This window comes from Salipiger sp. PrR003 (assembly GCF_010500785.1).
Lineage (GTDB): Bacteria > Pseudomonadota > Alphaproteobacteria > Rhodobacterales > Rhodobacteraceae > Salipiger > Salipiger pacificus_A.
The window spans coordinates 1-53896 of sequence record NZ_JAAGOV010000087.1; the positions used below are offsets into that span (position 1 = coordinate 1).

Annotated in this window: 58 protein-coding genes and 2 pseudogenes (1 of these 60 cut by a window edge); 37 read left to right on the plus strand and 23 right to left on the minus strand. The window is 66.5% G+C overall.

The features are described from left to right. The 5 genes and pseudogenes from G0D83_RS26520 to G0D83_RS26540 all read left to right on the plus strand — a co-directional run. Window positions 1–210, plus strand: a pseudogene (locus tag G0D83_RS26520) (HlyD family type I secretion periplasmic adaptor subunit); the annotation flags it as partial. Window positions 211–315: 105 nt separating this feature from the next. Beyond that, on the plus strand, window positions 316–777 hold the full coding sequence (locus G0D83_RS26525) for a RidA family protein (protein ID WP_164197555.1): 462 nt from the start codon (window positions 316–318) through the stop codon (window positions 775–777). Beyond that, the gene (locus tag G0D83_RS26530; protein WP_164197722.1) at window positions 774–1532 is read left to right on the plus strand and encodes a glycerophosphodiester phosphodiesterase family protein; all 759 of its coding nucleotides are present in this window, start codon (window positions 774–776) and stop codon (window positions 1530–1532) included. Before G0D83_RS26525 ends, G0D83_RS26530 begins: the two co-directional genes overlap by 4 nt. 67 nt (window positions 1533–1599) lie before the next feature. Then, window positions 1600–2823, plus strand: a complete 1224-nt coding sequence (locus G0D83_RS26535) for a GNAT family N-acetyltransferase (RefSeq protein ID WP_164197556.1) — start codon at window positions 1600–1602, stop codon at window positions 2821–2823. After that, entirely contained in the window at window positions 2820–3110 is a 291-nt protein-coding gene (locus G0D83_RS26540; protein WP_164197557.1) for a 4a-hydroxytetrahydrobiopterin dehydratase, read from the plus strand. The genes G0D83_RS26535 and G0D83_RS26540 overlap by 4 nt, the downstream gene beginning before the upstream one ends. A gap of 150 nt (window positions 3111–3260) precedes the next feature. Here G0D83_RS26540 and G0D83_RS26545 read toward each other — a convergent pair whose 3' ends face one another. Further along, window positions 3261–3749, minus strand: a complete 489-nt coding sequence (locus tag G0D83_RS26545) for a peroxiredoxin (RefSeq protein ID WP_164197558.1) — start codon at window positions 3747–3749, stop codon at window positions 3261–3263. Window positions 3750–3833: 84 nt separating this feature from the next. Here G0D83_RS26545 and G0D83_RS26550 point away from each other — a divergent pair, with 84 nt between their 5' ends. The 6 genes from G0D83_RS26550 to plsY all read left to right on the plus strand — a co-directional run bounded on the left by G0D83_RS26550 (window position 3834) and on the right by plsY (window position 9193). Then, window positions 3834–5045 (plus strand): NAD(P)/FAD-dependent oxidoreductase, encoded by a 1212-nt coding sequence (locus G0D83_RS26550; protein WP_164197559.1) that lies wholly within the window; start codon window positions 3834–3836, stop codon window positions 5043–5045. Further along, a complete protein-coding gene (rsmD, locus tag G0D83_RS26555) occupies window positions 5042–5599 on the plus strand; it encodes a 16S rRNA (guanine(966)-N(2))-methyltransferase RsmD (RefSeq protein ID WP_108964468.1) in 558 nt (185 codons plus the stop codon). Before G0D83_RS26550 ends, rsmD begins: the two co-directional genes overlap by 4 nt. 130 nt (window positions 5600–5729) lie before the next feature. Then, complete coding sequence (locus G0D83_RS26560) at window positions 5730–6680, plus strand: aspartate carbamoyltransferase catalytic subunit (protein ID WP_108964467.1); 951 nt, start codon at window positions 5730–5732, stop codon at window positions 6678–6680. Between the two features lie 12 nt (window positions 6681–6692). Next, window positions 6693–7241, plus strand: a complete 549-nt coding sequence (locus G0D83_RS26565; protein WP_164197560.1) for an aspartate carbamoyltransferase catalytic subunit — start codon at window positions 6693–6695, stop codon at window positions 7239–7241. Window positions 7242–7290: 49 nt separating this feature from the next. Next, window positions 7291–8580, plus strand: coding sequence for a dihydroorotase (gene pyrC, locus G0D83_RS26570; protein WP_164197561.1), 1290 nt, complete (start codon window positions 7291–7293; stop codon window positions 8578–8580). Between the two features lies 1 nt (window position 8581). Next, window positions 8582–9193, plus strand: a complete 612-nt coding sequence (gene plsY / locus G0D83_RS26575) for a glycerol-3-phosphate 1-O-acyltransferase PlsY (RefSeq protein WP_164197562.1) — start codon at window positions 8582–8584, stop codon at window positions 9191–9193. A 47-nt stretch (window positions 9194–9240) separates the two neighbouring features. Here plsY and G0D83_RS26580 read toward each other — a convergent pair whose 3' ends face one another. Beyond that, complete coding sequence (locus G0D83_RS26580) at window positions 9241–9840, minus strand: 2-hydroxychromene-2-carboxylate isomerase (protein ID WP_108964464.1); 600 nt, start codon at window positions 9838–9840, stop codon at window positions 9241–9243. Window positions 9841–9942: 102 nt separating this feature from the next. Between G0D83_RS26580 and G0D83_RS26585 the strand changes: the two genes are divergently transcribed. The 3 genes from G0D83_RS26585 (at window position 9943) to G0D83_RS26595 (ending at window position 11757) form a co-directional block, all read left to right on the plus strand. After that, on the plus strand, window positions 9943–10953 hold the full coding sequence (locus G0D83_RS26585; RefSeq protein ID WP_164197563.1) for a ribose-phosphate pyrophosphokinase: 1011 nt from the start codon (window positions 9943–9945) through the stop codon (window positions 10951–10953). Continuing rightward, window positions 10953–11411: a GNAT family N-acetyltransferase gene (locus G0D83_RS26590; RefSeq protein ID WP_164197564.1), complete on the plus strand. Its 459-nt coding sequence runs from the start codon at window positions 10953–10955 to the stop codon at window positions 11409–11411. Before G0D83_RS26585 ends, G0D83_RS26590 begins: the two co-directional genes overlap by 1 nt. A 130-nt stretch (window positions 11412–11541) precedes the next feature. Further along, window positions 11542–11757, plus strand: coding sequence for a DUF1127 domain-containing protein (locus G0D83_RS26595; protein WP_159099531.1), 216 nt, complete (start codon window positions 11542–11544; stop codon window positions 11755–11757). A gap of 24 nt (window positions 11758–11781) precedes the next feature. Here G0D83_RS26595 and G0D83_RS26600 read toward each other — a convergent pair whose 3' ends face one another. The 7 genes from G0D83_RS26600 to G0D83_RS26630 form a co-directional block, all read right to left on the minus strand. Then, complete coding sequence (locus tag G0D83_RS26600) at window positions 11782–12132, minus strand: H-type lectin domain-containing protein (protein WP_164197565.1); 351 nt, start codon at window positions 12130–12132, stop codon at window positions 11782–11784. A 146-nt stretch (window positions 12133–12278) separates the two neighbouring features. Next, complete coding sequence (locus G0D83_RS26605; RefSeq protein WP_108964459.1) at window positions 12279–12722, minus strand: F0F1 ATP synthase subunit epsilon; 444 nt, start codon at window positions 12720–12722, stop codon at window positions 12279–12281. A gap of 43 nt (window positions 12723–12765) precedes the next feature. Next, window positions 12766–14190, minus strand: coding sequence for a F0F1 ATP synthase subunit beta (gene atpD / locus G0D83_RS26610; protein ID WP_108964458.1), 1425 nt, complete (start codon window positions 14188–14190; stop codon window positions 12766–12768). A 16-nt stretch (window positions 14191–14206) separates the two neighbouring features. Next, window positions 14207–15085, minus strand: coding sequence for a F0F1 ATP synthase subunit gamma (locus G0D83_RS26615; RefSeq protein WP_164197566.1), 879 nt, complete (start codon window positions 15083–15085; stop codon window positions 14207–14209). 21 nt (window positions 15086–15106) lie between these two features. Next, a complete protein-coding gene (atpA, locus tag G0D83_RS26620; protein WP_108964456.1) occupies window positions 15107–16645 on the minus strand; it encodes a F0F1 ATP synthase subunit alpha in 1539 nt (512 codons plus the stop codon). After that, window positions 16646–17212 carry a F0F1 ATP synthase subunit delta gene (locus G0D83_RS26625; RefSeq protein WP_164197567.1) on the minus strand — a complete coding sequence of 189 codons (567 nt, stop codon included), beginning with the start codon at window positions 17210–17212 and terminating at the stop codon, window positions 16646–16648. 374 nt (window positions 17213–17586) lie between these two features. Continuing rightward, entirely contained in the window at window positions 17587–18336 is a 750-nt protein-coding gene (locus tag G0D83_RS26630; protein WP_108964454.1) for a methyltransferase domain-containing protein, read from the minus strand. Window positions 18337–18410: 74 nt separating this feature from the next. Here G0D83_RS26630 and gloB point away from each other — a divergent pair, with 74 nt between their 5' ends. Together gloB and clpA are read left to right on the plus strand one after the other, a co-directional pair. Next, entirely contained in the window at window positions 18411–19172 is a 762-nt protein-coding gene (gene gloB, locus G0D83_RS26635) for a hydroxyacylglutathione hydrolase (RefSeq protein ID WP_164197568.1), read from the plus strand. Window positions 19173–19325: 153 nt separating this feature from the next. Continuing rightward, window positions 19326–21653 (plus strand): ATP-dependent Clp protease ATP-binding subunit ClpA, encoded by a 2328-nt coding sequence (clpA, locus tag G0D83_RS26640; RefSeq protein ID WP_108964452.1) that lies wholly within the window; start codon window positions 19326–19328, stop codon window positions 21651–21653. Between the two features lie 122 nt (window positions 21654–21775). On the opposite strand, the gene G0D83_RS26645 is transcribed toward clpA, so the two are convergent. The 3 genes from G0D83_RS26645 to G0D83_RS26655 are packed head-to-tail and all read right to left on the minus strand — an operon-like array spanning window position 21776 to window position 25492. After that, window positions 21776–23677: a peptidoglycan -binding protein gene (locus tag G0D83_RS26645; RefSeq protein ID WP_164197569.1), complete on the minus strand. Its 1902-nt coding sequence runs from the start codon at window positions 23675–23677 to the stop codon at window positions 21776–21778. A gap of 3 nt (window positions 23678–23680) precedes the next feature. Continuing rightward, on the minus strand, window positions 23681–24895 hold the full coding sequence (locus G0D83_RS26650) for a biopolymer transporter ExbB (RefSeq protein ID WP_164197570.1): 1215 nt from the start codon (window positions 24893–24895) through the stop codon (window positions 23681–23683). A 54-nt stretch (window positions 24896–24949) separates the two neighbouring features. After that, on the minus strand, window positions 24950–25492 hold the full coding sequence (locus G0D83_RS26655) for a gamma-glutamylcyclotransferase (RefSeq protein ID WP_164197723.1): 543 nt from the start codon (window positions 25490–25492) through the stop codon (window positions 24950–24952). 65 nt (window positions 25493–25557) lie between these two features. Here G0D83_RS26655 and G0D83_RS26660 point away from each other — a divergent pair, with 65 nt between their 5' ends. After that, window positions 25558–26505: a DUF2125 domain-containing protein gene (locus G0D83_RS26660; RefSeq protein ID WP_164197571.1), complete on the plus strand. Its 948-nt coding sequence runs from the start codon at window positions 25558–25560 to the stop codon at window positions 26503–26505. Window positions 26506–26567: 62 nt separating this feature from the next. Next, a pseudogene (locus G0D83_RS26665) lies at window positions 26568–27857 on the plus strand (acetylornithine deacetylase/succinyl-diaminopimelate desuccinylase family protein). Between the two features lie 160 nt (window positions 27858–28017). Here the strand turns inward: G0D83_RS26665 and G0D83_RS26670 are convergent. Further along, window positions 28018–29502: an ABC transporter substrate-binding protein gene (locus G0D83_RS26670; RefSeq protein WP_164197572.1), complete on the minus strand. Its 1485-nt coding sequence runs from the start codon at window positions 29500–29502 to the stop codon at window positions 28018–28020. Between the two features lie 169 nt (window positions 29503–29671). Between G0D83_RS26670 and panB the strand changes: the two genes are divergently transcribed. After that, complete coding sequence (gene panB / locus G0D83_RS26675; protein WP_164197573.1) at window positions 29672–30505, plus strand: 3-methyl-2-oxobutanoate hydroxymethyltransferase; 834 nt, start codon at window positions 29672–29674, stop codon at window positions 30503–30505. Then, on the plus strand, window positions 30502–31347 hold the full coding sequence (gene panC, locus G0D83_RS26680; protein ID WP_164197574.1) for a pantoate--beta-alanine ligase: 846 nt from the start codon (window positions 30502–30504) through the stop codon (window positions 31345–31347). Before panB ends, panC begins: the two co-directional genes overlap by 4 nt. Window positions 31348–31480: 133 nt before the next feature. On the opposite strand, the gene smc is transcribed toward panC, so the two are convergent. Further along, complete coding sequence (smc, locus tag G0D83_RS26685; RefSeq protein ID WP_164197575.1) at window positions 31481–34936, minus strand: chromosome segregation protein SMC; 3456 nt, start codon at window positions 34934–34936, stop codon at window positions 31481–31483. Between the two features lie 191 nt (window positions 34937–35127). Between smc and G0D83_RS26690 the strand changes: the two genes are divergently transcribed. Together G0D83_RS26690 and G0D83_RS26695 are read left to right on the plus strand one after the other, a co-directional pair. Next, complete coding sequence (locus tag G0D83_RS26690) at window positions 35128–35580, plus strand: GNAT family N-acetyltransferase (RefSeq protein WP_164197576.1); 453 nt, start codon at window positions 35128–35130, stop codon at window positions 35578–35580. 261 nt (window positions 35581–35841) lie between these two features. Then, on the plus strand, window positions 35842–36387 hold the full coding sequence (locus G0D83_RS26695) for an HdeD family acid-resistance protein (RefSeq protein WP_164197577.1): 546 nt from the start codon (window positions 35842–35844) through the stop codon (window positions 36385–36387). A gap of 12 nt (window positions 36388–36399) precedes the next feature. Here the strand turns inward: G0D83_RS26695 and G0D83_RS26700 are convergent, their stop codons facing one another. From G0D83_RS26700 to G0D83_RS26725, 6 genes are all read right to left on the minus strand, one after another. Continuing rightward, complete coding sequence (locus tag G0D83_RS26700; protein WP_164197578.1) at window positions 36400–37209, minus strand: division plane positioning ATPase MipZ; 810 nt, start codon at window positions 37207–37209, stop codon at window positions 36400–36402. A 196-nt stretch (window positions 37210–37405) separates the two neighbouring features. Next, window positions 37406–37969: a F0F1 ATP synthase subunit B gene (locus G0D83_RS26705; protein WP_164197579.1), complete on the minus strand. Its 564-nt coding sequence runs from the start codon at window positions 37967–37969 to the stop codon at window positions 37406–37408. A 4-nt stretch (window positions 37970–37973) separates the two neighbouring features. After that, window positions 37974–38525 (minus strand): F0F1 ATP synthase subunit B', encoded by a 552-nt coding sequence (locus tag G0D83_RS26710; protein ID WP_108964440.1) that lies wholly within the window; start codon window positions 38523–38525, stop codon window positions 37974–37976. Between the two features lie 86 nt (window positions 38526–38611). Continuing rightward, on the minus strand, window positions 38612–38848 hold the full coding sequence (locus tag G0D83_RS26715) for a F0F1 ATP synthase subunit C (protein WP_092427884.1): 237 nt from the start codon (window positions 38846–38848) through the stop codon (window positions 38612–38614). Between the two features lie 58 nt (window positions 38849–38906). Continuing rightward, on the minus strand, window positions 38907–39686 hold the full coding sequence (locus tag G0D83_RS26720) for a F0F1 ATP synthase subunit A (protein WP_108964439.1): 780 nt from the start codon (window positions 39684–39686) through the stop codon (window positions 38907–38909). Beyond that, on the minus strand, window positions 39676–40053 hold the full coding sequence (locus G0D83_RS26725; RefSeq protein ID WP_108967490.1) for an AtpZ/AtpI family protein: 378 nt from the start codon (window positions 40051–40053) through the stop codon (window positions 39676–39678). Before G0D83_RS26725 ends, G0D83_RS26720 begins: the two co-directional genes overlap by 11 nt. Window positions 40054–40304: 251 nt before the next feature. Here G0D83_RS26725 and G0D83_RS26730 point away from each other — a divergent pair, with 251 nt between their 5' ends. Continuing rightward, the gene (locus G0D83_RS26730; protein WP_164197580.1) at window positions 40305–40670 is read left to right on the plus strand and encodes a helix-turn-helix transcriptional regulator; all 366 of its coding nucleotides are present in this window, start codon (window positions 40305–40307) and stop codon (window positions 40668–40670) included. Between the two features lie 29 nt (window positions 40671–40699). On the opposite strand, the gene G0D83_RS26735 is transcribed toward G0D83_RS26730, so the two are convergent. The 3 genes from G0D83_RS26735 to G0D83_RS26745 all read right to left on the minus strand — a co-directional run bounded on the left by G0D83_RS26735 (window position 40700) and on the right by G0D83_RS26745 (window position 42866). Beyond that, the gene (locus G0D83_RS26735) at window positions 40700–41584 is read right to left on the minus strand and encodes a DMT family transporter (protein ID WP_370457326.1); all 885 of its coding nucleotides are present in this window, start codon (window positions 41582–41584) and stop codon (window positions 40700–40702) included. Beyond that, window positions 41581–42462 carry a LysR family transcriptional regulator gene (locus G0D83_RS26740; RefSeq protein WP_164197581.1) on the minus strand — a complete coding sequence of 294 codons (882 nt, stop codon included), beginning with the start codon at window positions 42460–42462 and terminating at the stop codon, window positions 41581–41583. Before G0D83_RS26740 ends, G0D83_RS26735 begins: the two co-directional genes overlap by 4 nt. Before the next feature lie 173 nt (window positions 42463–42635). Then, entirely contained in the window at window positions 42636–42866 is a 231-nt protein-coding gene (locus G0D83_RS26745) for a hypothetical protein (protein ID WP_164197582.1), read from the minus strand. 463 nt (window positions 42867–43329) lie between these two features. Between G0D83_RS26745 and ffh the strand changes: the two genes are divergently transcribed. The 14 genes from ffh to G0D83_RS26815 form a co-directional block, all read left to right on the plus strand. Continuing rightward, a complete protein-coding gene (gene ffh / locus G0D83_RS26750; protein ID WP_164197583.1) occupies window positions 43330–44862 on the plus strand; it encodes a signal recognition particle protein in 1533 nt (510 codons plus the stop codon). Continuing rightward, window positions 44859–45032, plus strand: a complete 174-nt coding sequence (locus G0D83_RS26755; RefSeq protein WP_164197584.1) for a hypothetical protein — start codon at window positions 44859–44861, stop codon at window positions 45030–45032. Before ffh ends, G0D83_RS26755 begins: the two co-directional genes overlap by 4 nt. Further along, window positions 45029–45559, plus strand: coding sequence for a GNAT family N-acetyltransferase (locus tag G0D83_RS26760; RefSeq protein WP_164197585.1), 531 nt, complete (start codon window positions 45029–45031; stop codon window positions 45557–45559). Before G0D83_RS26755 ends, G0D83_RS26760 begins: the two co-directional genes overlap by 4 nt. Continuing rightward, window positions 45556–46068 (plus strand): GNAT family N-acetyltransferase, encoded by a 513-nt coding sequence (locus tag G0D83_RS26765; protein WP_164197586.1) that lies wholly within the window; start codon window positions 45556–45558, stop codon window positions 46066–46068. The genes G0D83_RS26760 and G0D83_RS26765 overlap by 4 nt, the downstream gene beginning before the upstream one ends. Beyond that, window positions 46065–46715, plus strand: coding sequence for a GNAT family N-acetyltransferase (locus G0D83_RS26770; RefSeq protein ID WP_235940304.1), 651 nt, complete (start codon window positions 46065–46067; stop codon window positions 46713–46715). Before G0D83_RS26765 ends, G0D83_RS26770 begins: the two co-directional genes overlap by 4 nt. 110 nt (window positions 46716–46825) lie before the next feature. Then, complete coding sequence (locus tag G0D83_RS26775) at window positions 46826–47122, plus strand: chorismate mutase (RefSeq protein WP_092427867.1); 297 nt, start codon at window positions 46826–46828, stop codon at window positions 47120–47122. A 46-nt stretch (window positions 47123–47168) separates the two neighbouring features. After that, a complete protein-coding gene (rpsP, locus tag G0D83_RS26780; protein ID WP_164197587.1) occupies window positions 47169–47552 on the plus strand; it encodes a 30S ribosomal protein S16 in 384 nt (127 codons plus the stop codon). 137 nt (window positions 47553–47689) lie between these two features. Further along, window positions 47690–48544 carry a MipA/OmpV family protein gene (locus tag G0D83_RS26785; RefSeq protein ID WP_164197588.1) on the plus strand — a complete coding sequence of 285 codons (855 nt, stop codon included), beginning with the start codon at window positions 47690–47692 and terminating at the stop codon, window positions 48542–48544. A gap of 109 nt (window positions 48545–48653) precedes the next feature. Beyond that, window positions 48654–49160, plus strand: coding sequence for a ribosome maturation factor RimM (rimM, locus tag G0D83_RS26790; RefSeq protein WP_164197589.1), 507 nt, complete (start codon window positions 48654–48656; stop codon window positions 49158–49160). Between the two features lie 190 nt (window positions 49161–49350). Beyond that, complete coding sequence (locus tag G0D83_RS26795) at window positions 49351–49938, plus strand: hypothetical protein (protein ID WP_164197590.1); 588 nt, start codon at window positions 49351–49353, stop codon at window positions 49936–49938. A 114-nt stretch (window positions 49939–50052) separates the two neighbouring features. Further along, window positions 50053–50862 (plus strand): tRNA (guanosine(37)-N1)-methyltransferase TrmD, encoded by an 810-nt coding sequence (gene trmD, locus G0D83_RS26800; protein ID WP_164197591.1) that lies wholly within the window; start codon window positions 50053–50055, stop codon window positions 50860–50862. Window positions 50863–51216: 354 nt separating this feature from the next. Continuing rightward, complete coding sequence (gene rplS, locus G0D83_RS26805) at window positions 51217–51600, plus strand: 50S ribosomal protein L19 (RefSeq protein WP_095883016.1); 384 nt, start codon at window positions 51217–51219, stop codon at window positions 51598–51600. 11 nt (window positions 51601–51611) lie between these two features. Continuing rightward, entirely contained in the window at window positions 51612–51833 is a 222-nt protein-coding gene (gene rpmE, locus G0D83_RS26810) for a 50S ribosomal protein L31 (RefSeq protein ID WP_095883017.1), read from the plus strand. Between the two features lie 501 nt (window positions 51834–52334). Further along, window positions 52335–53896: the 5' portion of a SulP family inorganic anion transporter gene (locus tag G0D83_RS26815; protein WP_164197592.1), read on the plus strand. Its footprint extends 196 nt past the window's final position; the window shows 1562 of its 1758 coding nt (coding positions 1–1562); its start codon is at window positions 52335–52337; the stop codon falls past the right edge of the window.

Sequence of the window (53896 nt, forward strand, 5' to 3'; positions counted from 1 at the left end):
GCGGATGCCTTCACCGACCAGAACACCTCGTCCAGCTTCTACCGCGCCGAGATCATGCTCGACGAGGGCCAGATCGAAAGGCTGCCCGAGGGCTCGACCCTGGTACCTGGGATGCCGGTCGAGGCCTTCCTGCGCACCGCGGATCGTACGCCGCTCGCCTACCTGGTGAAACCCTTCACCGATTACTTCTCGAAGGCGTTCCGCGAGTAACCTCGGGAAGAACTTTTGATCAGGGGCCGCATCCATCTGGATCGCGGCCCCTTTTCTTTGCCACCGCTCGGGTCTAGCGTCCGCTCACATCCAAAGGAGGCCCCCATGACCGACATCACCGCCCGCCTTGAAGAGCTCGGCCTGACCCTGCCCGACGCCCCTGCCCCCGCGGCCAACTACGTGCCCTACGTACAGAGCGGCGCGATGCTCTACGTTTCGGGACAGATCAGCATGGACGAGAGCGGGCTGATCACCGGCAAGCTTGGCGAGACGCTGGATGTCGAGGCCGGCGCCAAGGCTGCGCAGCGCTGCGCCCTGGCGCTCATCGCCCAGGCCAAGGCGGCCTGCGGCGGCGACCTGTCGAAGCTCAAGCGCGTGGTGAAGCTGGTTGGCTTCGTCAACTCCACCCCCGAGTTCACCGACCAGCCCAAGGTGATCAACGGCGCCTCGGACCTGATGGTCGCGGTCTTCGGCAAGGCCGGCAAGCACGCCCGTTCCGCGGTCTCCGCGGCGGCGCTGCCCATGGGGGTGGCGGTCGAGATCGAAGCGGTCTTCGAGCTCGCCTGATGGCCGGACTGCCCGCCGCCTTCCTCGAGCGGCCCATCGCGCACCGTGCCCTGCACGACCTCGGGGTGGGCCGCCCCGAGAATTCCCGCGCCGCCATCTCCGCCGCCGTCGCGGCGGGCTACGGCGTCGAGATCGACCTGCAGCTCTCCTCCGACGGGGTGGCCATGGTGTTTCACGACGAGCGGCTCGAGCGGCTGACCGGCGCGCGCGGCCTGCTCGGCGCGCGAAATGCGGCCGAATTGTCCTCGCTGACGCTCAAGGGCGGCGAGGAGGGCATCCCGACGCTCGTCGAAGTCCTCGAGCTGGTCGCCGGCCGCGTGCCCCTGCTCATCGAGATCAAGGACCAGGATGGCGCGCTCGGTCCGGACGTCGGCACGCTGGAGAAGGCCGCGGCGGACGCGCTGCGCGGCTACGAGGGGCCCGTGGCGGTGATGTCCTTCAACCCCCACTCCATGGCCCGGATGGCGCGGCTCGCGCCGCAGGTGCCGCGCGGTTTGACCACCGACCGTTTCGACCCCGAGAACTGGTCCGGCGTCCCCGGCTGGCGTCTCGAGGAGCTGCGCGGCATCCCCGATTACGCCCGTACCGGTGCCTGCTTCATCTCGCACAGCTGGAAGGACCTCGCCGCGCCGCGCGTCGCCGAGCTGAAGGCACAAGGCGCCGCGATCCTCTGCTGGACCATCCGCACGCCCGAGCAGGAGGCACAGGCCCGCGCGGTGGCCCAGAACGTGACATTCGAGCAGTATCTCGCGTGAGCGTGTCTTGATCCCGGCCCCGCCGGGGTCAGATACTCCCGCAGATGACCCGAGCCGAGATCACCATATGACCGATCAGAGCCCCAGCCCGACCTCCGAGCCGACAGCGGGCGATACCATCGCCGTCAATGTTCTGACCTCGCTGGACCAGATCGCCGAGACCGACTGGGATGCCTGCGCCTGCCCCGAGGCGGCGGCGGGCGGGCGCCCCGACGATCCGTTCACCACCTGGCGCTTCCTGCGCGCACTTGAGCGCTCGGGCTCTGTCGGGCGCGGCACCGGCTGGGACCCGCGCTACCTGGTGGCGGAAAAGGCGGGGCGGATCATCGCCGTCGCCCCGCTCTACGCCAAGGGCCACAGCCAGGGCGAGTATATCTTCGACCACAGCTTCGCCCATGCCTACGAGCAGGCGGGCGGGCGCTACTATCCCAAGCTGCAGATCGCCGTGCCCTTCACCCCTGTCACCGGGCGGCGCTTCCTCACCCGCCCCGGTCACGAGGCCGAGGGCATGATGGCGCTGGTGCAGGGCGCGGTGCAGCTCACCGCCGAGAACGACCTGTCGTCATTGCACGTCACCTTCTGCACCGAGGGCGAGGCCATCGCCGGCGAGCGCATGGGCCTTTTGCGCCGCGTCACCCAGCAGTTCCACTGGCTGAACCGGGGCTACGATGATTTCGATGGTTTCCTCGCCGATCTCAGCTCGCGCAAGCGCAAGGCGATCCGCAAGGAACGGGCGCGGGCGCAGGCGTTCGGCGGCACCATCCACATGCTCACCGGCGATGAGATCGAGCCCGAACACTGGGACGCCTTCTGGGCCTTCTATCAGGACACCGGCGGGCGCAAGTGGGGCACGCCCTACCTCACCCGCGCCTTCTTCGACGAGGTCCATGAGACGATGCGCGGCGACGTCGCGCTGGTGATCTGCGAGCGCGAGGGGCAGCCGGTGGCCGGGGCGCTCAACTTCATCGGGCGAGACGCGCTCTTCGGCCGCTACTGGGGCTGTACCGAGGATCACCCCTGCCTGCACTTCGAGGCGTGCTATTACCGGGCCATCGATTTCGCCATCGCCCATGAGCTGTCCCGCGTCGAGGCTGGCGCGCAGGGCGAGCACAAGTTGGCGCGCGGTTACCTGCCGAGCCAGACGCATTCGCTGCACTGGTTCCCCGACAAGGGGTTTGCCCGCGCCGTCGCGCACTATCTGGAGGCCGAGGCACGGGCCGTGGACGAGGACATCGAGGTGCTCACCGCCTACGGGCCGTTCCGGAAAGACCACGGGAAGGACACCCAATGACAGAGAAACTCTCCGACACCGGCCGTGCGACCATGCTCGCCCCCCTGCTCGAGAACGGATGGGAGATGAACGCAGCGGAGGACACCCTCTGCAAGACCTTCGAATTCGCGGATTTCACCGAGGCGTTCGGTTGGATGACCCGCGCCGCGCTCTGGGCCGAGAAGTGGAACCACCACCCCGACTGGCGCAACGTCTACAAGACCGTCGAGGTCACGCTCACCACCCATGACGTGGGCGGTCTCAGCGCGCTCGACGCCAAGCTCGCGCGCAAGCTCGATTCGCTCTGAGCCATGGAGGAGAGGTGCTGCCATAGCGCCTCTCCCGCCGGAAAGGTCCCGACATTCGCATTTGGAACGAGAAGAAGGCCGGTTGCGCGTCTCCTCTTCCCAGATACGCAAATCCGGCGGCGGCAGACCCGCCGCCGGATGCTCTATTGCTCAGATCGCCGCCAGCAGCGCTTCGCCGCCGGACACCTCGCAGGTGCCGCGCCCGGTCTCTTCGTGGAACACTTTCACGATGCCATCCTCGACATACATCGCGTAGCGCTTCGAGCGGCGGATCAGCCCGGCGGGCTCGGCGGTGAACTCCATGCCGATGGCCGAGGTGAAGGCCCCCTCCGCATCCGCGAGCATGGTCAGCCCGGCCTCGGTCGCACCGGTGGCCTCGCCCCAGGCCTTCATCACGAACGGATCGTTCACAGAGATGCAGATGATCTCGTGGACGCCCTTTTCATCGAAGCCCCCCTTGGCGCGGATGAAGCTCGGCACATGGGCCGACGAACAGGTCGGGGTGAAAGCGCCCGGCAGCGCGAAGATCACCACATTGCGGCCCGCTAGCTTCTCGCCAAGCGATACCTGTTCGGGGCCGGCCTCGCCCAGCGTCAGCAGCTCTGCCTCGGGCAGCCGGTCTCCAGCGGATAGCGCCATGCCGTTTTCTCCATCATTTGCGTTTCCGACAGGGCGAGATATAGGTTTCGCGCAAATCACGGGAAAGCGGAAAAGAGGCCAGCCATGGGGCATGTTGTTGTGATCGGTGCGGGACAGGCCGCGGCCTCGCTTGTGGCGCGTCTGCGCGGCAAGGGCTTCGAGGGCGAGATCACCGTGATCGGCGCCGAGGCCGAGCCCCCCTACCAGCGCCCGCCACTGTCCAAGGCCTACCTGCTGGGAGAGATGGAGAAGGACCGGCTCTATCTCCGTCCGCGGACCTATTACGACGAGCAGACCATCTCGCTGATGCTGGGCGAGCCCGCGGTGTCAGTCGACACCCGGGCGCGGCATGTCATCGCCGGCGGCCACGAGATCGGCTATGACGAGCTGGTGTTCTGCACCGGCTCCGCCCCCCGCCGCCTGCCTGCCGCGATCGGCGGCGAGCTGGACGGCGTCTGCGTGGTGCGCGGCATTGCCGACGTGGACGCCATGCGCGCCCGTTTCACGGCAGGCGCCCGCGTGCTGATCGTCGGCGGCGGCTACATCGGCCTCGAGGCCGCGGCGGTGGCCTCCAAGCTCGGCCTGCAGGTGACGCTGGTGGAGATGGCCGACCGCATCTTGCAGCGCGTCGCCGCCCGCGAGACCTCGGACTGGTTCCGCGCCCTGCACAAGGGCCATGGCGTCGACCTGCGCGAGGGTGTCGGCCTCGGCAAGCTGGTCGGCGAGGACGGCAAGGTCACCGCGGCGGAGCTGACCGACGGCACCAGCTTGCCCATTGATTTCGTCATTGTCGGCGTCGGCATCCTGCCCGAGACCTCGGTCGCCGAGGCCGCGGGCATCGAGATCGAGAACGGCATCCGCACCGATGCCTTCGGCCGCTGCTCGGCGCGGCATGTCTGGGCCGCGGGCGATTGCGCCTCTTTCCCGATGGGCGATGCGCAGCTGCGGCTGGAAAGCGTCGGTAATGCCATCGACCAGGCCGAGGCGGTGGCGGACAACATCATGGGGGCCGAGGCGCCTTACCAGCCCAAGCCCTGGTTCTGGTCCGACCAGTACGACGTGAAGCTGCAGATCGCCGGGCTGAACGCCGGCTACGACAAGGTCGTGGTGCGCGATGGCGGCGCCGGGCCCGTCTCGCACTGGTATTACCGCGAGGGCCACCTCATCGCCCTCGACGCGATGAACGATCCGCGCGCCTACATGGTCGGCAAGCGACTGATCGAGGCCGGCAAGAGCGCCGATCCCGAGGTGGTTGCCGATGCGGGCAGCGATCTAAAGGCTCTGTTGAAGGCATGAGGATCATCGCCGGAGACTGGCGCGGCCGCGCGCTCACCGCCGTCGGCAAGGGCGATCCGGGCGCGCATCTGCGCCCCACCACCGACCGGGTGCGCGAGAGCCTGTTCAACATGCTCGGTGGCGGGCGCTTCGGCGAGCCCTTCGAGGGGGCGGTGGTGCTCGACCTCTTTGCCGGCACCGGCGCGCTGGGGCTCGAGGCGCTCTCGCGCGGTGCCACCTCGGCCACCTTCGTCGACGACGGGCGCGTTGCGCAGAAACTCATCAAGCAGAACATCCGCCTGCTCGGCTGCGCGGACCGTGCCCGGACGCTCTCGTGCAACGCCACCCGGCTGCCCCCGACCGACGCGCCCGCGACTCTGGTCTTTCTCGACCCGCCCTACGGGTTGAACCTCGGCGCCAAGGCGCTGGAGGCCGCGCGTGCGCAGGGCTGGCTTGCCCCCGAAGCACTGATCGTCTGGGAGGAAAGCGGCCCGCAAGAGGCGCCCGGAGGCTTTACCCTGCTCGACAGCCGCCGCTATGGCGACACCACGGTGACGCTGCTCGAAGCGCCCTGAAACCGCGCCTAAACTCTGCATCTGATCCGGGCTCAGTGGCCCGGCGGCGGGCCTTTGCCGCGAATTCGCGACCACTTGTCGCGCGGCCCCTGCGTTTCTATAACCGCGGCAACTCAAGGGGAGCCGTTTCATGCGTTTCGACCAGCGCCACCTTCTGGGCATCGAGCCCCTTCGTCCGGATGAAATAACAACGCTGCTCGATCTGGCCGAGCGCTACGTCACCCTGTCGCGCGCCCGCGACAAGCACGCCAATGCGCTGGCCGGGCTCACACAGATCAACATGTTCTTCGAGAACTCCACCCGCACCCAGTCCAGCTTCGAGCTGGCGGGCAAGCGGCTCGGGGCGGACGTGATGAACATGTCGATGCAGGCCAGCTCTATCAAGAAGGGCGAGACGCTGATCGACACGGCGCTGACGCTGAACGCCATGCACCCCGATCTGCTGGTCGTCCGCCACCCGCATTCCGGCGCGGTGGACCTGCTGGCGCAGAAGGTGAACTGCGCGGTGATCAACGCCGGCGACGGCCGGCACGAACACCCGACGCAGGCGCTTTTGGATGCGCTGACCATTCGCCGCGCCAAGGGCCGGCTGCACCGGCTGAACATCGCCATCTGCGGCGACATCGCCCATTCGCGCGTCGCGCGCTCGAACCTGCTGCTGCTGCACAAGATGGAGAACCGCATTCGTCTGGTCGGTCCGTCGACGCTGATGCCCGCAGGCATCGCCGACTTCGGCGCCGAGGTCTACGACGACATGGCCGAAGGGCTGAAGGACGTCGACGTGGTGATGATGCTGCGCCTGCAGAAGGAGCGCATGGACGGCGGTTTCATTCCGTCGGAGCGCGAATACTACCATCGCTGGGGACTGGATGCCGAGAAGCTGGCCCATGCCAAGCCCGACGCCATCGTCATGCACCCCGGTCCGATGAACCGCGGCGTCGAGATCGACGGCACCATCGCCGACGACATCAACCGCTCGGTGATCCAGGAACAAGTCGAGATGGGCGTCGCGGTGCGCATGGCCGCCATGGACCTTCTGGCCCGCAACCTGCGCGCCCGGCCCACCGAGCTGGCCGTCTGAGCGGGGCGCGGCATGACCAAGATGCACATCAACGGTTCGGTGGACGGCGAGGTTCGCCTCTTCCACCTCGATCTTCCAGCGGAAGCGGTCGAGCGCTTCACCACCCAGGCTGGCACCGGGGAGTTTCCGCTGCAATATGCGCTTGGCGCGCGCAAACTCCGACCCTCGCGGATCGACGTCGTCTCTATCCGCGATCTGGGAGAAATGCCCCTCTCGACCTATCTCGCCGAGGCCTATCAGGTCGGCGGCGAGGACTTTCGCCAGATGAAGCCGCGCATCGATGCGCTGAAAGGCCACGTGGTGGTCCTGCCGAGCGCGGCCTTCGATCACACCTCGCAGGACCTGACCATCTCGACCCCGCTGCGCTGGATCGGCACCTTCAAGGAAGCCGAAGGCGCGAGCCCGCGCGCTGGCAAGCTGCGCAGCGCCGGAGCGCGCGGCAGCATGGATCGTCCCGGCCCCGCCGCCCCCGAGCCGCGCAGCCGCGCGCTGACTTATGCTCTTCTGGGGCTCGGCGTGCTGGTGGTGCTGGTGCTTGCCGCCCTCTTCAGGGCCAACTGATGCGCCCCTCCACCGCCCTGCAAATGACCCCGCTTCCCGGAGCCCCCGAATGAAAGACACGCTGCTCTACAACGCCCGGCTGATCGACCCCGAGGCCGGGACCGTCGCGGAAGGCGCGCTTCTGCTTTCAGGCGGTCGCATCAAGGCCGTGGTCACCTCTGCTGACGAGATCACCACGCTGATCGGGCAGACCGAGGCGCAGGACCTGAACGGGGCCCATGTCGCGCCGGGCATCGTCGATCTTGGCGTCAAGGTGGGCGAGCCGGGCGAGCGCCACAAGGAGAGCTTCAAGACCGCGGGCATGGCCGCCGCCGCCGGCGGCGTGACCACCATGATCACCCGCCCCGACACCGCGCCGGCGATCGACACGCCCGAGGTGCTGGAGTTCATCCGCCGCCGCGCCAATGAGACCGCGCCGGTGAACGTGCTGCCGATGGCCGCGCTGACCAAGGGCCGCGAGGGGCGCGAGATGACCGAGCTCGGCTTCCTGCTCGACGCCGGGGCCGTGGCCTTCACCGATTGCGACCGCGTGGTGACCGACACCAAGGTGCTCTCGCGCGCCATGGGCTACGCCCGCTCGCTGGGCGCGCTGGTCATGGGCCACCCGCAGGAGCCGATCCTGTCGAAGGGCGCCGCCGCCTCCTCAGGCAAGTTCGCCTCGCTGCGCGGCCTGCCCGCCGTGTCGCCGATGGCCGAACGGATGGGCCTTGACCGCGACATCGCGCTCGTCGAGATGACCGGCGTGCGCTACCACGCGGATCAGATCACCACATCGCGCGCGCTTCCCGCGCTGGAACGCGCGAAAAACAACGGCTTTGACGTGACGGCGGGCATCTCGATGCACCACCTCACGCTCAACGAGATGGACGTCGCCGACTACCGCACCTTCTTCAAGGTCAAGCCCCCACTGCGCTCCGAGGACGACCGGCAGGCGGTGCTCGAAGCGCTGCGCAGCGGGCTCATCGATGTGATCGGCTCGTTCCACGCCCCGCAGGACGAGGAATCCAAGCGCCTGCCCTTCGAGGAGGCCGCCTCGGGCGCGGTGGGTCTCGAGACCATGCTGCCGGTGCTCCTGCGGCTCTACCACGCCGGCGAGATCGACCTGCCGACGCTCTTCCGCGGGCTGTCGCTGAACCCGGCGAAACGGCTTGGCCTCGACTGCGGCCGCCTGAGCGCGGGCGCCCCGGCCGACCTTGTGGTCTTCGACGCCGACAAGCCCTTCATCCTCGACCGCTTCAAGCTGCAGTCGAAATCCAAGAACACCCCCTTTGACGGGGCGCGGCTGCAGGGCAAGGTGCTGCAGACCCTCGTCGCCGGAACCCCTGTCTGGAGCGCCTGACATGCTGCCCGAGATCACCTCTTCGGCCCCCGTGCTGATCCTCTGGGCTGTGCTGGGCTATCTGCTCGGCTCGATCCCCTTCGGCCTGCTGCTCACACGGGCAATGAACCTCGGCGATCTGCGCGCGATCGGCTCGGGCAATATCGGGGCGACCAACGTGCTGCGCACCGGCAACAAGGCGGCGGCGGCGGGCACGCTGATCCTCGACGGGGGCAAGGGTGCGGTGGCGGTGCTGCTGGCGCGCTGGCTGGCGGGCGAGGACGCGGCGCAGCTCGCAGGGCTTGCCGCGTTCCTCGGCCATTGCTTCCCGGCATGGCTCAAGTTCAAGGGTGGCAAGGGGGTGGCGACCTTCATCGGCCTTATCCTCGCATTGCACTGGCCGGTCGGGCTGATCACCTGCGCCACCTGGCTTGCGGGCGCGGCGATGTCGCGAATCTCGTCAATGGGCGCGCTGATCGCGGCGCTGCTCTCGACACTCTGGATGGTGCTTTTCGGCCAGATCGAGATGACCGCGCTGACGCTGGTCCTGACCGTGCTGATCTTCTGGCGCCACCGCGAGAACATCGACCGCATCCGCAAGGGAACCGAGTCGAAGATCGGCCAGAAGGGCTGATCCTCGGCAAGGTCGGCGTGGCCCGGCTTCGCGCCGGGCCGGCTTGGTCAGAGCTTCCCGCTCAGGTGCAGGTCGAGGTCCTCGATCCGGTCCTGCCCCCAGAACTTCTCCCCCTCCCCGGTGATCCAGAAGGGCGAGCCGAAGACTCCGGCGCCCACGGCCTCTTCGAGGTTGGCCGCATAGGTCTCGGCCCCGACCAGAAGCCCGCTGTCGGCCAGAGACGGATCGAAGCCATTCTCTTCTAGCGCGGCCCTGATCACCACATCCTCGGCGATGTCCTTCTCCTCGGCCCAGCAGTTTCGCAGCAGCGTCTGGATCAGACCGCCGACATCCCCGCCCCCAGCCTTCGCCGCCGCGATGATCGCATAGGACGAGGGCGCCGCGTTGGTCGGCCAGAACATCGGCTTGAGGTTCAGCGGCAGCCCGGCCTTCTTCGCCTGCCGCGGCAGGTCGAGGTTGCGGTAGTCGATCCGGGATTGATGGCGCTGCGCCAGAGGCGCGCCACCGGTGCGCGGAAACAGCGCCGTGATGTCGAAGGGCTTGTAGACCACTTCGGCACCATGCTTCGCCACGACCTCTTCGAACCGCGGTCCGGCGAGGTAGGCAAAGGGCGACAACATCGAAAAATAGTACTGGATTTGTGCCATGGGGTCACATGCCCTTCCGTGTATCTTTGCCCCACGCTAACTGCGTGTTAAGGCGACCGCAACGTCACGAATCTGTCATTCCGTAGCGCCGGAGCCTCCCAAATGCCCACTGTCATCGAACCCAAGCTCATCGCGGGTAATGCCAACAAGCCGCTGGCAAACGCCATCGCCCGCCGCATGTCGCTCTATCGCGGAGGCGCAGTCGGGCTCGTCGATGCGCGCGTCGAGCGGTTCAACGACCAGGAGATCTTCGTCGAGGTCTACGAGAACGTCCGCGGCGAGGACATGTACATCCTTCAGCCGACCTCGAACCCGGCGAACGACAACCTGATGGAGCTGCTGATCATGGCCGACGCGCTGCGCCGCTCCTCGGCCGCGCGGATCACCGCCGTCATTCCCTACTTCGGCTATGCCCGTCAGGACCGCCGCACCAAGGCGCGCACCCCGATCACCGCCAAGCTGGTCGCCAACATGATCCACGAGGCCGGCGTCGAGCGGGTGCTGACCATGGATCTCCACGCCGCACAGATCCAGGGCTTCTTCGACATCCCCGTCGACAACCTCTACGCCTCGCCGATCTTCGCGCTCGACATCGAGCATCAGTTCAAGGACTCGCTGCAGGACGTCATGGTGATCTCGCCGGACGTCGGCGGCGTGGCCCGCGCGCGCGAACTGGCCAAGCGGATCAACGCGCCGCTCGCCATCGTCGACAAGCGCCGCGAGAAGCCGGGCGAGATCGCCGAGATGACCGTGATCGGTGACGTCACCGGCAAGAAGTGCATCATCGTCGACGACATCTGCGACACCGCCGGCACGCTGTGCAAGGCCGCCGAGGTGCTGATGGACCACGGCGCCACCGAGGTGCACGCCTATATCACCCACGGCGTGCTGTCCGGCCCCGCCGTCGAACGCGTCACCAAGTCGGTGATGAAGTCGCTGGTCATCACCGACTCGATCGCCGCCACCGACTCCGTCGCCGCGGCGCCGAACATCCGCATCCTGCCGACCGCGCCGATCTTCGCGCAGGCAATCCTGAACATCTGGAACGGCACTTCGGTGTCCTCGCTGTTCGAGACCGAAGTGCTCGGCCCGATCTACGAAGGCATCCTCTGATGACCTCGCGCCCGCCGCTATTCCGGCGGGCGCGCCCCTCCGACCTTGATCAGATCGAAGCGATCATTGAGGCGGCCTATTCCCCCTACATCCCGCGCATGGGGCAAAAGCCCGGCCCGATGCTCGACGACTACGCGGCGCTGACCGCCGCCGAACGCGTCCACGTGGCCGAGCTGGACGGCGCAGTCGCCGGGGTGCTGGTGCTGCTGCCTCAGGCCGACGCGATGCTGCTCGACAATATTGCCGTTTCGCCGCAAGCACAGGGCAAGGGCCTCGGCCGCGCTCTGATGGACTTTGCCGAGGCCAAGGCGCACGCGGCGGGGCTAAACCGGATCCGGCTCTACACGAACCTGCTGATGACCGAAAATCTCGTGCTTTACCCGCGGCTCGGGTACCGTGAGACCGGTCGGGTCCACGAAAACGGTTTTGACCGGGTCTATTTCGAAAAACCTATCTAGGCGCCGCACCACGGTTTTTTCCCGACATGCAGAGCCTGCAAGGCGGGCTTCTCCTGATGTGGCTTGTGACTCGGGCCGGAAATCCCGATGTCAGCGCCACCACAAAATACCACGAAATCAGGAGGCCATCATGGCAACGACCGATATTCACAGTCTTCCGACCGAGACCCACCGCGGTGCGCTTGCCCGCATGATCGAACGCTTCACGCTCGCCCGCTCGCGCCGCGCCGAATACCATCGCGTTGTCCGCGAACTCGACGCCTTCAGCGACCGCGATCTGGCGGACATCGGGTTTCACCGCGCCAATATCCGCGACATCGCCTGGCAAGCCGCCTACGGCCGCTAAAGGCCGTAGCCCCTCTGCCGCGGGCTAGTCGATGAGCCAGTCATCCTCGCCCCGCACCTCTCCGATCGCCATCCAAGACAGACGCACGCGCGCCACGCGCGTGTCGGACCATGTGCGGAACACCATGTCGAACCCGGCTTCCGAGACGTTCTCGGCACCGAGATCGGCGCGGATGTTCCCGCCATTGTCGATATCCCAGAGCGACAGCGCGACCTGAACGTTCGGCGGGCTGGCGAAGCGCTCGGAAAAGGCAACCCAGCGCCTCCGTTCTCGTTCGCCCGAGCCGGTCCACATGTCGCCGCCGCTCTCGAACTCCGAAAACAGGTCTTCGTTGCCCTGCTCGATGCCGACCCAGGCGCCGCGCAATTTCCGCATCAGGTCTTTCCTCGTTCCACCGCCCCGCAGTCTTGTGCAACGGCGCTCGAAAGAAAACGGATATTCCTCCGCATCACGCTGTTTCCCCTGCACAAAAGCAAAAGGCCCCGCTCGCGCGGGGCCTTTGCTTGTCTCGAACGCCAGGCTCAGTAGTTGAGGTTGGCCGCTTTCGGGTCGAGCCCGATGTGCGTGCCCACCGCCACCATGTCCTGAAGCAGCTTGGCCGCCTCATCCACGGGGCCCGGCTCGTTCTCGGGAGCAGCTTCCTTCGCGGCCTTGTAGGCCATGACAGCTTCTTCCACGAGCGCGTCGTAGGTCGCCTGGTCCATGTCGCCATGCGGCACGGCCTTTTCGGCCAGCACGCTGACCGACTGACCGATCTCGGCAAAGCCGCCGGTGACGACGAACTCTTCGGTGCCGGTCTCGGTCTCGACCTTGAGGATGCCCGGACGCAGCGTGGTGATCATCGGCGCATGGTTGGGCATGGCCGTCAGATCGCCCTCGGTGCCCGGAATCTGCACTGCCTTGACGGCAGCCGACATCAGGTTGCGCTCGGGGCTCACCAGGTCGAATTGCATCGTTTCAGCCATTTGGGCCTCCGGTTACTGGGGGGCGCGAGGCCCCCCTCTGGTCTCAGGCTGCGTCAGCCGCCATTTTCTCGGCCTTCGCGAGCACCTCGTCGATGCCGCCGACCATGTAGAAGGCGCCTTCCGGCAGGTGGTCGTACTCACCGTTCACCACGGCCTTGAAGGACGAGATGGTGTCCTCGAGCGGAACCTGCACACCGTCGGAGCCGGTGAACACCTTTGCCACGTCGAACGGCTGGCTGAGGAAACGCTGGATTTTCCGGGCGCGGGCCACGGTCAGCTTGTCCTCTTCCGACAGTTCGTCCATGCCGAGGATCGCGATGATGTCCTGCAGCGACTTGTAGCGCTGGAGGATACCCTGCACGGCAAAGGCCACGTCGTAGTGTTCCTGGCCGACGACGGCCGGGTCCATCAGACGCGACGAGCTGTCGAGCGGGTCCACGGCGGGGTAGATGCCGAGTTCCGAGATGGCACGGTTGAGAACCGTCGTCGCGTCGAGGTGCGCGAAGGTCGTGGCCGGTGCCGGGTCGGTAAGGTCGTCCGCGGGAACGTAGACGGCCTGGATCGAGGTGATCGAGCCGTTCTTGGTCGAGGTGATGCGTTCCTGCATCGCGCCCATGTCGGTTGCCAGCGTCGGCTGGTAGCCCACAGCGGAGGGGATACGGCCGAGAAGTGCGGACACCTCGGAGCCGGCCTGCGTGAAGCGGAAGATGTTGTCGACGAAGAACAGAACGTCGGTACCGGACTGGTCACGGAACTGCTCGGCCAAGGTCAGGCCGGTCAGGGCGACGCGGGCACGGGCTCCCGGTGGCTCGTTCATCTGACCGTAGACCAGCGCCACCTGCGACTCCGACAGATTGTCGGGCTTGATGACGTTGGATTCGATCATCTCGTGGTAGAGGTCGTTGCCCTCACGGGTCCGCTCGCCAACACCGGCGAACACGGAGTAGCCCGAGTGCACCTTTGCGATGTTGTTGATCAGTTCCATGATGAGAACGGTCTTGCCCACGCCGGCGCCGCCGAAGAGGCCGATCTTGCCGCCCTTCGAGTAGGGCGCCAGCAGGTCGATGACCTTGATGCCGGTGACCAGGATTTCCGACTCGGTCGACTGTTCGTCGAACAGCGGAGCGGGCTGGTGGATGGCACGGGTTTCTTCGGCGTTCACCGGGCCCTGCTCGTCGACCGGCTCGCCGACGACGTTCAGGATGCGGCCGAGGGTCGCGTTGCCGACCGGCACCGAGATCGGGCCGCCGGTGTCTGCCACGGCCTGGCCGCGGACGAGACCTTCGGTTGCGTCCATCGCGATGGTGCGGACGGTGTTCTCACCCAGGTGCTGGGCGACTTCAAGAACCAGTTTCTTGCCGTCGTTTTCGGTGGTCAGCGCGTTCAGAATCTCGGGCAGGTGGTCGTCGAACTTCACGTCGACCACGGCGCCGATGACCTGGGTCACTTTGCCTTTTGCGTTTGCCATTTATCGTCTCCGGTTCTTAGAGCGCCTCGGCGCCCGAGATGATTTCGATCAGTTCGTTGGTGATGACCGCCTGACGCGAGCGGTTGTACTCGATCGTCAGCTTGTCGATCATCTCGCCCGCGTTGCGCGTGGCGTTGTCCATGGCGCTCATCCGAGCCCCCTGTTCCGAAGCCGCGTTCTCCAGCAGAGCCGAGAAGATCTGGGTTGCGACACCACGGGGCAGAAGATCGGCAAGGATGGCTTCCTCACCGGGCTCGTATTCGTAGAGCGTGGACCCGCCAGCATCTCCCTCGGGCGCGTCGAACTGCGCCGGGATCACCTGCTGCGCCGTCGGGACCTGAGAGATCACCGACTGGAACTTCGAATAGAAGATGGTCGCCACGTCGAATTCCTCGGCGTCGAAACGAACGAGGATGTCCTTCGCGATGTTCTGAGCATCGGCGTAACCGATTTTCTTCACTTCGCTCAGGTCGACGTGACCGACGAACAGATCGCCGTAGTCACGCTTGAGCTGCTCGCGGCCCTTCTTGCCGACGGTGAGGATCTTCACCGTCTTGCCTTCGGCCTTGAGCGTTTCGATATGGGTCCGCGCCTTCTTCACGATGGAGCTGTTGAAGCCCCCGCAAAGCCCGCGCTCGGCGGTCATGACGACGAGCAGCTGCACGTCGTCCTTCCCGGTGCCCGAGAGCAGTTTCGGCGCCGTTGCGCTACCGCCCACCGACGCAGCCAGCGACCCGAGCACTTCGTTGAAGCGCTCGGTGTACGGCCGCGACATCTCGGCCGCATCCTGTGCCCGCCGCAGTTTTGCGGCGGCCACCATTTGCATGGCCTTGGTGATCTTCCGGGTCGATTTGACCGAGGAGATGCGGTTCTTGAGGTCCTTGAGGCTAGGCATAATCCTGTCCTTTCAGGGCGCTCAGGCGTAGGTCGCGGCGAATTCGTCGAGCACTGCCTTCAGCTTGTCCGCGGGTTCACCCTTGATTTTCGGATCGTCGTTTTCGATCCACTCGAGGATGTCCTTGCGCTGGCCGCGCAGGAACGCGAGCAGGGCAGCTTCGTACTTGCCGACTTCCTTGACCGGAACGCTGTCCAGATAGCCGTTGGTGCCTGCGAAGATGATGCAGACGATCTCGGCGTTGGTCAGCGGCGAGTACTGCGGCTGCTTCATCAGCTCGGTAAGACGTGCGCCCCGGTTCAGCAGCTTCTGGGTCGAGGCATCGAGGTCCGAACCGAACTGGGCGAAGGCCGCCATCTCGCGATACTGCGCGAGCGACAGTTTCACCGGGCCGGCAACCGAAGACATCGCCTTGGTCTGAGCCGAAGAGCCGACGCGCGACACCGACAGACCGGTGTTCACGGCGGGGCGGATGCCCTGGAAGAACAGTTCGGTCTCGAGGAAGATCTGGCCGTCGGTGATCGAGATCACGTTGGTCGGGATGAAGGCAGACACGTCGCCGCCCTGGGTCTCGATGATCGGCAGCGCGGTCAGCGAGCCGGACCCGTGATCTTCGTTCAGCTTTGCCGAACGCTCGAGCAGGCGCGAGTGGAGGTAGAACACGTCGCCCGGATACGCTTCGCGGCCCGGCGGACGACGCAGCAGCAGCGACATCTGGCGGTAGGACACGGCCTGCTTGGACAGGTCATCGTAGATGATGAGCGCGTGCTTGCCGTTGTCGCGGAAGTACTCGGCCATCGCGGTCGCGGTGTAGGGCGCGAGGTACTGCATCGGAGCCGGGTCGGACGCGGTTGCGGCCACGACGATCGAGTAATCGATCGCGCCGGTGGCTTCCAGACGCTTCACCAGCTGCGCAACGGTCGAGCGCTTCTGGCCGATGGCCACGTAGACGCAGTACAGCTTCTTGCTGTCGTCATCGCCGGCAGCGTCGTTGTACGACTTCTGGTTCAGGATGGTGTCGAGCGCGATCGCGGTCTTGCCGGTCTGGCGGTCGCCGATGATCAGCTCGCGCTGGCCACGGCCGATCGGGATCATCGCGTCGACCGACTTGAGGCCGGTTGCCATCGGCTCGTGCACCGACTTACGCGGGATGATGCCCGGTGCCTTCACGTCTGCGACGCGGCGCTCGGAAGCGGCGATCGGGCCCTTGCCGTCAAGCGGGTTGCCAAGGCCATCGACCACGCGGCCAAGCAGGGCTTCGCCCGCCGGCACGTCCACGATCGAGTTGGTGCGCTTGACGATGTCGCCTTCCTTGATGTCCCGGTCGGAGCCGAAGATCACCACACCGACGTTGTCCGATTCCAGGTTCAGCGCCATGCCCATGATGCCGCCCGGGAATTCGACCATCTCGCCGGCTTTCACGCTGTCGAGACCGTGGACACGCGCGATGCCGTCACCGACGGAGAGCACGCGACCCACTTCTGCGACTTCGGCCTCCTGACCGAAGTTCTTGATCTGCTCCTTTAGGATCGCAGAAATCTCGGCTGCTTGGATACCCATTTATCCGACCTCTTTCATTGCATTCTGGAGGGAGTTGAGCTTCGCGCGGATCGACGTGTCGACCATCTTCGAGCCCACCTTAACAACGAGACCGCCGATGAGGCTCTCATCCACGGTCGATTTGATCTTCACATCCGAGCCGATCTGCGACTTCAGCGTCGCGGCAAGCTCGGAGGCCTGAGCCGGGGTCAGCTCGATGGCGGAGGTCACCTCGGCGGTCACCTCGCCCTTCTCTGCCGCGATCATCTCGCGCAGGTGAGCGATCAGCTGCGGCAGCGCGAAGAGACGACGCTTGGAGGCCATCAGGCCCAGCGTATTCGTCAGCACGGGCGCGAGGCCCATCTTCGCGGCGACAGCCATGATTGCCTTGCCCTGCGCTTCGCGGGTGTAGACCGGCGAAGAGATCAGATCCTTCAGCTCGGCGCTCTCGTCGAGTGCGGCGGACAGATCGTCGATACCGCTCTCGAGCTTGTCGAGCGCCTTTTCCTCTTTGGCGATCCCAAAGACCGCCGTGGCATAGCGCGCCGCGATGCCGCTGGAGATCGAAGCTGGTTCAGACACGTCCACCCTTCCGATATGAGGCCCCCGCGACGCACGGAAGTGATCCGGCGTCCGGAGGCGTTGTCCCTGCCCTGATGCCCTCAGGGCGTCGAAATCGCCGACGATCTATCAGAGCCATGGGGACCTCGCAACATGCTAACGGCCATTTAACCGTCTGCTGAGCGTGGGTTTTCCGGCTTCTGATCGGTCCCGCGCGGCACTGCGGCAGACAGAGCTATGGAATGTCTCGCTTTTTCGTGAGCAACGGAAATAATGCGGCACGAGGGCGCAGGTTTTGATCCCGCGTCACGCTAGCGCAAACGTATCAACCAAGTCACAATCTGAGGGAGATATGCACCATTGAGCGCATCTGAGCGAATCTTTTTCGCCGCAAATCGCCCTCAGACCGGCTTTGGCTCCTTGCTTGGCACCGGGCTCAGGACCTCCAGCGGGTTCGGCACGCGGACCTTCTCGCCGATCCCCTTGCGCTGCGGCGGGTAGCGCTTCGAGGCGCGCACCATAAGGACCCCTCCGGCCATCACCGCCGGCACCGTGCGGCCGATCCGCTCCCAGACCGGGGCGGTCTTCATCCAGAAGCGGCGGGTCGAGGGCGGCTGGTAAAGCACCGAGGCGTTCGAGACCCGCAGGAAGTCATGCGCCCGGAGTTGCGTGTCGAGCTGGCTGAGCGAATAGGGGCGGCCCTGACCGAAGGGCGTGGTTTCGGAGCGCGCCCAGAGGCCCGAGCGGTTGGGGACGATGAACAGCACCTCTCCCCCCGGCCCCAGCGTGCGGTAACACTCGTCGAGCAGCGCGGCTACATTTGTGCAGGTCTCGAGACCATGCATGACCACCAGCCGGTCGAGATGCCCGGTCTCCACCGGCCAAAGCATCTCTTCGGCCAGCACCGAGACGTTCGGCATCCCCGCCGGCCAGCGCATCACCCCCTGCGGCGCCGGCATCAGCGCCATGACCCGGCGCGCCTGCGCGAGATAGGGGCGCAGCACCGGCACCGCAAATCCGTAGCCCGCCACGTTGAGCCCCTGCGCCTCGGGCCAGAATCGCAGCACCTGGTCGCGCAGCGCGCCGCGCGCCGCGCGGCCAAGCGCGCTGCGATAGTAGAAGTCGCGAAGCGCCTGCACGTCCGGATGCATTGCGGGCCGTCGTCCCTTGCGTCACTCTGGGTCACTCTCGCGAGTCACTCTGTCAAAGCCTTGAAGGAAAAGCCATGCCCCTCGAGATCGTCACCGTCCCCTGCCTGAGCGACAACTACGCCTATCTGGTGAAGGGGCCCGAGGGCGCGATCCTGATCGATGCCCCCGAGGCGGCACCGATCGAGGCGGCCCTCGATGCGCGGGGCTGGACGCTGGACGCGATTCTCATCACCCATCACCACCATGACCACGTCGGGGGAATCGCGGCGCTGCGTGCGCGCTACGGCTGCACCGTGATCGGCCCGCGCGCCGAGGCGGCAAGGATCGACGGGCTCGACCAGCTGGTCGGCGGCGGCGACGAGTTCTCGATCGCGGGCATCGGCGTGCATGTGATCGACGTGCCCGGCCACACGTTGGGCCACATCGCCTTCTATATGCCGCAGGCGCAGGCCGCCTTCACCGCCGACAGCCTCATGGCATTGGGCTGCGGGCGACTGTTCGAAGGCGATGCCGCGATGATGTGGGCGTCGATGCAGCGCCTGATGGCGCTGCCGGCGGACACGATGATTTGCTCGGGCCACGAATACACTTCCGCCAACGCAAGATTTGCGCTTACTATTGAACCTCAGAACGCCGAGCTTAAATCTCGGAGTGACGCCATCGCCAAAGCCCGGACAGAGGGGCGAGCTACCGCCTCCTGCGCGCTGTCCGAGGAACTGGCCACCAACCCTTTCCTGCGACCGGACTCCCCCGAGATCCGCGAGCGGCTCGGCTTGACCGAGGCGACGGACGCCGTTGTCTTTGCCGAAATCCGCGCCAGGAAAGACCGCTTCTAGGCCGCCGCTTTTCACGCCACGTTGCACCCCCCATGGCAAATGTGAGCGCCGCAAGCCTAGAAAACACTTGAAGGATGGTCCTGATCGACCAAACTTTAACGGTAAGAGGCAATGTTGGGCCCAGTGCCCGACGCAGACAGGAAGGAGCACGCCGTGCCTTCATTCTCGAACTCTCTTGAGCAGGCAATTCACTCGGCCCTGGCGCTGGCGAACTCCCGCAGCCACGAATTTGCGACTCTTGAGCACCTTCTCCTGGCCCTCATCGACGAACCCGACGCCGCCCGCGTGATGAAAGCCTGCTCGGTCGACACCGAGGAGCTGCGCACCACGCTTGTTGAATTCATCGACGAAGACCTTTCCAACCTGGTCACCGACATCGAGGGATCGGAGGCCGTGCCGACGGCCGCGTTCCAGCGCGTGATTCAGCGCGCCGCGATCCACGTCCAGAGCTCTGGCCGCACCGAGGTGACCGGGGCCAACGTGCTCGTCGCGATCTTCGCCGAGCGCGAGAGCAACGCCGCCTACTTCCTGCAAGAGCAGGACATGACCCGTTACGACGCAGTCAACTTCATCGCTCACGGCGTGGCGAAAAACCCCGCCTACGGCGAGAGCCGCCCGGTCACCGGCGCGCAGGAGTCGGAGGAAGAAACGAAAACCGAGAGCGCACAGGCCTCCGACAACAAGGAGTCGGCACTGGCCAAGTACTGCGTGGATCTCAACGCCAAGTCCCGCAAGGGCGACGTGGACCCGCTGATCGGCCGCGAGCACGAAGTGGAGCGCTGCATCCAGGTGCTCTGCCGCCGCCGCAAGAACAATCCGCTGCTGGTGGGTGACCCCGGCGTCGGCAAGACCGCCATCGCCGAAGGCCTGGCGCGCAAGATCGTCAGCGGCGACACCCCCGAGGTGCTCTCGAACACCACCATCTACTCGCTCGACATGGGCGCGCTTCTCGCCGGCACCCGCTACCGCGGCGACTTCGAGGAGCGGCTCAAGGCGGTGGTGACCGAGCTCGAGGAACACCCGGACGCGGTGCTCTTTATCGACGAGATCCACACGGTGATCGGCGCTGGCGCAACTTCCGGGGGTGCCATGGATGCCTCGAACCTCCTGAAGCCCGCGCTTCAGGGCGGCAAGCTGCGCACCATGGGTTCGACCACCTACAAGGAGTTCCGCCAGCACTTCGAGAAGGACCGCGCGCTCAGCCGCCGGTTCCAGAAGATCGACGTGAGCGAGCCCTCGGTCGAGGATGCGGTGAAAATCCTCAAGGGCCTCAAGCCCTATTTCGAGGAGCACCACTCGGTCAAATACACCCAGGACGCGATCAAGACCGCGGTCGAACTGTCGGCTCGCTACATCAACGACCGCAAGCTGCCCGACAAGGCGATCGACGTGATCGACGAGGCCGGCGCCGCGCAGCACCTGGTGGCCGAGAGCAAGCGCCGCAAGACCATCGGCACCAAGGAGATCGAGGATGTGGTCGCCAAGATCGCCCGCATCCCCCCGAAGAACGTGTCGAAGAACGACGCCGAGGTGCTCAAGGATCTCGAGGCGACGCTCAAGCGCGTGGTCTTTGGTCAGGACAATGCCATCGAGGCGCTGTCCTCGGCGATCAAGCTGGCACGCGCCGGCCTGCGCGAGCCCGAAAAGCCGATCGGCAACTATCTCTTCGCGGGTCCCACCGGCGTCGGCAAGACCGAGGTGGCCAAGCAGCTCGCAAGCTCGCTCGGGGTGGAACTGCTGCGCTTCGACATGTCCGAGTACATGGAGAAACACGCGGTCAGCCGCCTGATCGGCGCCCCGCCGGGCTATGTCGGCTTCGATCAGGGTGGCCAGCTAACCGACGGCGTGGACCAGCACCCGCACTGCGTGCTCCTGCTCGACGAGATCGAGAAAGCGCACCCGGATGTCTACAACATCCTGCTGCAGGTGATGGACCACGGCGCGCTGACCGACCACAACGGCCGGACCGTGGACTTCCGCAACGTGATCCTCATCATGACCTCCAACGCCGGTGCGGCGGAGCAGGCCAAGGCGGCCATCGGCTTCAACCGTGACCGCCGCGAGGGCGAGGACACTGCCGCCATCGAGCGGACCTTCACGCCGGAATTCCGCAACCGTCTGGACGCGGTCATCAGCTTCCAGCCGCTGCCGAAAGAGGTCATCCTCTCGGTGGTCGAGAAGTTCGTGCTGCAACTCGAGGCACAGCTCATGGATCGCAACGTGGCCATCGAGCTCACCAAGCCGGCAGCCGAATGGCTGGCTGAAAAGGGCTACGACGACAAGATGGGCGCCCGCCCGCTGGGCCGCGTGATCCAGGAGAACATCAAGAAGCCGCTGGCCGAGGAGCTGCTCTTCGGCAAGCTGGTCAAGGGCGGCGTGGTCAAGGTCACGGTCAAGGACGACAAGCTCGTGCTGAAGACCGAAGGCCCGGACAAGCTGCGGCTCTCCTCGCGCAAGCCGCCTCTGCTGACCGCCGACTGAAACGACGGCCTGATCAAACGAAACCTCCCCGCCAGGGCCCTGGCGGGGAGGTTTTCTTTTCTGAGTGCCGCAGGTTCGGTGTGGATGCCGGCAGGCCTGCCCCGCGCCCCGGGCGCTCTCCGCTACTTCTCGGTCAGCTTCAGCTCGATCCGGCGGTTCTGCGCTTTGGCCTCGGCGGTGCCGTCGGTGTTGATCGGCTGGAACTGACCAAAGCCGTTGGCCGAGAGCCGCTGCGGCGGGATGCCCTCCTCCTCGACCATGTAGCGCACCACCGACAGCGCGCGCGCCTGGCTGAGCTCCCAGTTGTCGGCAAAGGGCGCGCCCGGGCGCAGCGGCGTGTCATCCGTATGCCCGTCGACCCGCAAGATCCAGTTGATGCCCGGCGGGATGTCCTGCGCGATGGTACGGATCAGGCCGGAGATCTTGTCGATCTCACGCTCGCCCGCAGAGGAAAGCGTCGCGCCGCCCGGCGGGAAGAGCACCTCGGAGGAGAAGACGAAGCGGTCGCCCTCGATCCGCACGCCTTCCTGCTGGCCCACGACCTCGCGCAGCCGACCGAAGAACTCAGAGCGATAGCGTTCGAGGTCCTGTGCCTGCGCCTCAAGCCGCTGACGCTCGGCTTCCTCGAGCTGCCGGCGCTTGCGCTCTTCGGCGGCGACCCGCGCCAGCGCGGCATTGAGGTCGGAGCCGAGGTTCTGGATTTGTACCTGCGCCTCGGCATCCTTCTCGCGGCTGTTGTCGAGCAGGCCCTGCAGCTGCGAGAGCTGCGTGCGCAAGGCCGCGACCTGCTGGTTCAGAAGCTCCGACTGTTTCTGCGCGGCGCTGGCCCGCTGATCGCTGGCCTCCAGCTCCTTGCGGGCCTGCGCCAGAAGCGCCTGCTGGCGCTCGTCATCGCTCAGCCCTTCGGCCAGTTGCGCTTCGGCCGCGGCCTTGGCTGCCAGCGCCGCAGCCAGACGGTCGCGCACCTGCTGTGCGTCGAGCTCGACGTCGCTCTGGGCGGCCAGCGCCTCGGCCAGCTTCACCTGCGCCGCGTCGCGCTCCGCGCGTGCCGCCGCAAGCTCGGCGCGCAGGTCGGTCAGCTGCCCCGACTGGGCCTCTCCGCTCTGCTGCGCCGCCGAGAGCTGGCTTTCCAGCTCGGCGATCTGTGCCTCAAGCTCGTTGCTGTTGTCGGCTGCCAGCGCCGCCGCAAGCCGGGCATTCAGCTCCGACTCGCCCTCGCGGGCAGCGGCGAGCAGAGTGAGCGTGTCCTCGGCCTTCTTGCGCTGCTGCTCGAGCGCGAGCGTCATGGCGGTCAGCTCGGCCTGTGCGCCCTCGAGCCGCTTGCGCAGCGCCGCAGCGGCCTCGGACTCTGCAAGTCGGCGCTGTTCCTCGTCGGTGAGATCCTGCTGCAGGGCCTCGACCTGCGCCGAGAGCCCGCCCATCTGCACGTCCCGTTCGGCAGCCTTTGCCCGAAGGTCGGCGATCAGCGCGTCCATCGCCTCGCGCTGCGCGGCGGCGAGCCGGGCCGCTTCGGTTTGCGCATCCATCTCGGACCGTGCCGAGGCCAGCGCCGTCTGCAGCGCATCGCGATCCGAGGTCAGGGCGTCCTTCTCGGCCGTGAGCTCGGCAACGGTCTGCTGCGCTCCGTCCCGCTGCGCGATCAGCGAGGCGACCTGTTCCTCGAAGGACGCGATCCGGCCCTGTTGCTCGTCGCGTTGCGCGGTGAGCGCAGCAATGATCGACTGCTGCTCGGCAAGTTGCGTGGCATTGTCCGACAGTGTCGCCTCCAGCTCGCCAAGCTGGTTGGTCAGCGCGGTGTTCTTGCGCTCCTGAACGCCCAGTGCCTGCGCCAGCGCCGCCAGTTCGCCAGAGAGGCTGCTGAGTTCGGTTTCCTGACCGGTGATCGTCTCGCGTAGGACGAACTGGATCACCATGAAGATGGTGAGCACAAACATCAGAACCAGCAGAAGCCCGGTCATCGCATCGACGAACCCGGGCCAGATATTGGCCTGAAGGCGGGCTCCGGTGCGGCGCGAAAGAGCCATCGATCAGCCCTCGGAGCCGCCGGAGCGGGCGGGATTGGGGCGAACGGCGCGCACCTGCGGCGGCTGCGGGCGGGCGATCTGCCCAAGCACCCGGGTCAGCGTCGCAAGATCGGTGCGCAGCTCGGCCATGCTCTCTTGACGTCCGGCAGCGACCTCTTCGAGAAGTCGCAGCATCTGCACGTCAATCGAGCGCAGGCGCATCCGGCTCTCGGCGTCCAGCCCTTCGGCGGTCTCGCGGGTCTCCAGAACCTCGATCAGTCGCTCTTGCCCTTCGGCGATGCGTGCCAGCGAGTTGTTCGAGGGCGCCGTGGCCTCGAGCCGCTCGGTCATCCGCTCGATGGAATCGGCCAGCTGCCCGAGCCGCCCCTCGATCTCCATCCGGCCCTGCTCGCTCTCGGAATAGAGCGCGGTCATCCGCTCCATCTGTTCGTTCATCTGGTCGAGCACCATGCCGATCAGCGCCTCGTCCCCGCTGCCCTCACCCTCGCCCGAGCTGAAGCTGAGCTTGGTGATCGAGCTCAGCCATTCCTCGAGCTCGCGGTAAAAGCGGTTCTGGCCATGCCCGGCGAAAAGCTCCAGCAGGCCGACGATCAGCGATCCGGCAAGCCCCAGCAGCGAGGAGGCGAAGGCCACGCCCATGCCGCCAAGTTGCCCCTCGAGCCCGCTCATCAAACGCGAGAAGGTCTGCACCCCGCTCTCGCCCTCTGCGGGCACGAGGCTGCGGATGGTGTCGACCAGCGCCGGCACGGTCGTCGCGAGCCCGTAGAAGGTGCCCAGCAGACCCAGGAAGATCAGCAGCGAGGTGATGTAGCGGGTGATCTCGCGCGCCTCGTCGATCCGCGTCGCAACGGAGTCGAGGATCGAGCGGGTCGAGGTCGTGGTGATCTGCAGCCGCTTGTCATGCCGCCGCAGCAGTGCGGCCAGTGGCGCCAGCAGCCGCGGCGGGCGTACTGCGGCCTCGCGGCCCGAGGCAAAGCCCTCGATCCAGCGCACCGAGGTGATCAGCTGCGCAACCTGCAAGAAGCAGGCGAGCACGCCGAGCACGAAGACGAAGAGGATGAAGCCGTTGAGGTAGGGGTTGGACTCGAAAACCGGCAGCACCCGCGGCAGCACCAGCACCGCGCCAGCACCGCACAGCCCGAGGACCGCCAGCATCAGGAGGATCTGGCGGACCGGCTGACTGAAATGGGCCTCTGCCTCGAGGTCGCGTCGGTCCATTCTGGGCACCTAAATTAGCACAATTCTGCGGGGCAGCGTATGCCCTCGCCCCAATCAAGCCAAGCCGTTATCGGTCAGCCCCCGCACGCGGTGGGCCAACCAGTGCAGCTCGGCATCAGGAATGCCCAGATGTTCGAGATGCGAGGCGGTGTTGTAGAGATATTCGCTGTTCGGCCCGCGTCCGCCGATGGCCTGCGCGATAATGCGCGCCTGCTCTTCGAGATCGAGCCCGCCGCAATATTGCACGTGATCGGGGTCGATGATGTAGGTCACCGCCTCGACCTCGCGCCCGTCCTGCAGCGTGAGCGGCAGCCGGGCCTCGTAGTAGGCCGCCGAGACAAGTTCGCGCTCGCGCAGGTAGGCCAGGGTCGTCTCCTCGGTGCCGGGCTGCGCGCGCAGCGCCAGCCCGTCGCAGGCGGCCTCGTGCTCCTCGTCCAGCGCCAGCACCAGCCCTGGCGCCTCGGGCGTGCCGCGGTGGTGGATCGAGCGCATGCAGAAGGACCGCCGGTACCCGGTCAACGTCGCATGCACGCTCTCGGCCACGGGGAAGCCGGGATTCCAAAGAAGTGAGCCGTAGCCGAAGACCCAAAGCGCCATCATTCTGGTCCTTTCCGCATGGCGGCTGTAAACACCAATCCTGTCCGTCAGAAAAGGGGCGCGTGGTGAAGAAACTGTTGTTTGCGGTGATCGTGGCCGCACTGGCCTGGTCCGGCTTCTGGTTCGTCTCGGTGCATTTCGAGCGCAAGGCCATCGATAGCTGGATGGAGGCGCGCCGGACCGAGGGCTGGACCGCCACCTACGAGGACATCTCGTTCCAGGGCTTTCCCAACCGCGTCGATGCGCGGCTGAGCGGGCTGGTGCTGGAAAACCCCGAGGGGCTGCGTTGGGAGACGCCCTTCGTCGACATCTACCGGCTCGTCTACAACTTCGGGCATGAGATCGTTGCCTTCCCGCCGCAGATGAACCTGACCACCGAACTTGGCGAAACCGAGATCACCTCGGACGGGATGCGCGCCAGCTTCATCCACGAGGGTGACATCGTGGTGCGCGCCAATTTCGAGAGCAAGACGCTCAACCTCACCGGCGCCACCACCGCGGCGCTGGCCGGGCTGACGGCCGCGCTCACCCGCGACGAGGGGGAAGAGACCAGCTACCGCATTGCCGTCGGCGCCGATGCAATCGCCGGCTCGGGCGGGCGCGTGGCCGATGCCATCCGCCTCGACGCGGGGTTCGACACGGACTTGCCGCTGCGCGTCGGCAAGCAGGCCGGCCCGCACCCCCAGCCGATGCGCGTGGACCTCAGGCTCGCCGAATACAAGGTCGACGACCTGCAGCTCAAGGTGGCGGGCGATGTCGACGTGGATGATGATGGCCGGCTCGACGGGCAGGTCACCGTCAAGGCGGTGAACTGGCGCGAGATGATCGACATGGCGCGGCAGAGCGGCCAGCTGCCCGAAGGGATGGCCGCGGCATTGGAGGACGGGCTCGGCCTCGTCGCCGGCCTCTCCGGCAACCGCAACACGCTCGATCTGCCGCTGACCCTTGACCGGGGCGTCGCCCGGCTCGGACCGATCCCGCTCGGCGAGGCACCCCGTCTGCGCTTCCCCTGAACAGGCACCCCCACCGCGCCGCCACGCTTGCGCGGCGCGGCAAAGCCGGGAAGAGTGCTGGCATGACCGACGCACTCGCCACCCGCCCAATGGATGCCCTCGCGCGCCGCATCGACGACAAGCGCGACGATCTGATCGCGCTGACGCAGGATCTCGTCCGCATCCCGACGCTGAACCCGCCCGGGCAATATTACCGCGATATCTGCGACTACCTTGAACGCCGACTCTCGGCGCGCGGCTTCGCCTGCACGCTGGTCCGCGCCGAGGGCGCCCCAGGTGACAGCGAAACCTACCCACGCTGGAACATCGTCGCCCGCAGCGAGGGCGCCCACCCCGGCGAGTGCGTGCATTTCAACTCGCATCACGACGTGGTCGAGGTCGGAGCCGGCTGGACCCGCGATCCCTTCGGCGGCGCGCTCGAGGGCGACCGCATCTACGGCCGCGGCACCTGCGACATGAAAGGTGGGCTCGCCGCCTCGATCATCGCCGCCGAGGCCTTTCTCGAGCAGCACGCCGATTTCGCCGGCGCGGTGGAGATCAGCGCCACGGCGGACGAGGAATCCGGCGGCTACGGCGGCGTGGCCCACCTCGCGAAAGAGGGCTGGTTCTCGCCCGAGCGGGTGCAGCATGTGATCATCCCCGAACCGCTCGACAAGCACCGCATCTGCCTTGGCCACCGCGGCGGCTGGTGGGCCGAGATCAAAACCAAGGGCGAGATCGCCCATGGCTCCATGCCCTTCCTCGGCGATTGCGCCATTCGCCACATGGGCGCCGTGCTCGACGCCTTCGAGGAAACGCTCTTCCCCGCCATGGCCGCGCGCGTCACCGAGATGCCCGTGGTCCCCGAGGGCGCGCGAAACTCGACGATGAACATCAACTCGATCCACGGTGGCCAGGCCGAAGAGCATGACGGCCTGCCGGCCCATTGCGTGCCCGACAGCTGCCGCATCGTGATCGACCGGCGATTCTTGATGGAAGAGACCGTCGAGGGCGTTCAGGAAGAGGTCGTGGGCCTGCTCGAAGACCTCAAATCCCGCCGCCCGAACTTCGAATACGAGATCCGCGAACTGAACCGCGTCATCCCCTCAATGACCGAGAAGAGCGCCCCTGTGGTCACCACCGTGGCCGAGGCGATCCGCGAGGTTCTGGGCCAGGACGCCACCTATGTCGCCTCGCCCGGCAGCTACGACCAATAGCACATCGATCGCATCGGCAAGCTGAAGAACTGCATCGCCTACGGTCCGGGCGTGCTGGAGCTGGCGCATAAGCCCGACGAGTGGATTGGCATCACCGACATGCTCGACAGCGCCCGGGTCATGGCCCGCAGCCTCGAGCGGCTGCTTCTGCGCTGAGCGCCGCGCGTCTGGTCAAGCGCAGGAACGCCTCCCGCGGGAATGTTCCTGCCTGGAAGAATGCAATGCCTGAAGGATCAGAGCGCCGCGCCATCCGTTCTTATGAGCTGGAGTATCCCGGGCGTGAGGGGGCGGATCGCCCCACACTCTTCCCTGCTGATCACTTTTCCCAATAAACCCCGGTGAGATCGGTGGCCTGCGTCGGCTGGTTCTTCCACAATCCGTGCAGCTTGGCATCCGCCACTGTCGGGAAGGCGAGCTGGAAGAGGAAGGCGTTGACGTGATCCTCGGCGATGATCTGCTGTGCCTGCTTCAACATTTCCGAGCGGGCCGCCGGATCGGTGGTCGCGGTCAGCTTCGCCATGAGGTCCCGGACCTCCGGGTTGTCATACTGGAAGTAATAGTCCGGCCGCGCGTAGATATTGATGTCCATGGGCTCGGTATGGCTCACGATGGTCAGGCCGAAGTCCTTGCCGCGGAACACCTCTTCGAGCCATTGCGCCCATTCGAGGTTGGTGATCTCGGTCTGGATGCCAACCGCACGCAGCTGCGCCGCGATGATCTCGCCGCCGCGGCGGGCGTAGGAGGGCGGCGGCAGTTTCAGCGTGGTGGTGAAGCCATCGGGATAGCCCGCGTCGGCGAGCAGGGTCTTCGACGCTTCGGGATCGTAGTTCGACAGGTTGGTCAGGTCGACGTAGTCTGGGTTATGCGGCGCGAAATGCGTGCCGATCGGCGTGCCGAGCCCGAACATTGCCCCGTCGATGATCGCCTGCCGGTCGATGGCGTGGGCCACCGCCTCGCGCACCAGCGGATCGTCAAAGGGCTCGAGCGCGTTGTTCATCGCCAGGATCGTCTCGCCCTCGGTCGAGCCGACAAGGACTTGGAAGCGCGGATCGGCCTCGAACTGCGGCAGGTTCTCCGGCGCCGGGAAGCCGGCATAGGCGTCGATGTCCTGCGCCATCATCGCGGCAAAGGCGGCGGTCGGGTCCGAGATGAAGCGGAAGGTGGCGCGGCTCAGCGCCGGCGCCTCGCCCCAGTAGCTCTCGTTGCGGGTAAGACTGATGCTGTCGCCCTGCGTCCAACTGGTGAAGGTGAAGGGGCCGGTGCCGACCGGGTTCGATTTGATCCCCTCGATGCTCTCGGGCGCGACGACCACCGCGTCTCCCCAGGCCATGTTGAACAGGAAGCCGCCGTCGGGTGCCTTGAGCGTGACCTGCACGGTCAGCGGGTCCAATACGGTAACCTCGTCGATCCCGGCAAAGAGCGCCTTCTGGGCGTTCTGGCTGTCCTCGGCGCGGGCGCGGTCGAGGCTGAACTTCACATCCTCGGCGTCCATCGTGGTTCCGTCGTGGAAGGTGACGCCCTCATGCAGGTGGAAGGTGTAGCTGGTGCCGTCCTCGGAGATATCCCAGCTCTCCGCGAGGCCCGGGTGGATGGAGCCGTCCTCGGCGAATTTCGTCAGCCCTTCGAAGACGTTGCTGTAGAGCACGGAATCGATCGCCCCGGCGGCGGCGGAAGTCGGGTCGAGATGCGGCGGCTCGAGCTGCAGCGCGATGATCAGATCGTCCTGCTGGGCAAGGGCGGCAGCGGAGCCGAGCAGCAGCGCGGCGAGGGAGAGGCTGAAACGGGTGATCGGTCGGGTCATCGGCAAGGCAACTCCTGTGTCGGGGCCGGGCGGGCGGAACTCCGGCAAGACTGCGCGCAATTGCCCCGTTTGTGCAAGCGGCGACACGGTTTGCGGTCTGGATCGGATCCCCTCGGGCTGCTAAAGGGCCCCATCCCGCGCGAGGATCCGCAGACGAGAGGAGACGTCCATGAGCGCCACGGCCCGCAGGAGCGCCCCGCTGCCCGAGGACATCCGTGCCCGCAAGGGCGGCGTGCCGCTGGTCAGCCTTACCGCCTATACGACCCCGATGGCGCAGGCGATGGACGCCCATTGCGATTTCGTGCTGGTCGGGGATTCCGTCGGCATGGTGCTGCACGGGCTACCCTCGACCCTTGGCGTCACCCTAGAGATGATGATCCTGCACGGTCAGGCGGTGAAGCGCGGGCTCGACAAGGCGATGATGGTCGTCGACATGCCCTTCGGCAGCTACGAGGAGAGCCCGCAGCAGGCCTTTCGCGCGGCTTCGCGGATCATGGCCGAGACCGGCGCTGCGGCGGTGAAACTCGAGGGCGGGGTGCATATGGCCGAGACCGTCCGCTTTCTGGTGCAGCGAGGCATCCCGGTGATGGGGCATGTCGGGCTGACGCCGCAGTCGATCCACACGCTGGGCGGCTACAAGGTGCAGGGACGCGGCGCGGCGGCAGAGGCGCTTGTGGCGGGGGCACGCGCCGTGGCCGAGGCCGGCGCCTTTGCCGTGGTTCTCGAGAAGGTCCCGGCGGCGCTGGCCGACCGGCTCACCGCCGAACTGCCGATTCCCACGATTGGCATCGGCGCCTCGGCGGGCTGCGACGGGCAGATCCTTGTCGTCGACGACATGCTGGGGGCCTTCACAGCCTTCAAGCCGAAATTCGTGAAACGCTACGCGGCGCTCGGCCACCAAGCCGAGGCAGCGATCGAGGAATACGCGGCCGAGGTGCGCGCCCGGGAGTTTCCCGGGGCCGAGCATGTCTTTGCCGAAGATGCACCGGAGAAGACGAGATGACCGCGCCCATCCTGCGAACAAAGGCGGCGCTGCGCGACGCCGTGCTGGGCTGGAAAGCCGCTGGCGAGAGCATCGGCGTGGTGCCCACAATGGGCGCGCTGCATGCCGGGCACCTGAGCCTCGTGGATGCCGCGAAAACCGGCTGCGACCGGGTGATCGTGACGATCTTCGTCAACCCCAAGCAGTTCAATACGGCCTCTGACCTCGAAAAATACCCGCGCACGGAAGATGCCGATGCTGAAAAGCTGGCGCCCCATGCGGTCGATGCGATCTATGTGCCGGCGCCGGAGGAGATCTACCCAGAGGGCTTTGCCACCTCTGTGCTCGTCTCGGGGCTGACCGACGGTCTGTGCGGCTCGCATCGACCAGGACACTTCGACGGGGTTACCACGGTCTGCGCGAAGCTCTTCCTGCAAACCCTCGCCGACCGTGCCTATTTCGGCGAGAAGGATTTCCAGCAGCTGCAGGTGGTCACCCGCATGGCGCGTGATCTCGACCTGCTGACCGAGGTCATCGGCTGCCCGACCGTGCGCGAAAAGGACGGGCTGGCGCTCTCCTCCCGCAACGTGCTTCTGCCCCTCGAGACCCGCGCGGCCGCTCCCGCGCTGCACCGGGTGCTGCGGCAGGTGGCCGGGCGGCTGGTCGAGGGCGAGAGCCTCGGCCCGGTGCGCTTCCAGGCCGAGGCAGCGCTGCGCGAGGCGGGGTTTTCCGAGGTCGAATACATCGAGCTGCGCAGCGCGGACGGGCTCGCCCCGCTGGAGCATCCCTCGCGGCCGGCCCGCCTGCTCGCCGCCGCCTGGCTGGGCGGGGTGCGGCTGATCGACAATATCGCGGTAGGCTGAGGGCAGACCCGGGACTCTGTCCCGGCCCCCCGGGATATTCGACCTCGAAAGAGGCAGGGGGCGCTTCGGCGTGCCGTAAACTCGAAATGGCCCGCCGGTGGCATCCGGCATGGCCCGCCCGCAGCCCGCCTCGTCAGGCGACCAGACGCTCGGCTTTTTTCAGGTCCACCGAAACGAGCTGGCTGACGCCCTGCTCCTGCATAGTCACGCCAAAGAGCCGGTCCATCCGGCTCATCGTCACCGCGTGGTGGGTGATGATCAGGAAGCGGGTTTCCGTACGGCGGCACATCTCGTCGAGCAGGTCGCAGAAGCGCGTGACGTTGGCGTCGTCGAGCGGCGCGTCGACCTCGTCGAGCACGCAGATCGGTGCCGGGTTCGCAAGGAACACCGCGAAGATCAGCGCCAGCGCGGTCAGCGTCTGCTCGCCGCCCGAGAGCAGCGAGAGCGTCGAGAGCTTCTTGCCCGGTGGCTGGCACATGATCTCGAGCCCGGCCTCGAGCGGGTCGTCGCTCTCGACCATCACGAGATTGGCCTCGCCGCCGTTGAAGAGGTGGGTGAACAGCAGCCGGAAGTTGGCATTCACCTGCTCGAAGGCGGTCAGCAGCCGCTCGCGGCCCTCGCGATTCAGCGAGGAGATGCCTGCGCGCAGCGTGCGCACGGCTTCCTCGAGATCGGTCTTTTCCTGCGCCAGCGTGTCGTGCTCGCTGCGCACCTCTCGGGCGTCCTCCTCGGCGCGCAGGTTCACCGCGCCGAGGGCGTCGCGCTGGCGCTTGAGGCGGTTCACGTCGGCCTCGACCGCCTCGGAACTCGGCATGTCGGAGGGAGCCACATCGAGCCGAGCGAGCAGCTTCTCTGGGGTGGTCTCCTGCTCGTCCTCGATGCGCTCGGCGGCGGCGGCGACGGTTTCGCGCGCGGCCTCGACGCGCGCCTCGGCGCCAGCACGGGCCTCCCGCGCCTCGGAGGCTGCGCGTTCCGCGTCGCGCTCGGCGGCAATGGCGGCGCGCATGGCGCTCTCGGCGGCGGACAGCAGATCGGCGGCGGCGCTGCGGCGCTCCTCGGCCTCCTCGATCGAGCGAGCGAGTTCGTCGCGCTTGCCGGCGAGCGCGTCCGGCACAGCGCGCGCCTCGGCCAGCTCGCGCTCGTGGGTGGCCTTGCGTTCCGAGAGCTCGGCGCTGCGTTTCTCGGCCGTCTCCAGCCGGTGGCGCCAGCCCGAAAGCTCCTTGGTCACGGTTTGCTGGCGGCCCTTGCGGGCCTCTCCCTCGCGGCGCAGCTCGTCATGCGCCGAGCGGCGGGTCATCATGGTCATGCGGGCCGCCTCGACGGTCATCCGCACGTCCTCGGCCAGCGCCCGGGCGTTTTCCAGATCGCCCAGTTCCGACAGGGCGCGCTCGGCCTCGAGCACCTGCTTGCGCGCCGCCTCGGCCTCACCCTCGTGGCGGCTCACCGCCAGCCCGAGGCTCTCCAGCCGGCTCTCGGCCATGCTGCGGTCGCTTTCGGCCCGGTTGAAGGCACGCATGGCCTCGTTCACTTCGCGGTCGGCCTCGCGCCGGGTCTCGCGCGCCACCTTGTCAGCGCGGGTGAGATCCGCGAGCCGGGCGACCAGAGCATCATGCGCCACACGCATGGCCTCGACCTGTGCCTCGGCGCGGGCCATCTCGCTCTTCAACACCTCGCGCCGGTTGAGCTGCTCGAGCCGCAGGGCGGCGGCAGAGGGCGCATCCTCGGCCCCGGCACGGAAGCCATCCCAGCGCCACAGGTCACCCTCGCGGCTGACGAGACGCTGGCCGGGCTTCAGACGCGGCTGCAGGCGGGTGCCCTCGGCGCGCTCAACGAGACCGATCTGGCTCATCCGGCGCATCAGCACGCCCGGCACCGTGACATGCTGCGACAGCGCGCTCACCCCCTCGGGCAGCAGCTGCTGACTTTCATAGCGCGGCAGTTCGACCCAGCCCGAGGCCGCGCCCGCACCCACTTCGGGCGCGCGCAGGTCGTCGGCGAGCGCGGCGCCAAGCGCCTTTTCGAAACCCTGCGCCACCAGCAACTGGTCGAGCACCTGTCCGCCCTCGGAGGTATCGCGGTCGAGCAGCCGGGTGAGCGCGCCAACCTCGGCGCGCAGAGCGCTCGCCTCGCCCTCGGCCTCGGAGCGCTCGGCCCGGGCCTCGGCCTCGCGCGACTGACAGTCGGTTCGCGCTTCATCGGCCTGCGCCAGGAGTTCCTCGGCGCGGGCGGCCATGGCCTGCGCGTCCTCGGAGCGCGCCTGCGCGTCTTCCATGGCGCCGGTCGCCTCGGCCAGCTTGCCGCGCGCCTCGGCCACGGCGTCTCGCGCTTTTCCGGCCTCGCCCTCGTGGCGAAGCAGCGCCTTGCGCAGGTCGGCAAGATAGCGGTGCGCCGACTGGTGGCGAGCGGCGAGCCGCGCCACGTCCTCGGTCTGCTGGGTCAGCGCCAACTCGCGGTCCTGCAGCACGGCAGATGCCTCGGAAGCCGCGTCGGCGGCCTCGGCCAGCCGCTCGTCATGGCCCTCTGCGGCCTTGGCCAACTCGCGGGCTTCCCATTCAAGCTGGGCGATCGTCTCGCCGGCGTCGCGGTTGAGCGCGCCTTCCCGCTCGATGTCGAGGGCGATCTGCTCGATCCGGCGGGTCAGCGTCTCGATGGTGTCCTGCGCACGGGTCTCCTGTTCAGACAGCGCGTCGCGCTGCACCGCGAGGCGCTGCAGAATGGCGGCGGCAATGGCCTCTTCCTCGCGAAGGGGCGGCAGCGCCTCGTCGCGCTCGGCGCGCGCGCGTTCGGCCGCCCGGGCGGCGTTCTCGGCCTGAGCGGCGGCAGTGACGAGACCGCGGAGAACGTTTTCCGCCGCCTGACGCGCCTCCTCGGCCTCCATCCAGCGGCGGTAGAGCAGCAGCCCCTCGGCCTGCCGAAGCTCCGCGCCGATGGCGCGGTAGCGCTGCGCCTGCTTGGCCTGCCGGTCGAGCGTTCCGAGCTGTGCCGCAAGCTGCTCGATCACGTCGTCGACGCGCAGCAGGTTCGCCTCGGTGTTGTTCAGCTTCAGCTCCGCCTCGTGGCGGCGCTGGTAAAGGCCCGAGATGCCCGCGGCTTCCTCGAGGATCCGGCGCCGGTTCTTCGGCTTGGCGTTGATCAGCTCGGAGATCTGCCCTTGCCGCACCAGCGCAGGCGAATGCGCCCCGGTCGAGGCGTCTGCGAAGAGCATCTGCACGTCGCGCGCGCGCACGTCCTTGGCGTTCACCTTGTAAGCCGAGCCAACGTCGCGGGTGATCCGCCGGACGATCTCGAGCTGGTCCTGATCGTTGAAACCCGCCGGGGCGAGCCGGTCGCCGTTGTCGATGGTCAGAGCCACCTCGGCGAAGTTCCGGGCGGGGCGCGAGTGGGCGCCTGCGAAGATCACGTCTTCCATGCCCGCGCCGCGCATCGCCTTGGCGCGGTTCTCGCCCATCACCCAGCGCAGCGCCTCGAGCAGGTTGGACTTGCCGCAGCCGTTCGGGCCGACAACCCCCGTCAGCCCGTCGGCAATGACGAGATCCGTGGGATCAACGAAGCTCTTGAAGCCCGTCAGTCGAAGCCGTGTGAACTGCACTGCCGTGTCCTGATTCCGAAGTTAGCCCCGAATTTGCCGCCCCGCCGCGATCCAAGTCAAACGGTTTGCACCGGATGTGGCGGGCGCTTGCCAGTTGTCCACAAGATATTGCGGAAACTCCGCCATATTTGTGGGTTGACCATGGCGCAGGCCCGGCCAATATCCCAAGCGATGCCCAGAGGAAAGCTTTGATGTCGGTGACCATTCGTCCAGTTTCGCCCCGCGATCCGCGCGCCGAGGCGCTGCTGATAGCCAGCCATGCGCTGATGGAGTCGCTGTTCCCGCCGGAAGAGAACTACTTTCTCGACATCGACGCGCTCTGCGCCCCCGAGATCTCACTTTTCGGCGCCGAGGAGAACGGCGTGTTGCTGGGCTGCGCCGCCATCGCCCGCAAGGACGGCTACGCCGAGGTGAAATCGATGTTCGTCAGCCCCGAGGCGCGCGGCCTAGGCTTGGCACGCCGGCTGCTCGATCACCTCGAGCGGATTGCCCGCGACGAGGCCATCCCGCTGCTGAGGTTGGAGACCGGGGACAAGCTCCCTGCGGCCGTCGCGCTCTACGAGCAGACCGGCTTCGTCCCGCGCGGACCTTTCGGCGCTTACGTCGAGAACAGCTCAAGCCTGTTTTACGAAAAGGCGCTCTGAACGGCGCGGTCGCGGCAAGTCGCTCGCCCGGGTCCAAGGGTGCCGCAACCTGCCCCCGCTGCCAGCAATGCGAAGCTAAGGCAGGCTGGCGCGACCGCGGAAAAACGCCCGCCCCATGGCAAGTTCGTGCGCAAAGTCTTGTGCGTATGTATGAAACTCTCGCGATCTTCGCCGCGGTGCGGTTGCCAGAGACCCGTCCAGCGCTCAGACTTGTCCCGGTTCGCGCAGCGCTCGTGCCCTGTGCCCAAATGGAGCCTCGCCATGTCCCACGGCCCCCTGCCCTCCGATCCGCGCAAGAAATGGGGCTGGATGCTCGTTCTGGGGATCATCCTAATCCTCGGCGGCATTGGAGCCTTGGTGCATCCCTTTGCCGCCTCGCTCACCGTGCTGACGATTTCGGCGATCGCCTTTGTCGCGGCGGGGGCCTTGCAGCTCTGGATCGCCTTCAACGCGCAGGCCAGCACCGGCGCGCGGCTCGCCGAGGCCATTCTCGGGCTGCTCGTGCTGGCTTTCGGGGTCTTCCTGCTGGCCAACCCGGAGCGCGGGCTCGTCTCGCTGACCTGGCTGATCGCGCTATTCTTCCTCGCCCTCGGCGTCGTGCGCATCGCCATCGGCTTCGCGCTTCGTCAGCGCTCGGGATGGATTTGGTTGGTCTTCGCCGGGCTCGTGTCGGTGGTCCTCGGGGTCCTGATCATGGCGACGCTGCCAGACTCGGCGATGGGCCTCCTGGGCTTCTTTCTCGGCATCGACCTGCTGAGCTCCGGCATCGGCGCAACGCTCATCGCGCTGCACATGCGCACCCATTAGCGGCCTGCAGCCTCAGAAATTCACCTCGACGCCGGGCAGGTCCAGCGCCGAGACCAGCTCGCGCAGTTCCTGGCGCGCGGCGACATTCGAGATGTTGAGGTTGCCGACCCCGATGTCCTTGAGGTCGAGCAGCGTCAGCCCGCGCGGGAACAGCTCGCGGAAGATCACCCTCTCGTTGAAGCCGGGCGCGATGCGGAAACCGATGCGCTTCGAGAGCTTGGTCAGTGCCTTTTCCATCTTCATCTTGTTGACCATGTTCTGCGCCCCGAGACGGTTGCGCAGCACCACCCAGTCGATTGGCTGCAGCCCGGCCTGGGCCCGCAGCTGGCGGGCGTTCCAGACCATCTCGGAATAGACCGAAGGGCCAAGGATCTTGTCGCCATCACTATCGACATGGGCGAGCAGGTCGAAATCTATGAAGCTGTCGTTGAGCGGGGTGATCAGCGTGTCGGCCAGCGAATGCGCCACCTGGCTCAGGCGAGTGTGCGAGCCGGGGCAGTCGATCAGCACGAAGTCGCAGTCGGTCTCGAGCTGCGCCACCGCCTTGGACAGCCGGTGATCAAAGGCGTTCTCGCCGGGCGCCAGCGCCTCGGGCGCGACCTCGGGCAGCTCGAGGTAGAGGGGGATCGGCAGTTCGAGCCCCTCGCGCTTGCAGAAGGCGCGGCGGTTCTCGATGTAGCGGCCCACCGAGCGCTGCCGCAGGTCGAGATCCAGCGCGCCGGTGCGGTGCCCCATGCGTGCCAGAGCGGTTGCCACGTGCATCGAGACGGTGGACTTCCCCGCCCCGCCCTTCTCGTTTCCTACGACGATGATATGTGCCACGCTGTCCCCTCGTGCTGCCGCCCACATGTTTGGCTGTGCTTGCGGTATGCACACACTATATGGGGTCAACTTCAAGGAAAAGACTTCTGAGGGCCCCGCGTCCCAACCTTTTGGGGCGTTGCGGCCCTGCCGCGCCCCCCAAAAGCAAAAGCCCGGCCATGGGCCGGGCTCTGCAAGCATCTTTGGGTCGGAAAGATCAGTGCAGCTTGGCACCGATTTCCTTGATCGACGCGTCCACGAGGGCCGCCTTGTCCTTGGCGCCGAGCTGCGTCGCGATCACGTCGCGGGCAGCGTCCACGGCCACGGCAATCGCGCGGTCGCGCACTTCCCGGACAGCCGAGTTCTCGGCGGACTTGATCTGCTCCTCGGCAGCCGCGAGGCGGCGGGCGATGGAGTCGTCGAGGTCCTTGCGGGCCTGCTCGGCAGCGCTTTCGGCGTCGACCTTGGCCTGAGCCACGATCTTCTCCGCCTGCTCTTGCACTTCCCGCTGCTTGCGCTCGTAGGAGGCCAGCAGGGTCTGTGCTTCTTCGCGCAGCGCGCGGGCTTCTTCAAGCTCGTTGCGAATGCCTTCGGCACGGCGATCGAGCTGGCCGCCCAGCATCTTCGGCACTTTGAAGTACACGAGGACGGCAAGGAACAGCAGGAAGCCGAGCAGCACCACGAAGTCGGTGTTGCGCAGCGAGAAGAACGGGCCGGAGGCGGCCAGCGCGGGGCTGGCCATCAAGGTGCCGAGCGCGCTCAGGGTCATGAGTTTGCGCATGGGATCAGCCTTTCATCCGGTTGGCCACGGCCGCGTCGATCGCGGCCTGGTCGGCAGAGGTTCCCAGGGCCGCCACGATGGCTTCCGCGGTTTCCTTTGCAACGGCCTCGACGCTTTCCACGGCAGAGGCGCGGATCCCGGCGAGGACCTTCTCAGACTCGGCCGACTTCTCGGCGATCTTGGCGTCTGCCTCGACCGTTGCGGCGTCGAGCTTTGCCTTGATCTCGTCGCGGGTCTTCTGCGCGATGGCCTGTGCCTCGGTACGGGCATCGGCAAGCGCCTTCTCGTAGGCCGCTTCCGCGTCCTTCGCCTGGCGCTTCAGTTCTTCCGCGGCGGAGATGTCGTTCGTGATGGTGCCCTGACGCTCGGCCAGGACGGATGCGATCCGCGGCAGAGCGATGCGCGACAGCACGAAGAAGATCACCACCAGAGTGATGATGAGCCAGAAGATCTGGTTCGGAATCCACTCGCCGCAAAGCTGCGGCATCCCGATGGCGGAGCCATGGGCGTCGACGCAGACACCGGCCATTTCTTCCTGAATGGGTTCGACCGCCATGTCGTCCTCCGTCGGAACGTTGTCTCTACTTGGGGCGGCCCGTCAATGACGGCGCCGCCCCCGCGTAAGGATAAGGTCCCGAAGGATTAGACGGCGAACATCAGCAGCAGAGCGACGAGGAACGAGAAGATCCCCAGTGCTTCTGCGAATGCGATGCCGATGAAGAGGGTGGCGGTCTGCGATGCAGCTGCCGACGGGTTGCGCAGGGCGCCGCCCAGGAAGTTTGCAGCAACGTTACCCACGCCGAGGGCTGCGAGGCCCGAACCCAGGCCTGCGAGGCCGGCGCCGATGAACTGACCGAGGTTTGCGATATCGCCTTCCATTTGAGTCTCTCCTTACGATGGAATTGGATGGATAGAGGTTGTCCGGACCGGCCTGCCCTTAGTGGGCAGGGTGCAGCGCGTCCTTGAGGTAGACGCAGGTCAGGATGGTGAACACGTAGGCCTGGATGAAGGCCACCAGAACTTCGAGCCCGTAGATCGCGGTGATCGCGACGATCGACACCGGCGAGACGACGGCCAGCGCGGCGAAGCCTGCGAAGACCTTCATCACGGCGTGACCGGCCATCACGTTGCCAGCAAGACGGATCGAGTGGCTGACCGGGCGGACGAAGTAGGAAATGATCTCGATCACGGCGAGGATCGGGCGCAGCGCCAGCGGCGCCGAGGTCACCCAGAACAGGCCGAGGAAGTGCACGCCGTTCTTGACGAAGCCGAGGATGGTCACACCGAGGAACACGCAGAGCGCCAGCACCCAGGTCACCGCGATGTGCGAGGTGGTGGTGAAGCTCATCGGGATGAGACCGAGGAAGTTCGAGAAGACGATGAACATGAACAGCGTCATGATGTACGGGAAGTACTTCAGGCCATCCTTGCCGGTGACGTCCTCGACCATCTTGTAGATGAAGCCATAGGCCAGTTCGGCGACCGACTGGCTGCGCGAGGGGATGATCGCGCGGCGCGAGGTGCCCAGCACCATGACGCCGATGATCGCGAGGATGCAAAGGAACATCCACAGCGTCGCGTTGGTGATGGTGAACATGCCCACGTCACCGGCTCCGAAGAGCGGTTTGATCATGAACTGGTCCATCGGGTGGAAGGACAGGCCGCCTTCTACCGCGTGTTCTGCCATATCAGCACCGTGAGCCGCTTCAGTCGCCATCGCCGCGATCCCTCTTCTCGTCATCTCCGGGCGTGCCGGAGGATTGTCCCTCTCCGGCGCTGCCGGAAGTTTGTTTTGCCTGGATCTCGGCGGCGGTCCGCAGCATCACGCGGATGCCCGCCACGAGGCCCAGCAATGTGAAGAGCACCATGAGCCACGGCATGGTCCCCAAGAGGATGTCCAAGCCGTAGCCGATGCCGAAGCCGATCCCGAGACCGGCCACCATTTCCGTCACCATCCGCCAGGCGACATTGGCCTGAGAATAGTGTTCCTCCTGGTGCGACTTCCGGGTCTCCCGGGCAGCCTTGGCCGCCGCGATCTTCGCCTCCAGCGCGTCGAGTTGCCGCTTCGGATCGGGATCGCCCACCATTTCGCTCCATTCGGACGTTCGAGGGAGTTGCTATGCGGAGGGGGGCTCTAAGTCAACCCGCCGTGAACGCCTGAAATATGACCTCAAGTCATTGATTTCCCTCAGTCTGTTAAGGAAGCCCCAGCACAGCAACCGCGCGCTAGCGCCAACATCGGCGCGAAACCATATTCAACCCCGGGGTTGAGTATGTCGAAACCGCCGCCACGGCGCGGCTTGACGCCCTGCCCCACTCCGGCGCTTATGAGCGCATGCAACCCGATCTCGACATCGTCTTCGCCGCCCTGGCCGATCCCACGCGGCGACGCATCCTCGCCATGCTGCTCGAGGACGACATGGCGGTGACCGATGTGGCCGAGCCCTTCGAGATGTCATTGGCGGCGATCTCCAAGCATCTGGCGATCCTCGCCACAGCCGGGCTGATCAGCCAGGAGAAACGTGGCCGGGTGAAATGGTGCAAACTCGAGCCCGATGCCCTGCGAGAGGCCTCGGTCTGGATGCAGGGGTTCGGGCAGTTCGAGGCGATCAATCTCGACGCCTTCGAACGCTTCCTGCGGGTCGAGCTGAGACCGGATGATCCCGCGCATAACGACTTGGCCCGCGACGACGTTCCGTAACGTCCGAGACCGTCGAACGCATTTGCCCCCTATCCGTCCCGCAGCAGCAACAGCAGCGCCACGACAGACAGGCCGACTCCGACAAGGATCAACGCCGGCGGCGCGCCCCGGCCAAGGCCGATCTCCCACAGGATCACCCAGCTCGGGATAAGGTAGGTATAGGCCATGACCTTGGCGCTCGGCAGGCGCATCGCGGCGAATTGCAGCAGCGCGGTGCTCAGCGCGGTCGCTGCGACCGTGGTGTAGAGGATCGTCACCCAGACGATGCGCGGCAGCGCGCTCCAGTCGGTGTCCAGGATGTCGCGCCAGCCCCAGAGGATCAGCACAAGCGTGCCGGCCACCATCGTACCGAGCGCAAAGACCAGCCCCGGCTCGCCCCGGTTCAGGCGCGGCACCAGCGGTGCATAGACGGCATGGGCGGCGCAGCCGACGAAGAAGATCATCTCACCGCGTCCCGGCGCGAAACGCAGCAGCGCCTCAAGGTCAGCACGGAAGATCACCCAGAGCGCGCCCGCCCCGCCGATGGCCAGCGCCAGCGCGATGCGCCGGCTCATCCTCTGGCGCAGCAGCAGCCAGCCAAAGCCTGCCGCCATGACCGGGGTCAGCGTGAAGACCGCCGACATGCTCACCGCCTCGGCGGTCTTCAGGCCTTCGAACATCAGCACGAAGTAGACGGCCATCAGCCCGCCAATCAGCAGGTATCGCCAAGGCGCCGTGAGCGCTGCGCGCTGCACGCCGCCGCGTGCCTGCACGACAAGGAAAAGCAGCGCGGTCGCCATGAGGAAGCGTGTCGCGTTCAGCGCCGCCGGGGCGATATGCGGCGCCGCCATGGAGCCGAGCGAAAACGACCCGGCGACAAGCGCCGAGAAGGCCAGCATCGCGAGATGGCCACGTCCACTTTCAGTAAGGGTCACGCCGCGTCCTGCTCCGCGGCATAGGCCTTCAGGTGCTTGAGAAAGGCTTGGACCTTGGGCGTGCGGTGCAGATCGACGTGGGTCACCAGCCAAAGAGGCGACGACCAGTCCTCCTGCGGCGGCAGCACCTGCACCAGTTCGGGGTCCGTCTCGCCCTCGGTCACCGACATGAACCCCATGCCCGCCCCGGCGCGGATCGCCTGCAACTGCACCCGGTCGTCAGAGGTCCGGAAGACGATGCGCTCCTGCGGCACATGCCCCTTCATCCAGCGGTTGGAGGGCGCTCGGGAATCGAGGTCGTCGAAGCCGACAAAGTCATGCGTTGCCAGGTCCGCCGCGCCCTCGGGTTTGCCTTTGCGCGCGATGTAGGATTTCGCGGCGTAGAGCGCGACCGACTGGCGGTCGAAAGGTTGGACGACGTTGTCCGGCTCTTGCGGCGCGGCCCCGGCGCGCAGCGCCACATGCGCCTCGCCGTACTCGAGCCGGAACAGGCGCGAGCCGGTCAGGTAGCGCACCGTGACATCCGGGTAGGCCTCGCGGAAGGAGGTCAGCGCGCCGATCATCAGCGTCGAGAAGTTGACCAGCGAGGTGACCAGTAGCTCTCCCGACACCGCCTCGCCCCGACCCTTGATTCGGCCGACAAGCTGCTGGAACTGGTCGTCAGTGCATTGCGCGACCCGCGATAGGTCGCTGCCCGCCTCGGTCGGCGTGTAGCCGCGGGCGTGCCGCTGAAACAACTTCACCCCAAGCCGCGCCTCGAGCGCATCGATATGCCGGATCACCGTGGCGTGGTGCACCCCGAGGACCTCGGCGGCGCCGCTGACGGTGCCCAGCCGCGCCACATGGTAGGCGGTGCGAATCTCGTCCCAGTTGTCCATCGGTCTCTCCTGTGCACCCGCTCACGCTGTGGCGCTAGAAAGCGCGAAGCGGTGCGGGAATGCAAGGCACCAGCGCGGCAAACGCCACGAACGCGCGGATCCGAAACGACAAACGCCCGGCCGAGGCCGGGCGTTCTCAGGCCACGCCGGGGCGCGGCTCCTGTCCGAAAGGATCAGTCCGAAGTGTCCGAGCTGTCGTCGCCGTCCGAGGCAGCAGCGATCAGCGCGATGGCTGCCAGGCCACCGGCCACGGCCAGAGCTGCACCGCTCGACGGAGCAGCAACCGGAACCACAGCATAGGGCTCGTCTTCAACGACGACCGGTGCCGGCGAGCCGGCCAGAGCTGCGGAAGCGCCGATCATGGAGATGACGGCTGCGGAAGCAAACAGTTCTTTGAGTTTCATATTCGCACCTATCAATTGAGCGTCTTCAGACTTTGACATAGCGTCATTCTGGGCACCGGGCCAGAAATAAATAAGAAAATATGCTTGATAGGCGGGCATCGGCACGAAGTGTGCCCATTTTGCAAACGCTCCGCCGCGTTGCGCTGCCGCTAGGGCAACTCATCTTGCGGTTTTTGCCCGCTTCTCACCCGCTCCCGCACGGCACCCCTGCTTTGCTTGACTCGCCGCACCTGGAGGCGTACATCGCGCGCAATCCACCGGGAGTCCCATCGCTTCCGGTCCCTTGGGCCTATGCCCGGGATCGCCCTCCGTCAGCGCGTTGCGCCCACGGAGGCGTTTTCGCATTGGCGCACGGGCCCGACAAGACGGCGCTTCCGGCGTCACATTTGATTCTACGCCGCGCGGCCCCCATCTCGGGTCTGCACACCAGATACGGACCAGAGAAGAAGGAGCCAGACGGCCCATGTTCGAATCTCTTTCCGAACGCCTCGGCGGCGTCTTCGACCGCCTCACCAAGCAGGGCGCCCTCTCCGAGGATGACGTCCGCACCGCCCTGCGCGAAGTGCGCGTCGCCCTGCTCGAGGCCGACGTCTCGCTGCCCGTGGCGCGCCAGTTCATCAAGGCCGTCGAGAAAAAAGCCACCGGCGCCGCGGTCACCAAGTCGGTGACCCCCGGCCAGCAGGTGGTGAAGATCGTCCATGACGAGCTGATCGCCACACTCGCCGGTGAAGGCGAGCCCGGAGCGCTGCGCATCGACAACGCGCCCGCGCCGATTCTGATGGTCGGCCTGCAGGGCTCGGGCAAGACCACCACCACCGCCAAGCTTGCCAAGCGCCTGAAAGAGCGCGACCGCAAGAAGGTGCTGATGGCCTCGCTCGACGTGAACCGCCCGGCGGCCATGGAGCAGCTGCAGATTCTCGGCCAGCAGATCGGCGTCGACACGCTGCCGATCGTCAAGGGCGAGGACCCGGTCGCCATCGCCAAGCGCGCCAAGACCCAGGCCAGCCTTGGCGGCTATGACGTCTATATGCTCGACACCGCGGGCCGCCTGCACATTGACGCCGAGCTGATCCAGCAGGCCGCCGACGTGCGCGACGTGGTGAGCCCGCGCGAGACGCTGCTGGTGGTCGACGGTCTCACCGGTCAGGACGCCGTCAACGTCGCCACCGAGTTCGACGACAAGATCGGCGTCTCGGGCGTGGTGCTGACCCGGATGGACGGCGACGGCCGCGGCGGCGCCGCGCTTTCGATGCGTGCGATCACCGGCAAGCCGATCAAGTTCGTCGGCCTCGGCGAGAAGATGGACGCGCTGGAGACCTTCGAACCCGAGCGCGTCGCCGGCCGCATCCTCGGCATGGGCGACATCGTCGCGCTGGTGGAAAGGGCGCAGCAGACGCTCGAGGCCGAGCAGGCCGAGCGCATGATGAAGCGCTTCCAGAAGGGTCAGTTCAACATGAACGACCTGAAGATGCAGCTCGAGCAGATGATGAAGATGGGCGGCCTCGGCGCGATGATGCAGATGATGCCCGGCGCCGCGAAGATGGCCAAGCAGATGGACGAGGCCGGTCTCGACGACAAGATCCTGCGCCAGCAGATCGCGCTCATCAACTCCATGACCAAGAAGGAGCGCGCCAACCCGCAGCTCCTGCAGGCCTCTCGCAAGAAGCGCATCGCGGCGGGCGCGGGCATGGAAGTGGCGGATCTCAACAAGCTGCTGAAAATGCAGCGCCAGATGTCCGACATGATGAAGAAGATGGGCAAGATGGGCAAAGGCGGCATGCTGAAGCAGGCCATGAAAGGCATGTTCGGCGCAAAAGGTCCCGGCGGCATGCCCGAGGGCATGGACCCCTCGCAGATGGACCCCAAGCAGATCGAGGCCGCGGCCAAGGCGATGGGCGGCAAGATGCCCGGCGGACTCGGCGGTCTCGGCGGCATGCCCGGCATGGGCGGCGGCGCGCTGCCGCCGGGCCTCGGCGGCTTCGGCAAGAAAAAATGAGCGAACTGCACCCCCTCCCCCTTCCCTCGCAAGAGGTGACGACCCCGACCGCCGAACAGGCAGCCGGCACGGAGGGCGTGCGCGCCGCCAAGGCCCTCGCGGGCGACCCCTTCGCGCTCTATGGCGCGCCAGAAGACGATTCGGATGGCAGCGTGGAGGCCTACGCATGAGCCTTGTCACCGCCCCCCGCCTCGAAACCGAACGACTGATCCTGCGCGGCCCCGAAGCCGGTGACGCAGAGGCGATGATCGCCTTCCTGCTCGACCGCGAGCGCTCGGAGGGATTCGGCGGCTACGACCATCGCGGCGATGCCTGGCGCTGGTTCGCGCTGAACGTCGGCCACTGGCACCTGCGCGGATACGGCTATTTCACGATCGAAGAAAAGGCGACCGGCACGCCCGCTGGCATCTGCGGCATCTGGAACCCCGAGGGCTGGCCCGAACCCGAGATTGGCTGGGTCGTGTTCGAGGGCTACGAAGGTCGCGGCATTGCCAGCGAGGCCGCGCTGCGCGTGCGCCGCTATGCCTACGAGGACCTCGGCCTCAAGACGCTGACGTCGAATATCGTGCCGGGCAACACGCGCTCTGTCGCGCTGGCCGAACGTCTGGGCGCGATCTACGAGCGCACCTACAAGAACTACCACATGGGCGAGGACATGCTCTATCGCCACCCTCCCGCCGAGGAGGTGCTGGCATGAGCGTCGTGATCCCCACCATCGAGACCGAACGCCTGGTCCTGCGCGCTCCGCAGTTGGATGATCTCGAGGCGATGTGCGCCTTCTATGCCGAGCCGCGCTCGCATTTCGTTGGCGGCCCGGTCGACCGCGGCCACGTCTGGCGCACGCTGCTGCGCTCGGCCGGCCACTGGCAGATCCGCGGCTACGGCATCTGGCACGTCACCGACCGCGAGAGCGGCAGGATGGCCGGCTTTACCGGGCCGCTCAACCACATCGAATGGCCCGAACCCGAGCTCGCCTACTCGATCTTCTCTGAGTTCGAAGGCCGCGGCTACGCCTATGAGGCGGCCTCCGCCGCCCGTGCCGCCGCCGCGACGCACTTCGGACTGACCCGACTGATCAGCCTCGTCGACCCGGGGAACGACCGCTCGCGCGCCTTGGCCCTGCGCCTTGGCGCCAGCTTCGAGCGCGAAGAAATGGTATTGGGCCACGTCGCCCACATCTATCGCCACCCGGAGATCGACGGATGAGCCTCGCGATGCAGCCCCAAACCGCTCCGGCGGTGCCCGCAGCCGTGCTGCAGGGAATTCCCGAGCTGGAAACGGCCCGGCTGGTGCTGCGCGCGCCGAAGTCCGAGGATTACCCGGACTTCAAGGCCACCTTCGCCTCCTACCGCTCGCGCTTCATGGGCGGGCCGCTCAATGCCTACGAGACCTGGATGCTCTACGCCGCCGAGATCGGTCACTGGCAGATCCGCGGCTTCGGCATGTGGATGATCCACCTGCGTGAGACCGGCGAGACCGTGGGCATGGCCGGCGGCTGGTTCCCGGCCAAATGGCCCGAGCGCGAGATCGCCTGGATCATCTGGCCGGACCGCGGCGGCAAGGGCTACGCGCTCGAGGCCACGCAGCGCGTGCGACAGTATTTCTACGACGAGGCCGGATGGGATGGGGCGGTCAGCTACATCGACCCCAAGAACCTCGATTCCATCCGTCTTGCCGAACGGCTCGGGGCCCGCAAGGATCCCGCGGCCGCAACCGTCGATGGCAGCGACGCCGTCTACCGCCACCCGGCGCCCGCGGCGCTGCGCGGCAGCCAGCTCGCGCATGGCATCGACATGGAGATCGCCAACTACATCGATCCGCTCTTCAAGCCGAAGGGATGGGCCGTTGACTGACGCGATTTCCCCCAAGTCCCGGCGCGCGGTTCCTGCCGCCTCCGATGCACGCGTCGTGCATGGGATGTGCACGGAGTGTGCCCCCTCTTTCTTGTTCAAAGGAGTCGAGCATGAGTGATCCCGCCGCCCGCGCCGCAGACCTTCTGAAAGAACACCGCGAAAGCATCGACCGGCTGGACGCGATCCTCGTGTTCACGCTCGCCGAGCGGTTCAAGCACACGCAGTCCGTGGGGGTCCTCAAGGCCACCCACGAGCTGCCCCCCTCCGACCCCGCGCGTGAAGAGCAGCAGATCGCGCGGCTCAAGGACCTGGCGGAGAAAGCGGATCTCGATCCGGCCTTCGCCGAGAAATTCCTGAACTTCATCATTCAGGAAGTCATCAAGCACCACGAAAAACACCAATCCTGACAGGGCTTTGCCCGTCACGAAACGCCATACTCAAGGAGATACCCCCATGGCCATGAAAATCCGTCTTGCCCGCGGTGGCTCGAAAAAGCGCCCCCACTACGCAATCGTCGCCTCCGACTCGCGCATGCCGCGTGACGGCCGCTTCCTCGAGAAGCTGGGCACCTACAACCCGCTGCTCGGCAAGGACGATGAGCGCCGCGTGGTCATGAACGTCGAGCGCATCCAGTACTGGCTCGGCCAGGGCGCCCAGCCGACCGACCGTGTTGCACGCTTCCTCGAAGCGGCAGGCGTCGTCGAGAAGAAAGAGCGCAGCAACCCCAAGAAAGCCGTCCCGGGCAAGGCAGCCACCGAGCGCGCCGAAGCCAAGGCAGCAAAAGCAGCAGCAGCCGCCGAGGCCGCAGCAGCACCGGCAGAAGAGACCGCAGAGTAATTCTCCGCGGCATCAATGCCACAATAAGGGGTGCGCAGGAGAAATCCTGCGCACCCTTTTTGGTTGACGCTTGGATAACTTGCATCCGCGGCCTACCATCAGTCCGGTACTGCCTTGCGAACACCGGGATATCTGCCATGCCGCTGCTCCGCCCCCTTGCTGCCAAGACCGGCGCGCTGACGCTCGTGACCCTGCTGCTCGCAGGCCCGGCGCTGGCGCAGGACTTCGTGACACCCGAGACGATCGGCGACGGCGCCCCGGTGACCCAGCCGGTCACCTCGACCCAGTCCCCGGGCAACAGCTTCACCTTCACCCTGCGCGCCGGCGTGGCCACCCAGCCGAAGTTCTTCGGCTCGGACGAATACGACGTCGGCCCCGACATCGGCTTCCGCTTCCGCCACCTGCGCCTGCGCGGCCTGCCCGAGGTCGGCGACACCGACCCCTGGGCGGAAGATTACGGCTGGGACTTTCACGGCTCGTTCCGCTACCTCGGCGAACGCGACGCCAGCAATGACCCGGACCTCGAGAGCCTGCACGACATCGATCCGAGCTACGAACTCGGCTTCGGCATCGGCTTTGCCGGACCGAACTACGAGGCATTCGCCGACATCCGCCGCGGATTCGGCGGTCACGAGGGCTACGTCGGCTCGGTCGGGCTCGACTATGTCGCTCGCCCCGACGACCGCTGGCGGCTGACCGTCGGCCCACGCTTCATCTGGGCCAACGACGCGTTCATCGACACTTACTCTGGCGTCGACCCCGACGAGGCCACCGCCGATCTACCGGCCTACGATCCTGAGGGAGGGCTGATCAGCGCCGGCATCCAGGTCGGCGCGCGGTACAAGATCAACGACCTCTGGGGTGTCGAAAGCGCGCTGAACTGGGACAACCTGCAGGGCGACGCCGCCGACAGCCCGATCGTCGACACCGGCGACAATGACCAGTGGCGCTTCCGCATTGGGGTGACCCGGGTCTTCAACCTGCGGTTCTGAGCCTTTCGGAGATTGCACAAGCGGGCCGGGTCGCGCTATCCCCGCCCTCACCGGCCCCGGCGCCCCGCGCACCGGGCCGGGCAAGCGCAATGACGGGAGGCGCATCGAAGTGGACGAGATGATCTGTGTCGGCGTTCTGGGCGGCGCCTTCGGCGTGCATGGCGAGGTGCGGCTAAAGAGCTACACCGCTGACCCCGAGGCGATTGCCGATTATGCCCCGCTCACCTCCGAGGACGGCAGCCGCAGCTTCGATCTGCAGATCACCCGCCCGCTGAAGGACGGCTTTGCCGCGCGACTCTCGGACGTGCGCACCAAGGAAGAGGCAGACGCCCTGAAGGGGCTGCAGCTTTTTGCGCCCCGCGACCGGCTGCCTGACCTTCCCGACGACGAGTATTACTATACCGACCTGATCGGGCTGACCGTTCTCGACACCGGCGGCGCCGAGATCGGCAAGGTGAAGGCGGTGCTCAACCACGGCGCCTCGGACCTGCTCGAGCTGATCGTGCCCGGCGCTTCCTCCACGGTCCTGCTGCCCTTCACCCGCGCAGTGGTGCCGACCGTCGACCTTGCCTCTGGCCGGATCATCGCAGACCCACCCGAGGGGTTGCTGGAATAACCCTGCACCGGGCTGCGACCGGACACCGAGAAGTCCCGCGCCCCGGAAACGAGGAGGCCGAAACTCACCGATTGTTCCCCAAAAGGTGATGATTCCGGGTCTTTGGTGAATTCTGTCCAGATTCCCAAGGGGCTATGCTAGGCTTACGCCAGTGTTCTTAACCCAATGTTTCGTCCCGAGGTTTGGTGTTGTGTTTTCAGTGGTCCGTCTTGGCCTGCGGGCGCGGTATGCGCCGTTTCTCCTCCTTTGTCTTATCGCCAGCCTGAGTGTTGCAGCCGTTGCGCCGGCCCTGGGTCATGAGCGGCTTTTCCTTTTCGCCGCGCTTTGGCTGCTTGGCGTGTTGGCGGCGCTCGCGGCGCGCGCCTCGCTGCGCCGGTTCCGCGCTGCGCGGCCCGTCCTGCTGACCCGCCGCGCGCTGCGCCGCCCGCCCCTGCCGCTCCCGCCCGTGCGGCAGATGCGCGCCGAGCTGGCGCGTCTGCTGAGCAGCCCGGCGCCCCTTGGCACGCAACCGGAAAGCCCCGAATACGCGCTCCGGCGCATTCTCGAACGCGGGCTTGCCTGCCACCGTGCCCGCAGCGCCGCCGAGCTCACCCCTCGCGGGGTTACCGAGTTGTGGCTGCTGGTCACGCTCCTGCGGGCGACGCCCGAGCGCGCCGGGGGCCTCGCCCGGTGCTTCCGGCTGCCGGACATGGTGCTCGACCTGCACGACCGGCTGCGCCGGATTGCGGTCCAGCATGCCGAGGCCACCGCGCACACGCCCCTCTCGACCGGCGGCTGATTCCAGCGGCCCACACCCTGCTATCCGGCCGGGTCCGAACTCCATGGCTTGAGCCGCGGACGCTCCGCCGCTAGACGGGGGGCGCGATCCAGAGGGGCGCGAAGGATACCCGACATGACCGACACACCGCAGCGCGCCTCGGGCCGCAAGACCATCCGGCCCAGCCTGACGCCGCGCGAGCTGATGACCGAGGCCCCGGAGCTCGCCCGCGCCTTTCAGGCGCAGGTGATCACCCTGCTGCCCGATGCTTTCCCCGGCGTGCTGGGCCATTCGCTTACCGGCCGCGCCTTGCAGGATGGGCTGTGGCAGCTCAGCACAGTCGCGCTGCGCGAGTTCGGCGAGGGCAGGCACCGCAATGTCGACGACACCCCCGCCGGCGGTGGCGCTGGCATGGTGCTGCGCCCCGACGTGATGGGCCGTGCCATCGAACACGCCCGCGCCCGCATGCCCGCCCGCGCGCCGCTGATCTACCTCAGCCCGCGCGGCCGCCGCTTCGACCAGCAGATGGCGCAGCGCCTGGCGCAGGAGCCCGGCGTCACGCTGATCTGTGGCCGTTTCGAGGGTCTCGACCAGCGGGTGATCGACCATTACCAGATCATCGAGGTCTCGCTCGGCGACTTCGTCCTCACCGGCGGCGAGATCGCCGCTCAGATGCTGCTCGACGCGACCATCCGGCTGATCCCCGGCGTGCTCGGCAATGCCTCCTCGACCGAGGAAGAGAGTTTCTCCAACGGGCTGCTTGAGCATCCGCAATACACCCGACCGGCCGACTGGCAGGGTCACCGCATCCCCGACGTGCTGCTGTCGGGCAACCACGCCGCGATCGAGGCCTGGCGCCGCGCGCAATCCGAAGATATCACCCGCGCCCGCCGCCCCGATCTCTGGCAGGCGCACGAGGCGCGCGCCGCCCAAGACAAATCCTGACCGCGCCGCCCCTCTTCTAGACCCAAATATCCCGTGGATCGCGAGGGGCAGCGCGCCTCGCTCCTGCCCGCGCTCACGCGGGCCCAAACCCGCAGTTTTCCCTTGATCCAGCGCCCTTCCGCGCCTATATGGCGCCAATCCACGACGCCGCTCGGCGACTCGTGGAGTCGTCCGTTCCCGCCTCTCGCGTTTCTTCGGCGCGGCCCGAGCGGTCCGGACGCGGCCTCTGGCCACCCAGAAGACAAAGATGTTGTTACCTCCCGCGGGCGCCAAGGCGGACCCGGTCGAAGACACGGAGCTCTGAGAACGCGACACCTTCACGGGAAAAACCGTGAGCAGATAGGAGAGCGTCAGATGGATCTGATCGCACAGCTCGAGGCGGAGCAAATTGCCGCCCTGGGGAAAACCATCCCTGACTTCAAGCCCGGCGACACCGTGCGCGTCGGCTACAAGGTGACCGAAGGTACGCGTACCCGCGTGCAGAACTACGAAGGCGTCTGCATCAGCCGTAAGAACGGCAAGGGCATCGCCGGCTCGTTCACCGTCCGCAAGATTTCCTTCGGTGAGGGCGTCGAGCGCGTCTTCCCGCTCTATGCCACCAACATCGACTCGATCGAGGTGGTGCGCCGCGGCAAGGTCCGTCGCGCCAAGCTGTACTACCTTCGTTCGCGTCGCGGCAAATCCGCCCGTATCGCAGAGCAGACCAACTACAAGCCGCTCGCCGGCGCCGACGCATAAGGAGAGCCGTTATGAAAAAGGGCATCCACCCCGACTATCACGTCATCGACGTCAAGATGACCGACGGCACCATCTACCAGACCCGTTCGACCTGGGGCAAGGAAGGCGACCAGATGTCTCTCGACATCGACCCGACCGTGCACCCGGCCTGGACCGGTGGCTCGTCGCGTCTGCTGGACGCCGGCGGCCGCGTGTCGAAGTTCAAGAAGAAATACGAAGGCCTGGGCTTCTGATCCCATCCCTTCCGGATTTCGGAAAACGCCGTCCCTCGGGGCGGCGTTTTTCTTTGCGGGTTCCGGACCCGAGAATCTCCCCTGATACACCGTGATCGGGCAGCCTGCGCCGAGCCACAACCACGGGTATCTTGGACGTCTGTGCTTCTTGCCGATCCGCTTGGAAAGACACCTACACCTCGCCGACATTCGCAAGACACCAACGACATTGCCGAATGACAGGCCCAAGCCGGCGCGCACGGCTAAGCTGGTTAGGAGAAGACACTGCCGCTGGTGACCTGGACGGTCTCGCTGGGCAGGAGAACGTGGCTAGCAAGCTCCCAGACCGTCAGGCGCTAGGCAAGATATTCTTCTGGAAATTAAACCGTTACGCGGACAATGTTCTTCGCGATGGAATTTCCGCGGAACATGAGTTTCGCTCTTCACAAATTCCCTTTATTGAATATATAGGTGTCACATCCCCGACTCCTCTTGGGGAACGCGCAATTCAGGACCTTGCCCATGCGACTTCCCCGCCTGACCCGCTACCTGCCGATCCTCGACTGGGCGCGAACCTACGATCGAGACACTGCGACCTCGGACCTCGTGGCCGCGGTCATCGTGACAGTCATGCTGATCCCGCAGTCGCTGGCCTATGCCCTGCTTGCCGGGCTGCCCGCCGAGATGGGGCTTTATGCCTCGATCCTGCCGCTGGTGGCCTATGCGATCTTCGGCACCAGCCGGGCGCTGGCCGTGGGCCCAGTGGCCGTGGTCTCGCTGATGACCGCCGCGGCGATCGGGCAACTCGGGCTCAGCGATCCCGCGCAGATCGCGCTCGCCGCGGTCACACTGGCCTTCATCTCCGGCGTCTTCCTGGTGGCCATTGGTGTGCTGCGCCTCGGCTTTTTGGCCAACTTCCTCAGTCACCCGGTGATCGCTGGTTTCATCACCGCCTCGGGCGTGCTGATCGCCGCCTCGCAGCTCAAGCATATCTTCGGCATCAGCGCCGAGGGCCACACGCTGGTCGATCTTGTTGGCGCGCTGATTGCCCACCTGCCCGAGACCAACGGCATCACACTGGCAATCGGGGTCGCCGCCACGGCCTTCCTGTTCTGGGTCCGCAAGGGGCTGAAGCCGATGCTCCGCAAGATGGGGTTCGGTCCGCGGATGGCCGATATCCTCGCAAAGGCCGGACCCGTCGCCGCGGTTGCTGTGACCACGCTGCTCACCTGGGGTCTTGGCCTGAACGAGATGGGTGTGAAGGTCGTGGGAGATGTGCCGACGGGCCTGCCGCCCTTCTCGGTGCCCTCCTTTGACCTGGGCATGTGGAAGACGCTGCTGATGCCGGCGATCCTGATCTCGATCATCGGCTTCGTGGAATCGGTCTCGGTCGCCCAGACCCTCGCCGCAAAGCGCCGCCAGCGGATCGATCCCGATCAGGAGCTCATTGGCCTCGGCGCCTCGAACATCGGCTCGGCGCTCTCGGGCGGTTTCCCGGTCACGGGCGGCTTCTCGCGCTCGGTGGTGAACTTCGACGCGGGCGCCGAGACTCCCGCCGCGGGCGCCTATACCGCCGTGGGGATCGGCCTTGCGACGCTGCTCCTGACGCCGCTGTTGTTCTTCCTGCCCAAGGCCACGCTGGCCGCTACGATCATCGTCGCGGTGCTGAGCCTCGTCGATTTCTCGATCCTCAAGAAGACCTGGACCTACTCCAAGGTCGACTTCACCGCCGTTTCAGCCACCATCGTGCTGACCCTGCTTGTCGGCGTCGAGGTCGGCGTCTCGGCGGGTGTGCTGCTGTCGATCCTTCTCCACCTCTACAAGACCTCGAAGCCGCATGTGGCCGAGGTCGGTCTGGTGCCGGGCACACATCACTTCCGTAACGTGCTGCGCCACGAGGTCGAGACCCTGCCGGGCGTGCTGACCCTGCGGGTGGACGAGAGCCTCTATTTCGTCAACGCGCGCTTTCTCGAGGAATACGTGCTGAGCCGCGTCGCCGAGTGCCAGAACCTGCGCCACGTGGTGCTGATGTTCCCGGCGGTGAACGAGGTCGACATGAGCGCGCTGGAGACGCTGGAAGAGAT

What these genes read in the sequence shown, in the direction of transcription:
- G0D83_RS26615 (WP_164197566.1), bottom strand. Translation starts at nt 15,085, where the DNA reads ATGCCTAGCCTCAAGGACCTCAAGAACCGCATCTCCTCGGTCAAATCG.
- G0D83_RS26545 (WP_164197558.1), bottom strand. Translation starts at nt 3,749, where the DNA reads ATGGCGCTATCCGCTGGAGACCGGCTGCCCGAGGCAGAGCTGCTGACG.
- G0D83_RS26770 (WP_235940304.1), top strand. Translation starts at nt 46,065, where the DNA reads ATGAGCCTCGCGATGCAGCCCCAAACCGCTCCGGCGGTGCCCGCAGCC.
- G0D83_RS26765 (WP_164197586.1), top strand. Translation starts at nt 45,556, where the DNA reads ATGAGCGTCGTGATCCCCACCATCGAGACCGAACGCCTGGTCCTGCGC.
- G0D83_RS26710 (WP_108964440.1), bottom strand. Translation starts at nt 38,525, where the DNA reads ATGGCGGTCGAACCCATTCAGGAAGAAATGGCCGGTGTCTGCGTCGAC.
- G0D83_RS26775 (WP_092427867.1), top strand. Translation starts at nt 46,826, where the DNA reads ATGAGTGATCCCGCCGCCCGCGCCGCAGACCTTCTGAAAGAACACCGC.
- G0D83_RS26745 (WP_164197582.1), bottom strand. Translation starts at nt 42,866, where the DNA reads ATGAAACTCAAAGAACTGTTTGCTTCCGCAGCCGTCATCTCCATGATC.
- G0D83_RS26715 (WP_092427884.1), bottom strand. Translation starts at nt 38,848, where the DNA reads ATGGAAGGCGATATCGCAAACCTCGGTCAGTTCATCGGCGCCGGCCTC.
- rsmD (WP_108964468.1), top strand. Translation starts at nt 5,042, where the DNA reads ATGAGGATCATCGCCGGAGACTGGCGCGGCCGCGCGCTCACCGCCGTC.
- atpD (WP_108964458.1), bottom strand. Translation starts at nt 14,190, where the DNA reads ATGGCAAACGCAAAAGGCAAAGTGACCCAGGTCATCGGCGCCGTGGTC.
- G0D83_RS26525 (WP_164197555.1), top strand. Translation starts at nt 316, where the DNA reads ATGACCGACATCACCGCCCGCCTTGAAGAGCTCGGCCTGACCCTGCCC.
- G0D83_RS26705 (WP_164197579.1), bottom strand. Translation starts at nt 37,969, where the DNA reads ATGCGCAAACTCATGACCCTGAGCGCGCTCGGCACCTTGATGGCCAGC.
- rpmE (WP_095883017.1), top strand. Translation starts at nt 51,612, where the DNA reads ATGAAAAAGGGCATCCACCCCGACTATCACGTCATCGACGTCAAGATG.
- G0D83_RS26565 (WP_164197560.1), top strand. Translation starts at nt 6,693, where the DNA reads ATGACCAAGATGCACATCAACGGTTCGGTGGACGGCGAGGTTCGCCTC.
- G0D83_RS26785 (WP_164197588.1), top strand. Translation starts at nt 47,690, where the DNA reads ATGCCGCTGCTCCGCCCCCTTGCTGCCAAGACCGGCGCGCTGACGCTC.
- G0D83_RS26730 (WP_164197580.1), top strand. Translation starts at nt 40,305, where the DNA reads ATGCAACCCGATCTCGACATCGTCTTCGCCGCCCTGGCCGATCCCACG.
- trmD (WP_164197591.1), top strand. Translation starts at nt 50,053, where the DNA reads ATGACCGACACACCGCAGCGCGCCTCGGGCCGCAAGACCATCCGGCCC.
- plsY (WP_164197562.1), top strand. Translation starts at nt 8,582, where the DNA reads ATGCTGCCCGAGATCACCTCTTCGGCCCCCGTGCTGATCCTCTGGGCT.
- rplS (WP_095883016.1), top strand. Translation starts at nt 51,217, where the DNA reads ATGGATCTGATCGCACAGCTCGAGGCGGAGCAAATTGCCGCCCTGGGG.
- G0D83_RS26645 (WP_164197569.1), bottom strand. Translation starts at nt 23,677, where the DNA reads ATGGCTCTTTCGCGCCGCACCGGAGCCCGCCTTCAGGCCAATATCTGG.
- pyrC (WP_164197561.1), top strand. Translation starts at nt 7,291, where the DNA reads ATGAAAGACACGCTGCTCTACAACGCCCGGCTGATCGACCCCGAGGCC.
- G0D83_RS26580 (WP_108964464.1), bottom strand. Translation starts at nt 9,840, where the DNA reads ATGGCACAAATCCAGTACTATTTTTCGATGTTGTCGCCCTTTGCCTAC.
- G0D83_RS26650 (WP_164197570.1), bottom strand. Translation starts at nt 24,895, where the DNA reads ATGGACCGACGCGACCTCGAGGCAGAGGCCCATTTCAGTCAGCCGGTC.
- G0D83_RS26600 (WP_164197565.1), bottom strand. Translation starts at nt 12,132, where the DNA reads ATGCGGAAATTGCGCGGCGCCTGGGTCGGCATCGAGCAGGGCAACGAA.
- G0D83_RS26540 (WP_164197557.1), top strand. Translation starts at nt 2,820, where the DNA reads ATGACAGAGAAACTCTCCGACACCGGCCGTGCGACCATGCTCGCCCCC.
- G0D83_RS26670 (WP_164197572.1), bottom strand. Translation starts at nt 29,502, where the DNA reads ATGACCCGACCGATCACCCGTTTCAGCCTCTCCCTCGCCGCGCTGCTG.
- ffh (WP_164197583.1), top strand. Translation starts at nt 43,330, where the DNA reads ATGTTCGAATCTCTTTCCGAACGCCTCGGCGGCGTCTTCGACCGCCTC.
- G0D83_RS26630 (WP_108964454.1), bottom strand. Translation starts at nt 18,336, where the DNA reads ATGCATCCGGACGTGCAGGCGCTTCGCGACTTCTACTATCGCAGCGCG.
- rpsP (WP_164197587.1), top strand. Translation starts at nt 47,169, where the DNA reads ATGGCCATGAAAATCCGTCTTGCCCGCGGTGGCTCGAAAAAGCGCCCC.
- G0D83_RS26605 (WP_108964459.1), bottom strand. Translation starts at nt 12,722, where the DNA reads ATGGCTGAAACGATGCAATTCGACCTGGTGAGCCCCGAGCGCAACCTG.
- G0D83_RS26595 (WP_159099531.1), top strand. Translation starts at nt 11,542, where the DNA reads ATGGCAACGACCGATATTCACAGTCTTCCGACCGAGACCCACCGCGGT.
- panC (WP_164197574.1), top strand. Translation starts at nt 30,502, where the DNA reads ATGACCGCGCCCATCCTGCGAACAAAGGCGGCGCTGCGCGACGCCGTG.
- G0D83_RS26690 (WP_164197576.1), top strand. Translation starts at nt 35,128, where the DNA reads ATGTCGGTGACCATTCGTCCAGTTTCGCCCCGCGATCCGCGCGCCGAG.
- G0D83_RS26590 (WP_164197564.1), top strand. Translation starts at nt 10,953, where the DNA reads ATGACCTCGCGCCCGCCGCTATTCCGGCGGGCGCGCCCCTCCGACCTT.
- G0D83_RS26720 (WP_108964439.1), bottom strand. Translation starts at nt 39,686, where the DNA reads ATGGCGACTGAAGCGGCTCACGGTGCTGATATGGCAGAACACGCGGTA.
- G0D83_RS26695 (WP_164197577.1), top strand. Translation starts at nt 35,842, where the DNA reads ATGTCCCACGGCCCCCTGCCCTCCGATCCGCGCAAGAAATGGGGCTGG.
- G0D83_RS26550 (WP_164197559.1), top strand. Translation starts at nt 3,834, where the DNA reads ATGGGGCATGTTGTTGTGATCGGTGCGGGACAGGCCGCGGCCTCGCTT.
- G0D83_RS26755 (WP_164197584.1), top strand. Translation starts at nt 44,859, where the DNA reads ATGAGCGAACTGCACCCCCTCCCCCTTCCCTCGCAAGAGGTGACGACC.
- G0D83_RS26535 (WP_164197556.1), top strand. Translation starts at nt 1,600, where the DNA reads ATGACCGATCAGAGCCCCAGCCCGACCTCCGAGCCGACAGCGGGCGAT.
- atpA (WP_108964456.1), bottom strand. Translation starts at nt 16,645, where the DNA reads ATGGGTATCCAAGCAGCCGAGATTTCTGCGATCCTAAAGGAGCAGATC.
- gloB (WP_164197568.1), top strand. Translation starts at nt 18,411, where the DNA reads ATGCCCCTCGAGATCGTCACCGTCCCCTGCCTGAGCGACAACTACGCC.
- G0D83_RS26740 (WP_164197581.1), bottom strand. Translation starts at nt 42,462, where the DNA reads ATGGACAACTGGGACGAGATTCGCACCGCCTACCATGTGGCGCGGCTG.
- G0D83_RS26585 (WP_164197563.1), top strand. Translation starts at nt 9,943, where the DNA reads ATGCCCACTGTCATCGAACCCAAGCTCATCGCGGGTAATGCCAACAAG.
- G0D83_RS26655 (WP_164197723.1), bottom strand. Translation starts at nt 25,492, where the DNA reads ATGGCGCTTTGGGTCTTCGGCTACGGCTCACTTCTTTGGAATCCCGGC.
- G0D83_RS26760 (WP_164197585.1), top strand. Translation starts at nt 45,029, where the DNA reads ATGAGCCTTGTCACCGCCCCCCGCCTCGAAACCGAACGACTGATCCTG.
- panB (WP_164197573.1), top strand. Translation starts at nt 29,672, where the DNA reads ATGAGCGCCACGGCCCGCAGGAGCGCCCCGCTGCCCGAGGACATCCGT.
- G0D83_RS26560 (WP_108964467.1), top strand. Translation starts at nt 5,730, where the DNA reads ATGCGTTTCGACCAGCGCCACCTTCTGGGCATCGAGCCCCTTCGTCCG.